The sequence below is a fragment of the Alcaligenes sp. genome, assembly GCF_050255915.1.
Lineage (GTDB): Bacteria > Pseudomonadota > Gammaproteobacteria > Burkholderiales > Burkholderiaceae_B > Alcaligenes > Alcaligenes aquatilis.
The window spans coordinates 200608-257935 of sequence record NZ_JBFWIQ010000002.1; the positions used below are offsets into that span (position 1 = coordinate 200608).

Consider the following 57328-nt stretch of genomic DNA (forward strand, 5'->3'; position numbering starts at 1 on the left):
CAGCCCATGGGATTGGTGAGTTTGATGGTCGTCAGTGTTTCCAAGAATATGGCTGTGTGCCGTAATTTCTATTTATAAAAATAAGATTAAGATGCATTTAGTCGATACACCTGTTTTGTAACGGTCCAGCACCTTGAAAGGAGTGATCATGAAGGCAATGGTTTATTACGGTGAAAATGACATCCGCTTTGAAGAACGGGAGAAACCGGACCTTCAAGCACCTACCGATGCCATTATTCGCATGGTTAAAACCACAATTTGTGGTACGGACCTGGGTATTTGGAAGGGAAAAAATCCAGAAATCCGTCGTGTGGCCGAAGAAAAAACCGGCAGTTTCAATGGCCGTATTCTCGGGCATGAAGGGGTGGGCATTATTGAGCAGGTTGGCTCAGCGGTAAAAAACGTCAAAGTGGGCGATAAGGTCATTGTGTCGTGCGTGAGCCGTTGTGGTACCTGCGAGAACTGCCAAAAACAACTGTATGCGCACTGCCGCAATGACGGCGGCTGGATTTTGGGCTACATGATTGACGGTACACAGGCTGAATACGTGCGTACCCCCTTTGCCGATACGTCCCTGTACCCTTTGCCTGCCGAACTGAATGAAGATGTGGCCGTGTTGCTATCCGATGCTTTGCCCACTGCACATGAAATTGGCGTGCAGTATGGCAATGTGCAGCCGGGTGACACCATTGCCATTGTGGGAGCCGGCCCAGTGGGTATGGGGTGCTTGTTGACCGCCCAGTTGTATTCGCCCAGCCAGATCATCGTGGTAGACATGGACGAGAACCGACTGGCTATGGCCAAAGAGCTCGGCGCCACGCACATCATTAATTCGGCCAAGGAAGACCCCGTGGCTCGTATTATGGCCATTACCGATGAGCGCGGCGTAGATTGCGCGATGGAAGCGGTGGGCGTTGAAGCGACCTGGAATGTGTGCCAGCAAGTGGTCAAGGAAGGTGGTCATTTGGCCAATGTGGGTGTGCATGGCAAATCGGTGAATTTCTCGCTAGAAAAATTGTGGATCAAAAATTTGACCATTACCACCGGTCTGGTCAATGCCAACACGACAGGCATGCTGCTCAAAACATGCTGCTCGGGCAAGTTGCCCATCGAGAAACTGGCAACCCACCACTTCACGTTTGATCAGCTTGAAAAAGCCTATGATGTGTTCAAACATGCCGCTGACGAAAAAGCAATGAAGGTGATTGTCGACTTCGCCTGACGGTTTTATACCGACCCTGCCACGTAAAGCGCCTGTTTATTGCAGGCGCTTTTTTGTGGTTATGCAGATGGGGTAGGTTTTAAAAAAAGGACGCCTAAGCGTCCTTTTCAAAAGCCGTTGGGCTAACAGACGTTATTGGGGCTCTACGCCCACTTTCTTGAACAAGGCGGCCCACTGGGGAACTTGTTGTTCCACTTTGGCTTGCAAGGCGGCCGGGTTGGCTTCTTTGTCCATGACCGTCGCTCCCAGGGTGGACATGCGGCTTCGGAAGTCCTTGTCGGCCATGCCGGTCTGCAAGGCTTTCACCAAGGTATCCACGACAGGCTGGGGGGTGTCCTTCGGTGCCCACATACCGTGCCAGATACCCACTTCAAAGTCCTTGAAACCGGACTCCTGCATGGTGGGGACGTCCGGTAAGGTTGGGACGCGTTGCGGGCTGGTCACGGCATAGACCTTCACTTTGCCGGATTTGATTTGTTGGGTGGTATTGGTGGTTTGGTCACACATGACGTCCACCTGCTTGCCCATCAAATCCGCAATGGCCGGGGCGGTGCCTTTATAGGGGACCGTCAGCAGCTCGATACCCAGCGCTTCGGTGAGCATGGTGCCGCACAGGTGGCTGGCTGCGCCAATCCCGGCGTTGGCCAGGGAAACCTTGTCCTGGTTGTCCTTCAAGTACTGCACCAGTTCCTGAATGTTGTTGGGCGGGAAGTCTTCGCGGGCAATGATGGTCATGGGAACGTCGACCACCAGACCGATGGGGGACATACCATTGATGGCGTCGTAGCCGGGTTTTTTGTACAGCGAAGGAGCCGTGGAAAAGCCAATGTGCATCAGCAGTATGTTGTAGCCGTCCGGTTTGGCACGGGCGACCTGGGAGGTGCCAATGGAGCCTCCGGCACCGCCCTTGTTTTCGACCACGATGGTTTCACCCAAGGCTGGGCGCATGGCTTCGGCCAGAGCGCGTGCCACGTTGTCCGTGGGGCCGCCCGCCGCAAAAGGGACCACCATATTGATGGGGTGGTCCGGATAACCCGCTGCCTGCGCGGTGACCGAGCAGGCCAAGGCCGCGCCCAGACTGACAAACAGCTTGTTTAATGCAACAGCCATAATGCCTCCTTGATAAGGATTGCTTATTCTTTTGGGAGATACCTGGATCCGGTCGCGTGGTGTTGCGAAGCGTTGCAGGAGTGGCTTTATTCTACTGAGTGCAAACGCGTTTCTTGTTCAGGTCTAACCCTAGTAAGGGGCGTAAATCGGCTAGGGGAATATACGGGGACAAGCCACGACCTAAGGCGGTGGCTTGTCCAGGGACGGGGTCACGCAGAGGTCGGTTTATGCAGGACCGGCGTTAGGTAGGCGATGATGGCAACCGTCAGGGCGGCAGTGGCGACCAAGCTGCAAAAGATCATCAGACCCTGATCCAGGCCTAAGTGGTCGGCCAGCCAGCCCAGGCCCAAAATAGGCAAAATGGCACCCAGGTAACCCGTGATCAGGTAGGTGGAGGTCAGGCCGGCACGCTGGTGCGGGGGGGAGACACGTTGCACGATGGACATGCCGCCGTACATGCACAGGCCGTGGCCAAAGGCGGTCAGCAGTACGCACACAATGAACAGTAGCGAGGAGCTGGCCCACAGATTGATCAGCAAGGCGATACAGGCCAGGGTGAAGGACAGCAGCCCCACAATGACGCTGCGCTTGGCCGGCCAGCGGCGGATCAGTAACTGGAAACCCGAGGACAGAAACAGAATAATCCCGATGGAAAAGCCGCTGGTGGCCGGGCCGTGCCAAGGCACCATTTGCGCCATGAAGCTCGGTGCCAGAGAGGCAAACAGACTGAACATGGCAAAGGCGCAGCAGGCAGACAAGCAGCCAATCAGATAGGGGCGTCGTAAATGGGTGGCGGGCAGCGTCAGGCGCGGCATCCAGGTGCGCCAACTGTTCTTTTGCGGAACAGGCTGTTTGCTGGCAATGGGCCGGATTTGAAACAGGGCATAGATGGCCAGTACGCCCAGGATCATGGAGGGGATATAGCTGGAGAACAGTGGGTTCGGTATCCATTGTGCGATCAGGCCGCCTACCACTGGGCCCAGGCCAAATCCAAAGGCCAGCATCAGCGAGGTAGTGGCCGCAGCGCGTTGCACATCCCCGCCCCGGTTAAATTGCCCCAGACCGATGGAGGCCGAGGTCACAATCATGCTGGAGGCCATCCCGATCATGATGCGGCTGAATAGAAAGCTGCCCACATCCCAGGCAAAGGCGGACAGGGTTACGCCGCTGGTGACCAGAATCAAGCCGGTACGCAGCACGGGCATAAAGCCTTTCATGTCGCTTAAGCGGCCCAGAAACAGCAGGCCCGTCAAGCCGGAGGCCATATACGCCACGTAGAGTTGGGTGATGTGGCTGGCGTTCAGATCCCAGCGATCCTGGTACAGCGGATACAGGGGGCTGGCCAAGGCCGTACCCATTACCCCGATACACATGGCGATACTGATCCACACGTAAGGGTCCCACTTGCTTTTCTTGCAGGGGGGCCGTGCCGTTGCGGGTTTGTCAGCGTCCGCTGCTTGGCTCGGGTGGCTCAGGTGATGTTCGACTCGTGCCTGTTGCAGGGTCTGGGCGGGGGCACTGGCGTGAAAGTCCTTGCAGCTTTGGGCGTCTTGCCAGCTTTCGTGCAGCACCCAGTGTCCGGGGGGCTGGTCCTTGCGCAATACATCGAAGCGTAAACAGGCGGTGTTGGCTCGGGCTTGTTCAGCCAGCGAGCCTGTATAGGTATCCTGCGCTTGCAGATCCAAATCGGTGAAATGGTAGTGTGTAGTACGAAAGTACGTATCGCCCATGCGACGCAATCCTTGACAGCGAAATCATTCGGGACCATCAAGGATACTCTTTCGTGTCTGTACTTACATGGCAAATAGCTGACACTAGGTTGGCTGGCGCAAATCCAGATGTACCTCAGCCACATGCAAGACCTCGGCCTCGTGGTCCGGGTCGCGCCAGGTGTCCTCACAGGCCATTTGATGCCAGTGTTGCATGGCAGGCAGTGCCAATAAGCGACTCATGTAGCTTTGGCACGTCTTGTCCAGCGTCAGACCATAGGTTTGCAAGCGAAATACCACGGGGGCGTAAAAGGCATCGACCGCGCTGAATCGCTCGCCGGCCAGGAAGGGGCCACCAAAACGGCTCAAACCTTCTTGCCAGAGGGTTTGTAGGCGATCCAGTTCACCTTGCAGGCGCATATCGTGCTGATGGTGATGGGCCCGCAAGGCAACGGCAAAGGGACACAGATTACGTAGCGAGGAAAAATTGGCGTGCATCTCTGCACTGGCGCTGCGAGCCCAGGCGCGTGCAATGGGGTCAATCGGCCAGACGCCGGGGTGCTGTTCGGCCAGATATTCAGCAATGGCCAGGCTGTCCCAAATAGTTTGCCCATTGGTATGCAACACAGGGACCTGGCCTGTCGGGGCCATTTCGTGAAAGGCCACAGTGCTAAAGGGATGGCCAAAGTTGAACCAGCGCACGTTAAAATCCATGCCCAAGTGGCTCATTAATAACCAGGGTCGCAAAGACCAGGACGAGTAGTGGGGATTGCCCAGGACAAGGGTATAGTTTCTGGAAGCTTGCATGGTGGCACGGGTTTACGAAGGGGATGGTGGTTGCACTGTAGTTGGCTTTGATCTGTTTGGGTAGTACTGGCGCCGTCTTGCCGTTTTGGTACGTGGTTTTTTTACTGACTTGTGGAGTCGTCCATGGCGTATGACCTGGAAAAACGATTGGTCATTGGCCTGGCCTCCAGTGCCTTGTTTGATCTGAGCCAGTCTCATCAGGTCTTTCTGGAGCAAGGGGAGGCGGCCTATCGCGATTACCAGTTGGCACGCGAGCACGAACCGTTAAAGCCGGGTGTGGCCTTTTCCTTTATCCGGCGTTTGCTGGCCTTGAATGATTTGTCGCCCGACGATCCCTTGGTGGAGGTCGTGTTGCTGTCGCGTAACGATCCCAATACCGGTTTGCGGGTTATGAATTCCATCCGCCATCATGATCTGGACATTACGCGGGCGGTGTTTTTGCAAGGGGGCGACCCCAGCCCTTATATTCAGCCGCTGTCTATTAGCCTGTTTCTGTCAGCCAACCAGGAGGATGTGCACCGGGCGGTGCAGCAAGGTTATCCTGCAGGCCAAGTGTTGAATTCATCCTACGAGGATGCCTACGATGACCAGCCTATCCGGGTGGCCTTTGATTTTGACGGGGTGATCGCGGACGACGAGTCCGAGCGCGTGTATCAGCAAGAAGGCGGCCTGCCGGCCTTTTTCGAGCACGAAGTGCGTTTGGTGCAAAAGCCCCATAATCCGGGCCTGTTGCAGGCGTTTTTGCTGAAATTGGCGCATATTCAGGAAGTGGAGCAGCAGCGTCAGGAGCAGGATGCCAGCTATGTGCCGCGTTTGCGGATTGCGATTGTGACAGCGCGCAATGCCCCGGCCCATGAACGCGTAATCAATACCATTCGTAGCTGGGGCATTGAGGTGAACGAGGCTTTCTTTCTGGGCGGCATTGAAAAGCGGCGGGTGCTGGAAGTCTTGCAGCCGCATATCTTCTTTGATGATCAGACCACGCACCTGATTCCGACCGCGCAGACCTTGCCCTCCGTGCATATTCCGTTTGGGGTGGTGAACCATCCGCCGGTGAAAGTGGCGGAGCCGGAGAAAAAGAAGGGTCGGAAACAGGAGCAGCGGAAATCAAAGCCGTAGATCAGGTGCTGTGATTGGCTAGTGCGGCTGCAGCGGGCTTAGTGCCAAGTGCGTTTGGTTTTAAAACCGCCCAAGACAAAGCCGCGAGCTGATGCGGGACCAGGCGCGGCTTGGTTCTTGTCGGCTCACAGTTCTCAGACTTGGGCCAGAGCGCGGCTAACAGCGCGTGCAGCGGGTTGAATCAGGCTGGCCAGGGCGTCGGGATTGATGGCCTCAAAGCGCTCCAGGCTTCCCAGCAAGGTCAGGCTGCCGAAGATTCGTTTGGCATCGTCAAACACAGGCGCGGAAATCCCGGCGATACCCGGATTGATCTGCTCCTTGGTAATGCAATAGCCCGCGCGGCGTAGCTCCTGCATATGGGCCGAAAAAACCGGCCATTCCTTGCCCAGGCCTTGCACATAGTCAATATGTTGATTTTTCTCGTACAGACGACGCAGATGGCGGGTGGGCAGATAAGCGGTAACGATACGCGCCGTGGAACTGCGGAACATGTCCATGGTTCGGCCACGGCCAAACAGCAGCTCGAAACGCCCCGGCCCGGTTTCCTGATGGGTGGTCAAGATGCGTTCGCCGTATTGCTGGCCGATCAGTACGTCCAGCCCGGTTTGCTCGACCAGCGAGCGCAACAGGGGGCGACAGCGGCTGACCAGCGGATCAAATTCGCGGATCAGCAAATCCATTTCTATAAACCGTGGCCCAGGGGCGTAGCCTTCTGGGCTGCGAATCAACAGGCCGCTATTGCACAGCTCTTTCAGATAGCGATAGGTGGTGGCGGGAGGGTAGCCCAGGCGGGTGCAGATGGTCTCCACATCCAGCACCGGCGTATGTGCACCGTACAAGTCCAGAATTTGCAGCATGCGTCGTAGACTATTCATGTGCCCTCGTAAAAACGGAGTGGTTGATTCCCTATTCTAACCACGCTCAGGCCTGTCAGTGGGGAGCAACAGCGAGCCTTACTCCGATCTACTGGTTTATACCTAAACAATCGGATTATTCGGAAATTTTTCTCAGACTGCGGTAATAATCGGGAATATAAGCGGGTCTGTTCTGTATTTGCTTACACATGGCCTACTCTTTTTGTGACGCTGGGCACCTTATGGACCCGGCCCCGGTTTGACGAGGTGGACATGGATCAGGCACAGCACAGCCAAGTGTCGTTGGAAATTAAAAATGTACTGTTCATCATGTGTGATCAGTTACGCGCCGATCATCTGTCCTGTTATCGCCCTGGTGGTGCGCTAAAGACGCCGAATCTGGATCGTTTGGCGGCGATGGGACTGCGGTTTGATCGCGCCTATGTGAACTCGGCTGTCTGCGGACCGTCACGCGCCTCGTACTACACCGGCCGCTACCCCTTGTCGCATCGGGTCACCTGGAACCGCGTCCCTCACCCCATCGACGAGCTGTATCTGGGCGATTATCTGGCCCAGTCGGGAAGGGACTGCCATCTGTTGGGCAAGACGCACCATGTACCGGACCCAGCTGGCGCCAATGCTCGACGGTTTCAGGTTCAGCCCGAGGCTGCCGAGCGTTTCTGGCAAGGTGGTTTTACCGCGATTGAGCGTTATGACGGCCATTTTGAAATGGGCCCGGATAGCGAATACCGCCAGTATTTGCAGGCCCAGGGTTACGACAGCGAGCGTCCCTGGGAAGACTATGTGATTGGCAGCCAGGATGCTCAGGGGCAGTTTGCGTCCGGTTGGTACATGCGCAATGCCAGCCTGCCCGCACGGGTACAGGCACAGGACTCTGAAACCGCGTACTTCACCCAGCGGGCCATGGATTTCATCACGGCCAAAGGCGAAGAACCCTGGACCTTACACCTGTCTTTCATTAAACCGCACTGGCCTTATAAAGCTCCGGCACCCTACCACGACTGTTTCGGCCCGGAAGACGCCTGTACCCCCTTGCGTGCGGAACACGAGCGCCAGAATGCGCATCCGGTGCATGCGGCCTATCAGCAGCATGAAGAGTCCCAGTCTTTTGCCCAGGACGAGGTCTGGCGCACCATCAAGCCCGTGTATATGGGCCTGGTCCAGCAGATTGATGATGAAGTCGGCCGTTTGCTGGACATGCTCGAGCAGCAAGATCGCCTGAAAGATACCCTGATCATTTTTAGCTCCGATCATGGCGATTTACTGGGCGACCACTGGCTGGGCGAGAAAGAGTACTTCTTTGAAAGCGCCATTCGCGTGCCGCTGATCGTGGTGGATCCACGAACCTCCGCGAATGCCACACGCGGCCAAAGCAGCGATGCCTTTGTGGAGTGTGTGGATGTCACCCCCACGATTCTGGATGCCTTGCATCTGCCCGCCCAGGAACACCGGGTGGAGGGCCGTTCCCTGATTCCGCTTTTGCACGGTCAGTCGGACTGGGCACGTGAATACACCGTGGCCAGCCTGGATTATGCCTATCGGGAAGCCCGCCAGATTCTGGGTCGTGGCGTGGACGAATGCCGTGGCCTGATGTTGCGTGATGGCGAGTATAAATACATGCATTGGCAGGGTTACCGGCCACAATTGTTCGATTTGAGGCAAGACCCTGACGAGCTGCACGATCTGGGCGCAGACCCGGCGTATGCAGCGGTTTGTCGGCGTATGAAAGAAGGCCTGCTGGACTGGCACGACACCCTGAAAGGACGTGCCAGCGAGAGCTGGGCTGCGGTAGAGGATCGTACCAATGCGCACGAGCGCATGATGAATATCTTGATTGGACGATGGTAAATGCGCTGCGGGGGCTACCAGTGGGTGGCGGACCGCAATCAATAACGATAAGGAGTGGACAATGAAGCAGCTTAAAAATACGACGCTGGCCCTGTTGGTGGCAGGTGTGGGGGCCTTGGCCCCGATGATGGCTCAGGCTGCCTGGCCGACGACGGATCAGGTTCGTATTGTGGTCCCTTACCCACCCGGCACTGAGCCTGACATTCTGGCCCGCGATCTGGGTGTGCATTTGAACAAGGCCACCGGCAAGGTGTTTGTGATTGAAAACCGCCCGGGTGCCAATGCCATTATCGGTACTGATAATGTTGCCAAAGCCAAGGGTGACGGTTCTGCCTTGCTGATGGTGGACAGTCTGGCGGTCTCCACCAATCCCCTGCTCTACAGTAACCTGCCCTACAAATGGGAAAAGGACTTAAAGCCGGTCACCACCGTAGCCGGTGTGAATCTGTACCTGCTGGTGCGTAATGACTTCCCGGCCAAGGATTACAAGGAGTTCATTGCTCAGGCCAAGAAAGCCAATGGTGATACCAATGTGGGTACAGGTGGTCGCGGACACGTTACGCACCTGGGTATGGGCTTGCTGGCCCGTGAAGAAGGCGTGAACTTCACCTACATTCCCTATAAGGGTATGGCCCCGGCCACAAATGCCATTTTGGGCGGTGAGACCGATGCCATGCTGGTTGGCGGTATTCTGGCTTCGCAACACGTGGATGGTGGCAAGGTGCGCGTGCTGGCGGTAGGGGCAGACAAGCGTACGGAGTTGCTGCCCAACGTGCCGACGGTGCAGGAAGCAGGCGGTCATGCCAACAGCATCCCCACGACCACCTTTGCGCTGTTCGCTCCTGGTACCACACCGGATGACACCGTAAAGGAGATTCAGGAACAGGTCGATGCGGCCCTGAAAACGCCCGAGATGCTGGCCGCTTTCAAGAGCCGTGGACTGGCCCAGTTCTACACCACCCCGGCCCAGACTCTGGAGCGCGTGCAAAATGACTCCAAGGTCTATGCTGAGTTGATTCCTACACTGGGTATTCAGCCTGAATAGGCGGGTTGTTTGATCGCACCCTGTGCCGGCCTGTTGGTCGGACAGGGTGTGATGAGACTGAATGGCTTGAGCGGACAAAAAAACACCACCCACGCACTGTTCCAGTGGTGCGCGGGTGGTGTTTCATGACGTTGGCGACCGTTAAAGACCGGACTCGAACCGTCAGAGCAGCCCCTTGCAGGGTTTGAACCAATAGTGTGACGGGTGTCGCTGCGTTTTACTGATCGTTGTAGTCGTGCTGCTCGGAGATCAGGCGCCGCAAGGTGGTCTTGAGGGCACCGACATCCAGTGGCTGCAGGCGCTGCACCACTTCCTGCTCGTGCAGGCGGGCCTTGGCAATCAGACCGGAGATCAGGGTTTGGCCTTCTTCGGTAATACGGACCAGCGTGATACGGCGGTCCACATCGTGGGCCACGCGGCGCAGCAAACCCTGTTTTTCCAGTCTGTCCAGCAAGCGGGTGACGGTCGGTTGTTTGGTCGTTGCAATACGAGCCAAGTGGCCGATACTGACTTCGCCCGCGCCCGACAGGGTGGACAGGACACGCCACTCGGAAATGGACAAACCGTTGCTTAGCACCACTTCGTGGAACTCGGCAGAGATCAGTTGGCTGGCCTGGGCCAATAAGGCGGGCAGGTAGTTTTCGACAAAGACGGTGTCGTGTTCGGTGGGGCTCATGTGCTTATTGTCATTACGGGCTAGTGGGTGCCACATGGTGGCAACAGGGCTCACTATAACCAAGCTGTCCGTTTGCGTGTCGCAAATAGTTTGCTGACTTTACTAGGGAAAACCATGAGGATGGATATGTTGAGATATAAACATATTCATATGAAAATAAATACCATGTTCACAATGAGCGGTAAGTAAGGAAAGAAAAATGGCTGAGCGATCGTTTGTCGAAGAAGTCAAAAAGCTGCGCCTGGGTGATGGAGACGTATTCAGTGGCGAAGGCATCCTGGCGGTGACCAAGGCCCTGCTGGAATCAGGCGTGTCCTACGTGGCCGGTTACCAGGGTGCACCTATCTCGCACTTGATGGACGTCTTGGCCGATGCCCAGGACATTTTGCAAGAGAACGGAATCCGTTTTGAAAACAGCGCCAGCGAGGCGACGGCGGCGGCAACACTGGCTGCGTCGGTTAACTACCCGCTGCGTGGCGCCATTACTTTCAAAGCAACGGTAGGCACCAACGTGGCCTCGGACGCGCTGGCCAACCTGGCCTCGGGTGGGGTCAAGGGCGGTGCGCTGATCATTGTGGGCGAAGACTACGGTGAAGGCTCGTCCATCATGCAGGAGCGTAGCCACGCTTTTGCCATGAAATCCCAGATGTGGATGCTCGATCCCCGCCCCAACCTGCCCTGTATTGTGCAAGCGGTTAAAGACGGCTTTGATCTGTCCGAAGCGTCCAATACCCCGGTGATGTTGCAGTTGCGGATTCGCGCCTGCCACGTGCATGGCCAGTTTGTGGCCTCGGACAACCGCCGCGCCAAGTTCACTATTAAAGAAGCCATGGAGCAACCCACACGCGATATCAATCGCATTGTGTTGCCGCCTGCCAGCTTCATGCACGAAAAAGAAAAGATCGAACAGCGCTGGCCTAATGCCGTCAAGTTCATCGAAGAGCGTCAGCTGAACGAGTTCTTTGCAGATGGCACCGATGATGTGGGCTTGATCGTTCAGGGCGGTGGCTACAACACCGTGATCCGTGCGCTGGAGCATCTGGATCTGGCCGATGTGTTCGGCGAATCCAAAGTGCCCATGTATGTCATGAACGTGGCCTACCCCTTGATTGAATCTGAAGTCGTTCGCTTTTGTGAAGGCAAGCGTGCGGTGCTGGTGCTGGAAGAAGGTCAGCCCAACTTTGTGGAACAGAACATCTCCGACATCGTGCGTCGTCACAATGTGGATGTGACGCTGCACGGCAAGGATCTGCTGCCATTGGCCGGTGAGTACAACACTGCCACCATGTTGAAGGGCCTGCGTGCCTTCATGGAAAAATACGGCCGCGTCGAGCCTCTGGCCCCTCGCAAGCCACGCGTGATTCCGATGAAAGTCGAGACCGTGGAGCGTCCTAAAGCTGAACAAGCCAGTCTGGTGGAAGTCGAAGCGGCTGAGATCAAACCCTTGGGCAGCCTGGACGAGAACGTCCACGCCCGACCCCCCGGGTTTTGTACCGGCTGTCCCGAGCGTCCTATCTTTACTGCCTTGAAGCTGGTGGAGCGCGAATTGGGCGAACACCACGTGTCGGCCGACATTGGTTGCCACCTGTTCTCCATTTTGCCGCCCTTCAACCTGGGTAACACCACCATGGGTTACGGCCTGGGTGGCGCCGGTTCGGCTGCTTTGAATGTGGATTCGGACAAGCGCGCGATCTCGGTCATGGGTGACGGTGGTTTCTGGCACAACGGTTTGACCAGCGGTATTGCCAACGCCGTGTTCAACCGCAGTGACAACCTGACCATTGTGATCGACAACAGCTACACCGCAGCCACGGGTGGTCAGGATATTCTGTCCTCCAAGGCCAAGAACGAAACCCGCAGTACCGGTCACCTGATCGAGAAAGCGGCGCGGGGTGTGGGTGTGGAATGGCTGCGCATGATTCGTCGCACCTACGACCTGAAGACCATGACGGCCACCTTGCGTGAAGCCCTGACGACCAAGGAAAAAGGTCCCAAGGTGCTGGTGGCGCAAAGCGAATGTATGTTGAACCGTCAGCGGCGTGAGAAAGGCCAGGTACGTAAAGCCGTGGCTGCTGGCGAACGTGTGGTGCGCGAGCGCTTTGGTGTGGACCCGGATACATGTACCGGCGATCACTCCTGCATTCGTTTGTCCGGTTGCCCTTCGCTGTCGATTCGCCCCAATCCGGACGCCCTGCGTCAGGACCCCGTAGCGAATGTGATGAACAGTTGTGTGGGTTGCGGTCTGTGTGGTGAGGTTTCCCACGCCGCGATTCTGTGCCCGTCTTTCTACCGTGCACAAGTGGTCAGCAACCCGACAGGCTGGGACAAGTTCCGCGAAAAAACCCGCCGTGGCTTTATCGGTTGGTTGCAGCGTCGTGACGCTGCTCGTCGTGATCGTCTGGCCTTCTAAGTACACCCGTAGAGATTCTTATCATGCAGATCAAACCAATCAAGATTGCTATTTTGGCCATGGGTGGTGAAGGTGGCGGCGTGTTGGCCGACTGGATCGTCAATCTGGGCGAACAAAACGGCTACTTTGCACAGACCACCTCGGTTCCCGGCGTGGCTCAGCGTACCGGCGCCACGATTTACTACGTGGAACTGTTCCCGCATTCGGCGGCTGTGGATGGCAAAAAGCCGGTGCTGGCCCTGATGCCTATGCCCGGTGATGTGGATGTGGTGCTGGCCTCCGAGCTGATGGAAGCCGGTCGCGCCGTACAACGTGGGCTGGTCACCGAGGACCGCACCACGCTGATTGCCTCTACGCACCGTGTCTATTCCATTGCCGAAAAATCGGCCATGGGCGATGGCCGTGTGGACGACAATGCTCTGATTGCGCACGCAAGCCAGGCGGCCAAGCGTTTTGTGTACTTCAATATGGAAAAAGCGGCCGAGGACTCGGGCAGCGTGATTTCCGCCGTGCTGTTTGGCGCCTTGGCCAGCACCGGCGTGCTGCCCTTTAGCCGCTCGCAGTTCGAGCAGACCATCGAGCGCGGTGGTGTGGGCGTCAAACCCAGCCTGAAGGCTTTTGGTGCCGCTTACGCCCGTGTCGCTGAAGGCGATGCAGGCAAATCCGATTCGGAAACCAAGCCGGTTGATATGGCTACGTTGGCCCCTCGCGATCCTGCAGTGGCCAAGCTGATTGACCGTGTCCGTGCCGAAGTGCCCGAGCAGGCCCAGCCTATCGTGGTGGAAGGGGTGCGTCGGGTTCTGGACTTCCAGGACGTGGCCTACGCCAATCTGTACCTGGACCGCCTGAAAAAGATCAGCCAGTTTGCCCGTCCTGACGATGTGGCCCTGATCCGTGAAACAGGCCGTTATCTGGCGTTGTGGATGTCCTATGAGGACGCCATTCGCGTGGCCGAACTGAAAACCCGCTCCAGCCGTTTTGACCGTGTACATAAAGAAGTGCGTGCAACTGACGGCCAGATCGTGGCAATCAATGAATACATGCATCCCCGTGTGGAAGAAATCAGCGAAATCCTGCCTTTTGCCAGTGTGGGCCGTTGGTTGATGCGTCCTACCTGGGGCAACAAGCTGGTGAAGTCGCAGACCAAATCCGGTCGTGTTATTCAAACCAGTTCGGTGCGCGGTTTCATTCCTTTGTACGTACTGTCGGGCTTTAAGCGTTGGCGTCGTCGTACGCTGCGTTACCAGGCCGAGCAGCAGCGTATTGAAGGCTGGCTAAAGCAGATCGAGCAGGCTGCCGATGCCCACCCGGCTTTGGCGCTGGAAATTGCTCAGTGCCAGCGTCTGGTCAAAGGTTATGGCGATACGCATGTCCGTGGTTTGCGTAATTACCAGACCGTGATGTCGGCGCTGGAGCGTAACCCCAGCACCCTGTCACCTGCCATCTTGGGTGCCTTGCGTGATGCGGCATTGGCCGACGAGCACGGCACCAAGCTGGAGGCGGCACTGCGCCAGTACGCTCTGGTGTAAAGGGTCACACCGGGCCGCTTTCGGGCGGCCTCGGTGAAAACCCTTGAGGACACGGATTTAACCCCCCAAATACTTTATTTCTAAAATATTCATAGTAGAATATAAATTCGGATTGGCACTGCGACCAAGGCCCTGAAAGCCATAGATCCTGTGTCTACTTGGCCACTTGTTCAAGCAAGAATATCCCGCCTGTTGGTCAAACTGAATTAGCCAAAGCTTGGGGGAAAAACAATATGAATCAAAGCGAAGCAGCACTCGAATTTTTGGTAGAGCCGGCCGATGCCGGTTTTGAAGGGCGCGTCGGTCCCAAGGACCCGGCCAGCCTGAAACTGTGGTTGCGCATGCTGACCTGCACCAAGCAGATCGAGGACGAAATCCGTCGCCGCCTGCGCCAGAATTTTGATATTTCGCTGGCCCGTTTTGACTATATGGCCCAGTTGTACCGCTACCCGCAGGGCCTGAAGATGGGTGAGTTGTCGCGCTATCTGATGGTGACCGGCGGCAATATTACCGGACTGACTGACGAGCTGGCCCGCGAGGGCATGGTGTCTCGTCAGAGTAGCCCGACAGATCGACGTGCCTGGGTGTTGCGACTGACCCCCAAGGGCAAAAGCAGTTTTGAGGCGATGGCCCAGGCCCACAGCGACTGGATTGCAGAAATGTTTGAAGGACTGGGTACCGAGGAAGTCGTGCACATCCATCAGCATCTGGGCCTGTTGCGGGTCCATCTGCAAAGCGCTGCTGGCTAGCATAAGGTGCATCCTGCCAGGCCTGTGAACCGGGCAGGATGCGGATAGCGTCACGAACAGGCGCACAAAACACTTGCTAAAAAGGTGTCTACAACATGGTTTCCAAGCTGTACGAACAAGAACATCGCATCCGTTTTTCGGAATGCGATCCAGCGGGTATCGTTTTTTATCCGCAGTACTTTGTGATGTTTAACGACCTGATGGAAGCATGGATCGACTCCATGACCCCCGAGGGTTTTCACAACATGATCGCCAGCAAACGGGTAGGCATGCCCTCGGTGCATATTGAGGCCGAGTTCAAGTCCATCAGCCGTATGGGTGATGATGTGGTGATGAGCCTGGGTGTGGAACGCATTGGCAATAGCTCCTTGACGCTGCTGTTGCGTTGCATCGGTAAAGATGGTGTGCTGCGTATGCAAGTGCGCCAGACCGTGGTGACCACCTCGCTGGAGACGCACCTGGGTATTTCTATCCCTGATTTTCTGCGCAACCCCATGCAAGAGTATGTGATTGCCCAGCCAGAAAGCAGCAAGGCTTGATCTAGTTTGAAGTAGTAGCAGGCAGTGTGCAGGTCAGCTATTTTTTTTTGATTTAAATAGTTGACTTGTATAATATTTATTAATAAATATACTATGCTCGAAAGCATGTATTCAGACCATACGGACATATCATGAATATCGTATGTATTGGCGGAGGCCCAGCCGGCTTGTATTTCGGTTTGCTGATGAAGTTGCAAAACCCTCAGAACGAGGTTTTTGTTGTCGAGCGCAACCGACCGTACGACACCTTTGGCTGGGGTGTGGTGTTCTCGGACGCCACCATGGAAAACCTGCGTGAAGCTGACCCCGTGTCCGCGCAGACCATCGGTGACGCGTTCAACCACTGGGACGACATTGAGTGCCATTTCAAAGGTAGCGCCGTGCGCTCCAGCGGTCATGGCTTTATCGGGATTGGTCGCAAGAAACTGCTGAACATCCTGCAAGCTCGCTGTGAAGAAGTGGGCGTCAAGCTGGTGTTCGAGACCGTGGTCACGGACGAAGCTGAATTGGCCCGCAAGTACAACGCCGATATCCTGATCGCTTCTGACGGCATCAACAGTGCTGTGCGTACCCGTTACGAAGACGTGTTTCAGCCTGATATCGACACCCGTAACTGCCGCTTTGTGTGGTTGGGTACGGAAAAAGTGTTCGATGCCTTTAACTTCATCTTTGTTGAAACCGAGCACGGCTGGTTCCAGGCTCACGCCTACCGCTTCCAGGACGGTCTGTCCACGTTCATCGTGGAAACGCCTGAAGAGACCTGGCAGAAAGCCGGTATTGGCGAAATGTCGCAGGAAGATGCCATTGCCTACTGCGAAAAGCTGTTTGCCGACCACCTCGATGGCAACAAGCTGATCAGCAATGCCACCCACCTGCGCGGTTCGGCCATCTGGATCCGTTTCCCACGCGTTATCTGCAACAAGTGGGTGCACTGGCAAGATTACGGCACCGGCAAGAAAGTTCCTGTGGTGCTGATGGGCGACGCCGCTCACACCGCTCACTTTTCTATTGGTTCCGGCACCAAGTTGGCCCTGGAAGATGCCATCACCCTGGCCCAGCACATGGACCACGAGTCCATGGAAGAGGCCCTGAAAGATTACGAAGCCGCTCGTAGCGTGGACGTATTGCGTATTCAGAATGCTGCCCGCAACTCGACCGAATGGTTCGAGAACGTGGCCCGTTACGCCAATATGAAGCCCGAGCAGTTCACCTACTCCATGCTGACCCGCTCGCAGCGCATCTCGCACGAGAACATGCGCATGCGTGACGCCGCCTGGCTGGAAAAATACGAGCGCTGGATGGCGACCGAAGCCGGCATGACGCTGGCCGACGGTGAAAAGGCCCCTTCGCCTATGTTTACGCCCTTCAAACTGCGCGATATGCAGTTGAAGAACCGTGTCGTGCTCTCGCCCACCTTGATGTACAGCGCCAAGGACGGTATGCCCGGTGCTACGCACCAAGTGCATTACGGCAGCCGCGCCATGGGTGGTGCTGGCCTGATCATGGCTGAAATGACGGCGGTGACGCCTGAAGGCCGTGTCACTCCCGGTTGTACCGGTCTGTGGAACGACGAGCAGGCCAATGCCTGGAAACCTGTAGTGGCTTTTGCCCACGAACAGGGTGCCAAGATTGGTGTGCAACTGGGCCATGCGGGCCGTCGCGGTTCGACGCAACTGGGCTGGGAAAAAGCCAATCAGCCGCTGGCTGAAGGCAACTGGCCCTTGGTGTCGGCTTCCGCCCTGCCGTATCAGGCGGGCGTAACTGCCGTGCCTGCCGAGATTACCCGTGCCCAGATGGACGAAATTCGTGACGCCTTTGTGGCTGCGGCCAAGCGCGCCGATCAGGCCGGTTTTGACTGCATCGAATTGCAAGCGGCCCACGGCTACCTCTTGTCCAGCTTCATCTCGCCGCTGACGAATCAGCGTAGTGACGAGTTTGGTGGTAGTCTGGAAAATCGCATGGCTTACCCGCTGGAAGTGTTTGCGGCTATCCGCGCCGTCTGGCCAGAGAACAAGCCCATCATGGTGCGTATCTCGGCAACCGACTGGGCCGAAGGCGGCAACACGGCGGACGACGGTGTGGAAATTGCACGCCTGTTCAAGCAAGCCGGTGCCGATCTGATCGACGTGTCCTCGGGTGAAGTGGTGCTGGAGCAGCAGCCAATTTACGGCCGCATGTACCAGACACCATTCTCCGACCGTATCCGTAACGAAGCCGGTATCGCCACCATGGCGGTGGGTTCGATCATGGAAGCGGATCACGCCAACAGCATTATTGCTGCAGGCCGTGCTGACCTGTGTGCCCTGTCGCGTGGCTTTTTGGCCGACGCAAACTGGCCTCAGCGTCAGGCTGCGGAGCTGGGTTACACCGACCTGGCCTGGCCCGTTCAGTACGAATGGGGCAAGGACTGGTTGCAGCGTCAAATCAAACGTGCGCCAGTGGCCCAGGACGGCCCTGCCAAGTCATAAAACACAGAAGGAGACAGCATCATGTCGGAAGAACGTTTTGACACCCACCGCGAAAGCGTGCTCGGTCGTGCAGATGTTGAGGACACGCCCGAATTGGTGAAGTACTACCAGGATTTGACTCAGTTTGAGGCCGGCGCCCTGTGGACCGTGGCCAACAAGATTGAGCCCTGGGAGCCCAAGTCTGACTCCGTGCCAGTGGTCTGGCGCTACCGCGACCTGCGCGACTACGTGTTGCGTTCGGTCGATCTGGTCAGCCCTGAAAAGGCCGGTCGTCGCGTGATTTACCTGAACAACCCCGGTCGCCAGGAAGTCTCGGCGGCGGTGGGTTGGCTGTACTCCGGTTTGCAGGTCATGAAACCGGGCGAAGCGGCTTCCGCTCATGCTCACTCCTCCTCGGCCCTGCGTTTCATTATGGAAGGCCGTGGTGCCTACACCATCGTGGACGGCCACAAGATGACGCTGGGCGCCAATGACTTCGTGCTCACGCCTAACGGCTGCTGGCACGAGCATGGCGTTGAAGCGGACGGCCTGCCTTGCATCTGGCAAGACGGACTGGACATCCCCTTGGTCAACGCACTGGAAGCCGGTTTCTACGCGGTTCACCCTGACTTGTCCCAAGCCATTACGCACCCCGTCAATGACGCGGTGGGTATCTGGGGTGGCCGAGGCCTGAAGCCAACCTTGCACGACTGGCAAAAACCGTACTCGCCCCTGCTCAAGTACGAGTGGGAGCCTACTTACGAAGCCTTGTCGGCCTACGCCAAGGTCACGGACGGCAGCCCGTTTGATGGCGTCATCATGGACTATATCAACCCGCTGACCGGCGGCCCTGTCATGTCTACCATTGGCGCCAGCATGCAAATGCTGCGTCCTGGCGAGCACACCAAGGCCCACCGTCACACGGGCAGCATCATGTATCAATGCGCCAAAGGTGAAGGGTATTCCATCATCAATGGCAAACGCTTTGACTGGCGCGAACGCGACATTTTCTGCGTACCTTCCTGGATGTTCCACGAGCACGTGAACGGTTCCTCGTCCGATGACGCTTGCCTGTTCTCGTTCCACGATCTGCCCGTGATGCGCGCCTTGAATCTGTACCGCGAAGAAGCGCTGGCAGAGAACGGCGGCCACCAGGTCCTGCTGTAAGACTACTTGTTTAACTTATTTGGACGGCCTGCCAAGGCGGGCCGACCCGATTTATTCAAGCCATCTGCACAAGATGGCCCAATCTGGAGATAGAAATGCGTCTTGTAACGTACCGTAGTGAAGTTGCTGCCGCTGGCCGCTTGGGTGCCATTGTGGGCGATCTGGTGGTTGACCTGGGTTACCTGGGCGACGCCACAGGCCACATGCTGCCTGACAATATGCTCGATTTCATCGACCTGGGCCCAGCCGCTGTGACTTCCACGGCTCGCTTGCTGGAAACCTACGCCGACGATATGCCTTTTGGTGTGGCGCTGCCCCTGGCCAACGTCAAGCTGTTGGCTCCTATCCCACGCCCACGCAAGAACATCTTTGGTATCGGCCTGAACTACGTGGAACACGTGGCCGAATCCAGCCGTACGCTGGACACCTCCAAAGAGTTGCCCAAACAGCCTGTGATTTTCTCCAAGCCACCTACCACCGTGGTTGGCCCTGGCGATGCCATCGAGCACAACAAGAACATCACTCAGCAAATGGACTGGGAAGTGGAACTGGCCGTGATCATGGGTACCCGTGCTCAGCGCGTGGCTAAAGAAGACGCCCTGAAGTACGTGTTCGGTTACTCCGTCATGATCGACGTGAGCGCCCGCGACTGCCGTCGTGCCGGTCAGTGGATCTACTCCAAAGGCCAGGACACCTACGCTCCTTTCGGCCCCGTGATCGTGACCGCTGACGAGCTGACCGATCCTCACAACCTGAACCTGAGCCTGACGCTCAACGGTGTGACCAAGCAAAGCTCCAACACCAAGCACATGCTGTTCAACGTGAACGACCTGATCGCGGACATCAGCGCCGGTATCACGCTGGAACCCGGTGACATCATCGCTACCGGTACCCCAGAAGGCGTGGGCGCTGGCCGTGATCCTCAAGAGTGGATGTGGCCTGGTGACGTGGTGCACGCAGTGGTCGAAGGCATTGGCGAATTGCGTCACCCCATCGTGGACGTGACCCCCCAAAACTAAGTAAAGGAGAGCATGATGCTGGAATTGCGTCAGTTCAAGGCCGCCGCCGTTCAGGCAGCGCCTGTGTTCCTGGACACGAATGCGACCATCGAGAAAGTATGTCGTCTGATCAATGAAGCAGCCGACAACGGTGCCGAGCTGATCGCCTTTCCCGAGGTGTTCGTCTCCGGTTACCCCTACTGGAGCTGGGTGATGAACCCGATCGAGGGCAGCCCGTGGTTCGAGCGCCTGTGCAAATCGGCCATCGAAGTGCCCGGTCCCGAGATCCAGAAGGTTGCGCAGGTTTGCCGCCAGCGCAAGGTCAATGTGGTGTTGGGTGTGAACGAGCGCAGTCCCGTTGGCATCGGCACCATTTACAACACGCTGGTCACCATCGGTGCCGATGGCCGCATTCTGGGTCGTCACCGCAAACTGGTTCCAACCTGGGCTGAAAAGCTGACCTGGGCCAACGGTGACGCCTCCTCGATGCGTGTGCATGACACTACCATCGGCCCGCTGGGTGCCTTGGCTTGCGGTGAAAACACCAACACGCTGGCTCGTTTCAGCCTGTTGTCGCAAGGTGAACTGGTCCACGTTGCCAGCTACATTGCCTTGCCCGTGGCACCAAAAGACTACGACATGGCCGAAGCGATTCGCCTGCGGGCTGCGGCTCACTGCTTTGAAGGCAAGGTGTTTACGGTGGTGGCTTGCTCGACGGTTTCCGAGGAAATCATCGAAGCCATGTCGGCCAGCCATCCTGAAGCACGTGAGCTGCTGGCTCGTCCCAACAGCGCGTTCTCGGGCATTATTGGTCCCGATGGCCGCGTGCAGGGCGAAGCACTGATCGACAAGGAAGGCATTGCCTACGCCGACATCGATCTGTCGCGCTGCATCCAGCCGCGTCAAATGCACGACATCACTGGTCACTACAACCGTTTTGACGTGTTTGACCTGCGTGTGAATCGCAAGGCGCTGACCCCTGCCCGCTTTTACGAAGGCGATGCAGCGTCCCAGCCAGACCTGAATCCTGCCGAGTTCTCCGTTCTGGACGACAAGGAAGTGTAAGCAGGTTCAAGACGGTCCCTTTCCAGTATTGGATCGGGACCGTTTTTTGACGGGTCGCTTTGCTCAAGCGACCGGCTCAAAAAAAACCGCCGTGGCCTGGCCGCAGCGGTTCAAGATGCACACTGCCTTTTGTAAAAAAGGGCAGCGCCGGGCCTGAAGGAGCGGGCTGTTTTAACGGCTGGTCCCTATCCTGCGCCTTGCAGGGCAGGCACTTATAACGATGACATAAGATCTAAGTAGGAGATGACATGAGCGACAAGAACCCATTGGCAGCCTTTATCCAGGCGATCGACAGCAAGCAGGTCCGTTTCGTGGATCTGACCCAGACTCTGTCTCCCAGCTTCCCCGCCTTGCAACTGCCCCCTCAGTTTGGCCAGACGGTGGGCTTCTCGATTGAGCGCATCAGCCAATACGACGAAAACGGCCCAGGCTGGTACTGGAACAACTTCACCTGTGGCGAACACACAGGTACCCACTTTGACGCGCCAGCACACTGGATCTCCGGTAAGGATCATCCCGACAACACCGTCGATACCATTCCGGTGGACAATTTCCTGCGCCCTGCCGTGGTGGTGGATGCTTCTGCTGAAGTGGCCCAGAACGAAGACTTCATCCTGACCTCGGAGTTTTTGCAGAACTGGGAAGCCAAGCATGGCCGTATTCCTGAAGGCGCCTGGGTACTGTTTCGCACCGACTGGTCCAAGCGCGTGAACGACGCCGAGGCGTTCCTGAACATGCGTGAAGACGGCGCTCACACGCCTGGCCCAGCACAGGAAGCGGTGGAGTGGATGATTCACGAGCGCAAGGTTCACGGTTTTGGCGTTGAAACCATCAACACCGATGCAGGTCAATCCTACGCTTGGCCTATTGCCTACCCTTGCCACACCCTGATGCACGGTGCCAACCGCTACGGTCTGCAGTGTCTGTGCAATCTGGATCAACTGCCCCCTCAAGGTGCGCTGATCATGTCGGCCCCTTTGAAGATTGAAGCTGGCTCTGGCAGCCCCTTGCGCGTCGTTGCGCTGGTTGCCCAATAAGTAGAAAAAGGGGGGACAACGGCAGAATTGTGTACAGTACGGTTCTGCTGTTTTCTCACCTAGTGGTTTTCCATTATATTCGGCAGTATATATTTATCCGTAAACTATTCATCAATAAAATAAATTCACAAAAGAATGAATAGCGATCCAGCCGTACAGCCAGTGTGGATGTCAGGCAGCCGGTTTTAGCGGAGACAGTAGACGAGCCTTACGCAGCCTTGATCGGCTACGAGATACCGTCCCATTGCCGCCTGCGGCGCTACATGATGCCATGGCTTGGCCTTTTCGGCTGGGTAATTGATGTAGTCATGCTCAATGGTAGGCACATGATGGATACTTTTGAACTCGTCATCCGGGACATCCAGAACGCATCCCCGCTGATTCGCAGTTTTACGCTCGAGCCTGCCCAGGCCGGTTCCCTGCCCGCGTTTGCGCCGGGCTCGCACCTGCAGGTACAGATCCCTGATCTGAACGATCACCGCTGTTATTCCTTGATTTCGCTGGACGCCGACACGGCACAGGGTCCGACCTGTTACCGATTGGGTGTGCGCCTGGAGGACAACAGCTCGGGTGGTTCGCGCTTCATGCACAGCCTCAAAGTCGGCGATACGCTGCGCGTGGCTGGCCCCAAGAACGATTTTCCCTTGCATGCTGCCGCTGCCGGCGAAACCGAAACCGTGCTGATTGCCGGTGGTATCGGTATCACCCCCATTGCCAGCATGGCCGCTGCCTTGCATCATCAAGGTCGCCCGTACCAACTGCACTATGCCGGTCGCAGCGTGGAACAACTGGCCTTTCTGGACGAGTTGACGGCCCTGTCCGGCCCGGCTCTGCGCCACTACGCGGATGACAGCGAAGGCCGTTTCTGCCTGAGTACTTTGCTCGACGGTCTGTCCAAAGACCAGCACATTTACGTCTGCGGCCCCAAAGGCATGATTGATGCCGTGATCGAAGCCTGCAAGCAACGCGGCTGGCCTAGCGACCATGTTCACTTCGAGCTGTTCATTACCGCCGCTCCCCAGGAAGGCGACCAGCCTTTTGAAGTGGAATTGCGCCAGACTGGCGTGACCCTGCACATTCCCGCCGACAAGACCATTGTGGACGTGATGGAAGAGCAGGGCCTGGACCCCATGATCGACTGCAAGCGCGGCGAGTGCGGCGTCTGTACCTGTGATGTGATCGAAGGCGAGGTTGACCACCGCGACTACTTCCTGAGCGACTCGGAAAAAGCCAGCAACAAGGTCATCCAGATCTGTATTTCCCGCGCCAAGACCCCGCGTCTGGTGCTGGATCTATAAGCCCAAGGGCGACGGAGAACATGATGGAAAAGTATCGTGATAATCCCCAGGCCATCCGCGAGTTGGTACGCGAGGCCGAGGTCCACAAGGATTTGTACATCAACCAGGAGCTGTTTGAACTGGAGATGGAGCAGTTGTTCGTCAATACCTGGGTCTACGTTGGCCATGCCAGCCAGGTGCCCAATAAAGGCGACTTCTACACCACGACGGTCGGTACGGAGTCCGTCATCATGGTGCGCCATACCGATGACAGCATCCGCGTGCTCTACAACCGCTGCCCGCACAAAGGCGTGCAAGTGGCGGGCGAGACCTGTGGCAACACGGGCAAATTCTTCCGTTGCCCCTACCACGCCTGGACCTTCAAGACCGACGGCTCGTTGCTGTCCATCCCTTTGAAGAAAGGCTACGAAAACACCGGCTTTGAATGCACCGAAGGCAGCAAGGGCATGGCGGCGGTACAGAACGTCAAGGTGTACCGCGATTTCGTGTTCTGTCGCCTGGCCGATGAAGGCGTGAGCTTTGAGGACTTTTTTGGTGAGTCCCTGAGCACCATCGACAATATGGTGGATCGCTCCCCCGAAGGTCGTCTGGAAGTGGCCGGTGGCGTAATGCGCTACATGCACCAGTGCAACTGGAAAATGCTGGTCGATAACCAGACCGATACCTGTCACCCCATGGTGGCGCACGAGTCCTCGGCTGGTACGGCTGTCAAAGCCTGGGAAGCGGCCCCTCCAGGTACGCCCAAGCCCATGGCGGTTGAGCTGTTCGCCCCGTTCATGTCGCCTTACGAGTTCTACGAAGGCATGGGTATTCGCGTGTGGGAAAACGGTCACGGCCATACCGGCGTGAGCAACTCCATCCACGCGGATTACTCCGAAATCCCCGGTTACTGGGACCAGATGGTCGAAGCCTACGGTGAAGAGCGTGCCAAAGCCATTTTGGGCGACACGCGTCACAACACCTGTTACTTCCCCAACATCATGGTCAAGGGCCCGATCCAGACCTTGCGTTTGTTCAAGCCGCTGGCCGCTGACAAGACCTTGGTGGAGTCCTGGACCTTCCGCCTAGTGGGTGCGCCTGACACCTTCCTGGAACGCACCCTGATGTACAACCGCTTGATCAACGCACCGACTTCCATGGTCGGCCACGATGATCTGGAAATGTACGAGCGTGCCCAGCAAGGCTTGCAGTCGCGTGGCCGCGACTGGATGAATCTGGCCCGTCTGGTGGAAAAAGACGAAGACCAGCAAAAGAATGTGGTGATCAACGGCACCAGCGAAATGCAGATGCGCGCCCAGTTCCGTGCCTGGCTGAAGTTCATGCTGCCCGAGCAGCAGGCTAAACAAGAAGAGGAATAACCATGAGCGAAATCAGCCGTCAGGCCCTTATCGATTTTGTGTATGCGGAAGCCCGCCTGCTGGATGAACAGCGCTACGAGCAATGGCTCGACCTGTTTACCGAGGATGGCTACTACTGGATGCCTCTAGTGCACGATCAGCAGGATGCTCGTTTGCATGCGTCCCTGATGCACGAGGACAAACTCTTGCTGCGTATCCGTGTGGAACGTCTGGCAGGCCGCCGTACCTTTTCCCAGCAGCCCAAGAGCCGCAGCCATCACTTGCTCCAGCAACCCACCGTGGAAAGCATGGACGAGGAAAAAGGCGAATACACCGTGCGTTGCGCTTTCCATTACACGGAAACGCGCGGCGACAACCAAGATATTTACGTAGGCTGGAATACCTACACCCTGGTGCGCCAGGACGACGCCTTGAAGATCCGTCTGAAACGAGTGGATCTGCTTAACTGCGACGCGCCTTTCGGCAATATCCAGTTGTTTATGTGACAGGACAGGAGAATTTTTGATGGCCAACACCACGGTCTACCAGGCTTTTCGAGACACCGCCCAGAAATGGGGCGACAAGCCCTTTGTATGTACCCTGCCTGAGACCGCTGAGATCTACGGTATTGAAGCGGGCGAGCTGACTTATGGTCAGGCGCTGGAGCGTATCGACGCCTTGCGCGGTGCTTACGCGGTTGCTGGCTACGGCCACGGTCACCGCGTCGGCATCCTGCTGGAGAACCGCCCCGTGTTCTTCCTGCACTGGTTTGCACTGAACAGCCTGGGCGTGTCCATTGTGCCGATCAATCCAGACCTGCGCGCTGCCGAGCTGGAATACCTGATCGGCCATTCGGAAATGATCATGGCCATTGCCCTGCCCAGCCGCCACCAGGATCTGCTGGAAGCGGCTCAGCGAGCCGGTCAGCCCTTTGCCATCATGGCCGATGGCGACATGCCTCCGATGGTAGAGCGCGCCGCTTGCCGCTCCTGTGATATTCCTGATGAAAACAGCGAATGTGCCCTGTTGTACACCTCTGGCACCACAGGCCGCCCCAAAGGCTGCATGCTGGCCAACCAGTACTTCCACTACGCCGGTGAGTGGTACCGCGACATTGGTGGTCTGGCCTCGCTGGAGCACGGCAAAGAGCGCATGCTGACTCCGCTGCCCCTGTTCCATATGAATGCGATGGCCTGCTCGACCATGGCCATGATCAAGACCGGCGGTTGCCTGATTTCTCTGGACCGTTTCCACCCACGCAGTTGGTGGGATTCGGTACGCGAATCCGGTGCAACCGTGGTGCATTACCTGGGCGTGATGCCCGCCATTCTGATGAAGGCCGAGGCCAGCGAAAAAGATCGTCAGCATAGTGTGCGCTTTGGTTTTGGCGCCGGTGTGGATCGCGGTCTGCATCCCCTGTTTGAAGAACGCTTTGGTTTCCCACTGTTGGAAGCCTGGGCCATGACCGAAACTGGCGCCGGTGCCAGCATCATCGCCAATCACGAGCCCCGCTTTATTGGCACTTCCTGCTTCGGCAAGGAAATGCCTGTGGTGGAAGTCCTGCTGCGCAAGGACGATGGCGAGCCTGCGCAAGCCGGTGAAAACGGTGAGCTGCTGGTGCGCTCGGCGGGTGACAACCCACGCTACGGCTTTTTCTCCGGCTACTGGAAAGATCCAGCGGCGACTGATGAAGCCTGGGAAGGCGGCTGGTTCCACACGGGCGACATTGTTTGCCGTGACGAACAAGGCTACCTGCACTTTGTGGACCGTAAAAAGAATGTGATCCGTCGCAGTGGCGAGAATATCGCTGCCGTGGAAGTGGAAAACATCATGCAGCAGCACCCGCTGGTGCGCTCCATTGCCGTGGCTGCCGTGCCCGACGCCATCCGTGGCGACGAAGTGATGGCGCTGGTGGTGCCGCACAATCCCATCGAAACCCAGGAACAGCGCGAACAGGCTGCCCAGGAAATGGTGCAGTGGGGCCTGACCCAACTGGCCTACTTCAAGGTGCCCGGCTACGTGCTGTTTGTGGATGCCCTGCCGCTGACCTCGACCAACAAGATTCAGCGCGGTGAGCTGAAAACAGTGGCTCTGGCCGCTTTGGAAAACCCGGCCTGCGTGAACACCAATCACCTGAAAAAACGTCAGGAGGCCTGAACCCATGGCCTTGCCGCAAGCAGCCCGCCAGGGCTATGACGATGTGGTGCTGGTCGCCCCGGTGACCATCCCCTACGAGCGCCATTCCGAGCAGACCGCCCATTGGTGGCTGGGTGCGGCATTGGGCCAGTTGCTGGCCCAATCCGGCCTGAAAAAAGCCGATGTCGATGGCGTGTGTGTGTCCAGCTTTACGCTGGGCAGTGACACGGCTGTCGGCGTGATGCAGCATTTTCAGATGAGCCCGCGCTGGCTGGATCACATCCCTATGGGTGGAGCCAGCGGCGTGGTGGCCATGCGCCGTGCGGCGCGTGCCGTGCAGTGTGGTGATGCGTCCATCGTGGCGTGTATCGCGGGCGATACCAATCACCGTGAGTCCTTCAAGAACACGGTGTCGGGCTTCTCGCGTTTCTCGCAGGATGCTGTCTACCCTTACGGTGCCGGCGGCCCCAATGCCAGCTTTGCGCTGCTGACGGACTACTATATGCGTCATTACGGTGCCACGCGTGAGGACTTCGGCAAGCTGTGTGTCGCCCAGCGCGACAATGCGCTACGCAATCCGCATGCCCTGATGAAAAAACCGCTGACGCTGGAACAGTACATGGAGGCGCGCGTCATTGCCGACCCCATCCACTTGTTTGACTGCGTGATGCCGTGCGCCGGAGCCGAAGGCTATCTGGTCATGCGTCGTGAGCAGGCCGAAGCACTGGGCCTGCCTTATGTCCGTATCCGCTCCACTATCGAGCGTCACAATGCCTTCCCTGAAGACGCGGTACAGCATCGTGGTGGTTGGGCCATGGACAAGGATGCGTTCTACGAACACGCGGGCCTTACCCCGGCAGACGTGGATTTCATGGAAACCTACGATGACTACCCCGTCATCAACGTCTTGCAGTTTGAAGACCTGGGATTCTGCGCCAAGGGCGAAGGCCCGGCGTTCATTCGCAAGAACACCTTTACCGTGGATGGCACTTTTCCTTTCAACACCAGCGGCGGCCAATTGTCGGTAGGCCAGGCCGGCGCAGCCGGTGGTTATCTGGGTCTGGTCCAGGCGCTGCGCCAACTGACGGATACCGCAGGTGATACGCAAGTGGCCAATGCCCGCATCGGTTTGGTGTCCGGCTTTGGCATGATTAATTACGACCGGGGCATTTGTACTGCCGCGGCCTTGCTGGAACGGGGGCAGTGATGAGCGATACCCAAATCTTGCCACCGGGCGCACGCAGCGCCACGGCAGCCGGTCTGACCGAGGCCGCCCAGCGCGGCGAATTCGCCCTGCAAGTGTGCCCGTCCTGCGGCACGGTGCAGTATCCCGCCCGCGATGTGTGCGGCCATTGCCTGCACACCACGCTGAACTGGCAGGCCGTTGCCAACACTGGTGTTCTGCAGGCCACGACCACATTGCATCACAGCAACGAACCCTATTTTCAGGCACGACTGCCCTGGCGTATCGGCACCGTTCAACTGGATTGCGGCCCTTTTGCCATCGCCCACTTGCCCGAAGGCGGGCAGGCCGATGAAAAAGTGCGCCTGAGTCTGGAGCTGGATGCCGGTGGCGTAGCCGTGCTGGTGGCGCGCCCTGCGCCTTGAATTTGCCTGGAGACAATCAAGATGACACAAGCTCACTACACCGCCATTGTGACGGGCGGCAGCACCGGTATTGGTGAAGACATTTGCCGCAAGATGCTCGATCAGGGTTACACCGTGATCAGCATGGCGCGCAATGTGCTGCCCTGGACGCACGAGCGTCTGCACTGCGTGCAGGTGGATTTGCTGGATGCGGCGGCAACCGAGAAAGCCGCCAAGGATATTGCTGAACGCTTTGAAGTGACCCACTTCATCCACAACGCAGGCGTGATCTGGCCCGCCTTGCTGGACGAGGTCAAGCTGGAAGACTTGCAGGGCCTGACCCAGATCCATCTGGGCGCGGCCTTGCAGATTACTCAGGCGGTGGTGCCTGGCATGCGCGAGCGCCACTTTGGTCGCATCGTGCTGATGTCCTCGCGGGGCGCGCTGGGTCTGCAAACCCGTACTGCCTATGCCGCGACCAAGGCTGGCATGTTGGGCATGGCCCGCACCTGGGCGCTGGAACTGGCTGACCAAGGCATTACCGTCAACGTGATTGCCCCTGGCCCCATCACCACCAATATGTTCTACGACGTGGTTGAAGCCGGTAGCGAACGCGAAGCCAAGCTGGCGGCCGCAATTCCTGTGAAGCGCCTGGGCCGTGCCGATGACATCAGTCGCGCCACCCTATTCTTCTCCGATCCTGAAAACAGCTTCATTACGGGCCAGACCCTGTATGTTTGCGGTGGTGCCAGCGTGGGTACGTTGACGATCTGATTGTCGGCTAGCGCGGATCGCCCTTGCGCTTGCATCAGTCATGGTTCACCTTTTGATGACATTGCGATGGATGTCGGTCGCTTCTTCCCCACGAAGAAGGTCACCATGGCAAGTCCGAACGAGGCTGCTGCCAAGAGAAACGTGTGGGAGAAGGCCTCGCCGATGGCGATTCGGGAACTTAAGGCCATCTCTTCATCACCCAGGAGCGAGGCAAAAAGTAGCGGCATCAGTGCTGCGCCGGTCATGAATCCAAGATTGCGTGACAGGCCTATCAGCCCGGAAACCATGCCCCGTTGAGCGTCTGGAGCGGCTGCCATAGTGGCGGTGTTGTTGGCGGCCAAGAACAGTTGAAAGCCCGGCGTTGTTAGTATCAGTGCCATGACGTAGCCGGGAATTCCAACTTGAAGGGGCAGCAGTGCGAAGCAGATCAGTCCGCCCGTCGCAAGCACCAGACCAGCAAGCACAATTCGATTGGTGCCGAATCGGTCCGTGAGCTGGCCGGCGGGTACACCGGACAGCGCGGCGGCAGCAGGACCGGCCGCCATTACAAGGCCCGCCATCAGTTCATTCAGGCCAAGGCCAAATGCCAGATAGAAGGGGCCAACCACCAGCGTTGACATCATGATGGCGCTGACAATCAGGTTCATGATCAGTGACGATGCAAGGACTCGATTACCCAACAGGGCCAAGGGCACCAGTGGGTGACTGGCGCGTCGTTGGAAGCCGACAAAGGCCGTCAGCGCGATGGCAGTTGCGGCGAGTAACATCCAGAGCGGAATGGCCATTCCGACCTTGCTGCCAGTGGCGGACATTGCGAAGAACAGCAGTGCCAGGCACAGCCAGAGGCTGCCCATCCAGTCCATACGCGCCGTCGTGGTGGTCGGTCCTTGCTGCTTGGGGATACCGATCGCCGTAATGGCGATCATGCCAAGGGCGCACACAAGCAACAGAACAAAGACCGAGCGCCAACCCAGAAGCTCAATCAAGCCGCCGCCAAGAGAAGGACCCAGCGCGGTCCCGATGGCCGACATGGTTCCTAGCAACCCCATCACCGCCCCCATGCGCTCTTTGGCGATCAGGGCTTTGGCAAGCGACATGGGTAATGCCATCAGGACTGCAGCAGCCAGACCTTGCCCCACCCGGCCCGCGAACAGCCAGCCCAGGTTCGGTGCTACAGCACAAGTGATTGAGGCCAAGGCAAAGAGCACCAGGCCGGAAAGCAGTACACGGCGACTTCCGTACAGATCTCCCAGGCGTCCGGCGGACACGATAGCCACCGTCAGCGAAACCAGATAGGCGAGCACGACCCATTGCACCTGTTGTACCGAGGCCGAGAAGACGGAAGCCAATGTTGGGAGTGCCACCGTCGTGACACTGATGCCCAGTGAGGCTAGCAGAATGGAGCCCGCCAGTGCGGCCAAAGCGAGCTTGTTGCCAGGTGGAAACGTCGGTTCTTTCATGTGTCTGACCCTTGATCTAGGCTTGGTTGCCAGCTAGTATCCAACTTCAAGTCAACTTGAAGTCAAGCATGAACCTCATTGATATCGGCATACTTTCAAAGACCAGTGGTGTCGCCACATCGACTCTGCGCTATTACGAGGAAATCGGCCTGATCCGATCCGTTACCCGAAACGGATTGCGTCGGCAGTACCGTGAGGACACACTCGTGCAGCTCGCTTTGATTGCCTTGGGCAAGAGTGCGGGTTTTTCGCTGGAAGAGATTGGTAGCATGTTTGACAAGGATCGAAAGCCAAACCTGCCCAGATCTACATTGAGTGAGCGTGCCGATGAACTCGATCGTCAGGCACAAAGACTGAAGACCTTGAGCAACATGCTGCGGCACGTTGCAGAATGCCCCGAGCCATCTCATCTGGAGTGCTCCAGATTTCAGAAGTTGCTTCGCGCGGCTTGCCCTACAGAGGCTGCCAGGGACGTGTTGCGACACGCTGTCAGAGAAAGTGATGCGTAACCCTTCACATTATTGAAAATATCTGGCCCGGCCCTTCAAAAGGGGAATATGGGTATCTAACTTCCAGCGTGATAGTCCTTGTTTTTACACAGGACAAGGGCTTTCGTTTGTGACTACCTTTCTTACTATGTGAGACCGACGCTCCAAATCCATGATTTTGGATGGAATTAAGGGTTTCTTTCTATTTACCTGCATTGGTTCATCTATAAACTATTTAGAACAAAAATATAACAATGCTCGCCGGTTTTTCGGGGGGCATGATGACCCAAAAAACAGGCCTACGCAGGCCAGAAAGAGTGGAGCTGTAATGAACGACGATCTGCCAGGAATGGAGCTGGTGCGTTCACGTGGAGTAGTACGGGTTGTAGAGACAATTCTGGATACTGCCTGTGTGGTCATCTTGATCCTGATGACTGGTGTCACGACCGTGGACGTGATTGGCCGGTATGTATTTCATGCCCCCTTGCTGGGAGCCTATGAGGCCAGCGAGATCTTGCTGGGCGTGCTGATTTTTGCGGCCTTGCCCCGCGTGACCTGGCATCAGCAACACCTGACTGTCAGTCTGTTGGATGCCTGGCTGGGGCCGTGGGCACGACGGGTGCAGCAATGCCTGATCAATATTCTCTCTACCCTCATGTTGGCCGTGCTGACCGTGTATCTGTGGCACCGGGCCAATGAGCTGGCTGAATATGGTGATATGAGCAATGCCCTGCAAGTGCCTATTGCGCCGTTTGCCTATGCCATCTCGATCATGACCGGCATCGCAGCGTTGGCTGCCTTGCTGCAGATTTTTCGCTCCCCTGGCCGATAAAGACGGAGTTGTTTCATGTTGATTTCTATTATCGGACTGCTTGTCCTGTTGGCTAGCTTGTTCATGGGTTTGCCCATTGCGTGGGGGATGCTGCTGGTTGGAACGGTGGGTTTTGCCCAGTTCACGGGCATGGAAGCGGCCCTGATCATGGCTGCGCAAACCAGCTTTGACACTGCCATGAGCTACAGCTTCACGGTGCTGCCGCTGTTTATTCTGATGGGTAATCTGGTCAATGCGTCGGGCCTGTCCAAAGACCTGTACAAAGCAGCCCATGCATTTATTGGCCACTTGCGTGGTGGTTTGGCGATGGCCACGATTGTTGCCTGTGGTGCCTTCAGTGCGCTCTGTGGTTCCAGCATGGCGACCACGGCTGCCATGGGCCGCGTGGCCATGCCTAATATGCGCAAATATAACTACGATGATCGTCTGGCCACGGGCAGTATTGCCGCCGGCGGCACACTGGGTATTTTGATTCCGCCCAGCGTCATGATGGTGGTCTATGGCATTTTGACCGAAACCGACATTGGCAAGCTGTTTGCCGCCGGTTTTTTGCCCGGCCTGATCGCCATGCTGATGTACCTGGTGACGGTCACCATCATTACCGCTATCAATCCCAATCTGGGCCGTCCTGGCGAGAAAGCCAGTTGGCGTGAACGCTTTGAGGCGACCAAAGGGGTGATGGCCATTACGGTGCTGTTTATCGTCATCATGGGTGGTATTTACGGTGGCGTGTTCACCCCGACTGAAGCGGCCGGTATTGGCGCGGCTGCCACCTTTTTGCTGACCTTAAAGCGCCGTGGTTGGCAGCCGCGCATGTATTGGACGGTGCTGATCGAGGCCGCCCAGACCACCGCCATCATGTTCGCCTTGGTGATCGGAGCTTTGGTTTTTACCAACTTTTTGTCAGTGGCCGGTTTGCCCAGTGAATTGCTCAGTTTTATCGAGGGCTTGGATGTCTCCCCGGTTGCAGTGATTTTGATCATTTGTGTGATTTATCTGGTGCTGGGCTGTTTTCTGGAAACGATGTCCATGGTCATGCTGACCGTGCCCATCTTTTATCCGATTGTGGCCTCGCTGGGTTTTGATCTGGTGTGGTTCGGGGTGATTGTGGTGGTGGCCGCTGAAATCAGCCTGATTACTCCGCCGCTGGGATTGAATATTTTCATGATCAAAAACGTGATGTCTGATGTTTCCCTGGGCACGATTATTCGGGGTGTGACACCTTTTGTTCTGACCGATATTGCCCGCTTGTTGTTGCTGGTGTTTGTTCCCTGGATTGTTCTGGTTATTCCGAACAGTATGTAAAAGCGGCCCGGATGCCGTTGTGATCCGGGCAGCAGTCAAAGCCGCCGGGCGTGCAGGTCCAGGATCTGTTTCATGTTCTGTCGGGCGGTCAGAAAGCCGGGCTGCAGTGGCCCGGCAGCAAAATAATTTACGAGGAGTCAAGATGCGTGTTTTCAAAAAATTGGCCTTGAGCCTGGGCCTGGCTGCAGCAGCCCTGGCGCCGACCCTGCCGTCGGTTGCCGCCGAAGTCACTACTTTGCGTTTTTCGCAGTGGATGCCACCTGGTCATTTTATTGTGACCAATATGTTCGAGCCCTGGGCACAGGAGGTGGAGAAGGTGACAGAGGGCCGTGTCAAGGTCGAGTTCATCAATGCCCTGGGCAAGCCCCAGGCCCATCTGGACTTGGTCCGTAACGGTATTGCAGATCTGGGCATGTCGGTACACAGCTATACCGCCAACCGTTTCCCATTGATCGAGTTTGCCGAATTGCCTTTCACAACAGATGACGGCGGCGTGAACTCGGTCGCCTACTGGCGTACCTATGAAAAGTTCATGATGGATGCCAACGAGCACAAAGGCGTGAAACTGTTAGGTATGTGGACCAGTCCCGCTACGGTTATTTTTACCCGCAAGGAAGATGTGCAAAGCATCGAGGATCTGGACGGCCAGAAGTTGCGCTCGCCCAGCCCGCTGTTCGATGCCATTGGCAAAGCCTTGGGTATTGTGACGGTGAATGCGCCGGCCTCAGACAGCTATGAAATGCTGTCTCGTGGTGTGATTGACGGCATGTATTTCCAGTACGACCAACTGGATAACTGGAAGCTGGACAAGCTGATCAAGACAGCGGTTTCTGTTCCTGGCGGGTTTGGTAAATCCAGTCAATACCTGTTCATGAACGAGCGTAAATGGAAGAGTCTGTCCGAGGCTGATCGTGCGGCCATCGAGAAGATCAGTGGCGAGTGGATTGCCAACGATTTCGGCTCCAAATGGCAGGCTGCCGAGCAGCAAGCTATTGAAAAGCACACGGCAGCGGGCTTGAAGACGTTGCGCATCGAAGGCGAGGCGGGCGATAAGCTCAAGGAACGTCTGGCTTTTGTGGAAGAGGACTGGATCAAAGCCGCAGACAAAAAGGGCATTGACGGTAAAGCCGTGCTGGCCTACTTCCGTGAGCAGATCAAAGAGCTGAGCGCTGCCAAGTAATACGCAGCAAGGGACACACTACAGTCTTGGCCCCGCTTTCCTTTGGGAAGGCGGGGTTTTTTTATGTTTTTTTGGGGGCTGTGGTGAGGGTGGAGGATAGGCAGCCGGGTTGCTGCTGCAGTCCTGGTCGACGTTTCTCTCTGTAAAACGCCGCTTCAGGCCCGCCGGGGCCTGAAGCGGCTTGTAGCGGAGTAAATGCGCAAGTTTTACAGCTTCAGGGGGCGGGTGGGGGTGCCCCTGTCTCCAGGTCATAGTACTGATGGACGGCATATTCGTTGATCACCGCTTTGCTCCCGTAGTATCGGGCCATGGCTTTGGGGTTGAAGTGCATATCAAAGCGATCCCGCGAGCGCAAAGTGGGTAGGAAATAATACTTCGGCAGTGCGACATGCTGGCGCTGATGCTGGTGGGCATCGACCAAGAGCGCGCGCCGCACCTGATCCTGCTCCCAGGTACCGTGATAACTGCGTAACATGAGGCCGCTGGATACCAGCCAGAGTGTGCCGCAGACTCCTAATGTCACCAACAGGCTGCGCTGCATAGGGATGGCGCGCTGCCCTTGCGCCAATAAATCATGCGCATAAATCGACAGGGCCACCAGCAGATACATCAAGCCGCCATTTAGGGCTCGCTTGGGGATATTGGGCGCCAAAACCAGAATGGCATTGGCTAGAAGTGACGCGCCAATGAGCAGCCATATTGCCCGGCGTGCTGATTCAGAGCTGGCAGGCCCTGCGGCAAAACGCCAAACCAGCATCACCAGAATGACCCCCCAGTAACGCAGTATCGCGTCCGGGAATCGACGAGCAAAGTGCTCCCCAATGCGCCATAACAAAGGCTGGTCGTACCAATGGGCAAAGAACTCTGCGCGTATTTGATTGCCCGGTGCCAGGACCAGTACGGTGATCCCCAGCCCCATACAGAGCAACCAAACCAGATGCCATGGGCTTAGCGAGCCTGTGCGCTGATAGTGCCTCAGGCTCAGATACGCGAGCAAGCCCCAACTGATAATCCCGGTGTTCTCATTGGAGCAACCGGCCAGCACGCCCAGAATGCAGAGCGCCAAGCCTGTGACGACAGAGGGCCTGCCTTTTTGCAAATACCACACAAAGGCCAGTGCAAAGCCAAAGTTGAACAGATTGGGCCACAGGTAGTTGGCAGCCCCTACCAACCAGAAGGTGGTTTGTCCCAGATTGGGATTGACCAGCCAATACAAGGTAAAGACCAGCAGCAGCAAAGAGGGGCGCAAGGCTCTTCCAGCCAGTTGCGCGCCGAGCGCCGTCAGTACCGTGATCAGGCCTAGCAGGGCTGCCGTATTCAACGTGGCTTTCAGCCACCCCGGGGCTAGGTTGAGCATGGCGCTCGAGAGCGTGTCCGAGACCAGTCGACCGCTCCATTGCAGGTAATGTTGTTTGATCGACGTCCACGCAATGCCTTTGTTGGCGTAGTTGAAGTCGTCCGAAATCATGGGGGTGAGCCAGTAAAGGGTCCACGTCGCCATGACGGCCAGCATTGAAAACAGAACAAAGGCCCAGGCACCAGAACGGCGGCTGAATAAAGGCTGGCCGAATCGGGATTCAGCAAAAGAGAGATTGGGGCTCATCGGTATGAAGAGACGAAGGTGTGGCCAGGTCCACGACGACGGTATGACACATCGTTCGCTGCTCTGGATGTGGAGGTCGCGGTGATAGTACTTATTCATCGCGCGAGAAGCGAGGAAATTATTTCTGGTAAGCGTTGAAACACAGCGTTTAACGGCCTTGCTGATCGCCATCCTTTAAATCTAAACCAAATCGGGGTTTTCCCTGCTTTTGCGGCTTCTTGCGCTTATTGGCTAGGTGCTGCGCAAAGTGGATATACCGGCACAAACGGCACTTCTACCATTGGCCTCATCGTCATACCTAAAAAACAAAAGGAGAACGGACGTGGGGGACATCAATAAAACAATAGCAGCCGTTGTACTGGGAGCAGGTGCATTGGGCGCCGGTCCAGCTTATGCCATTGAGGGTAATGGCCTGCCTATTTATCCCGACGGTTTGGAAAATTTCATGAGTGGCGCTTTGCCACCACCCGGTGTGCACTTGCTGATGTACGGCGGTGCCATGCGTTACGACTCGGTGCGTGACCAGAACGGCGACAAGTTGCCTATTCCCGACTTCAAAGTTGATGTGGCGATGGTTGCGCCTCGTTTGGTTTGGGTGACGGACCAGCAAGTGTTGGGTGGCCAATTGGCGTTCCACGCGCTGGCCCCCTTGCTGACGGTCAAGGCGCAAGCCGCTGGCCAGTCCCAGCGCCGCAGTGGTCTGGGTGATGTGGTGTTTGGTCCTGCTCTGGGTTTTCATCCCAGCGAGAAGATGCACTACATCCTGGGCGTGGACTTTGTCGCCCCTACCGGCCGCTACAAGGTGACCGACAGCGCCAACCTGGGCCGCAATTACTGGGCCATTCAGCCTGCTGCTGCGTTCAGCTACACGCAGCCCAGCGGCATCAACTGGGATTTGAAGATGATGGTGGACTTCAACTTCCGTAACAGTGACACCGAAACCCGTACGGGTAAAGCCATTCACGCGGATTACGCCGTGGGCTGGGGTTTTGGCAATGGTCTGGTGCTGGGGGTGGGTGGTTACGCCTATCAACAGATTGAAAGTGACCGTGGCCCGATGGCTGGCGATAGCAAGGCACGTGCCTTTGCCATTGGTCCCAGCCTGCGTTACGCCAATGAGAAAGGTCTGCTGATTACGGCCAAGTACCAGCAGGATCTGGGCGTGCGTGGCCGTCCTGAAGGAAAACAATTTTTTGTAAAAGTGGCGGTGCCTTTCTAAGGCCCGCGGCAGGAGAGCGACATGAAAGGACTGAAGGATAAGGTAGTCATCGTGACCGGCGGCGCAACGCGTGTTGGCGCAGGCGTGGTCGAGGTGCTGATGGGCTACGGCGCACGTGTGGCCGTGTTTGATATTGATGCCGCAGGTGGCCAGCAAGCCGTGGGCAACGATGCCGCCAAAGCCAAATTCTGGGAAGTGGACATCACCAGTGATCAAAGCCTGAATGCCGCTATTGAGCAGGTCAAGGCGCATTTTGGTCGTGTGGATGGCCTGGTCAATCTGGCCTGTTCCTATCTGGATGAGGGCATGGCCTCCAGCCGTGAGGACTGGCTCAAGGCATTGGACATCAACCTGGTCAGCGCGGTGCAAGCGGCCAAGGCTGTGCGCCCCTTGTTGCCGCGTGGTGGCTCCATCGTCAACTTCACGTCCATTTCATCGTCGATCGCACAAACCGGACGCTGGTTGTACCCGGTCTCCAAGGCCGCCTTGTTGCAACTGACGCGCAGCATGGCGCTGGACTTTGCTCCAGACGGTATCCGCGTCAACTCGGTCTCGCCCGGCTGGATCTGGTCGCGGGTGATGGACGAGCTGACTGGCGGCGATCGCGCCAAAACCGACCGCGTGGCCTCGGCATTTCACATGCTGGGCCGCGTAGGCGATCCCCAGGAAGTCGGTGAAGTTGTCTCCTTCCTGTTGTCGGATTCCGCCAGTTTCGTGACCGGTGCCGATTATGCCGTGGATGGCGGCTATTCGGCCATGGGCCCCGAGCAAGGTGTACCCGCCATTCCCAAATTGGCTGAATAAGAAAAACCGGGATGCCGCTACGGTGGCGTCCCTCGCTCCCTCAGAAGGAAAAAAATCATGCGTAAAGTTGCTATTGTGGGCGCTGGCCAAGCTGGCATGCCCGTTGCATTTGGCCTTTTGGCCCAGGGCTACGACGTAGCCGTTTTCACCAACCGTGGTCCTGACGATATTCGTGGTGGCCGCGTGATGTCCAGCCAGTGCATGTTTGCCGAGGCGCTGGACGTCGAGCGCCGTCTGGGTTTGAACTTCTGGGATGACGAATGCCCACCTGTACAAGGTATCGGCTTTGCCCTGCCTAATCCCGATCAGCCGGACACCAAGGCTGTGGATTGGAGTGGCCGTCTGGATCGCGAAGCACAAGCCACCGACCAGCGCGTGAAAATGCCTTACTGGCTGGAATTGTTCGAGCAGCGTGGCGGCAAGCTGATCATGGAAGACGTGGGCGTGGCCGAGTTGGAGCGCATCACCCAGGAATATGATCTGACCATGCTGGCGGCCGGTAAAGGCGAAGTGGTCAAACTGTTCGAGCGTGACGATCAGCGCTCCATGTACGACAAGCCCCAGCGCGCTCTGGCCCTGACTTACGTACACGGCCTGGAGCCTACGCCCGAATACTCGCGTGTGTCCTTCAACTTCATCCCCGGTGTGGGCGAATACTTTGTGTTCCCATCACTGACCTTGTCCGGTCCATGCGACATCATGGTGTTTGAAGGCGTGCCCGGTGGCCCATTGGATCGCTTCCGCGATGCCAAGACGCCTGAAGCGCACCTGGAGCAAAGCGTGTCCTTCCTGCGTGAATTTTTGCCTTGGGAAGCCGATCGTGCCCGCAATGTGGAACTGACCGATGCCCAGGGTTACCTGTCCGGCGCTTTCCCTCCCACGGTACGCAAACCCGTGCTGACGCTGCCGTCGGGCCGTATGGTGCTGGGTCTGGGCGATGCTGTGGTCGTGAACGACCCGATTACCGGCCAGGGCTCCAACAATGCGGCCAAAGCCGCCCAGGTATATCTGGACAGCATCTTGCAGCGCGGTGAAGGCGCGTTTGATCGTAACTGGATGCAGGAAACGTTCGAGCGTTACTGGGATTACGCCAACCTGGTCGTGCGCTGGACCAACTCCATGTTGAAGCCGCCAACCGACTCCTCGTTTGCCTTGTTGACCTCGGCCCAGCAATCGCCTGCCCTGGCCCATTTCCTGGCCAACAGCTTTAACCACCCGCCAGTTCTGTTCCCGGCCTGGGAAGATCTGAGTGCCGCTCAGGCATTGATCGAGAAGACTCGCAGCCAATCTGTGGCCGCCTGATAGATAGTATTCAAGGAGACGTATCATGACCCCCACCGCAACGCTGCAAGACTGCCCGTCCCAAACCGCTGAGCAGCGGCAGGCCGTGTCTGCCCAAGCGTTGGCAGCCGCTGACGCCAAACCCACACCGTCCAATCTGAATGTGGTCGATAGCCGTGCGTTTCGCCAGGCACTGGGCCATTTTCCAACGGGTGTGGCCATTGTCACGACTCGTTGTCCCGATGGCCGGGCGGTGGGTCTGACCATCAATTCCTTTACCTCCCTGTCGCTGGAGCCGCCTTTGGTGATGTGGAGCTTGGTGAATCATTCGCCCAGCCTGGAGGTTTTTGAAAACTGCAGCCACTTTGCCATCAACGTGATCAGCCAGGAGCAAGTGCCCGTGGCCCTGGGTTTTGCCAATTCTCAGGTCAAGGACAAGTTCTCGCTGGTCTCTCATGTGGATGGGGAAGAAGGTGTGCCACTGCTGGACGATTGTGTGGCGACCTTTGTGTGCGAGAACTACCGTCAACATGAAGGCGGCGATCACACCTTGTTTATTGGCCGTGTGGTGCGCCACACCACCTTGACCGAACATGAACCGGCGGTGTTTCACCGTGGCCGTTTCGCCAACCTGACAACGCCTAGCGGAGACCGTTGAAATGAGTGACGCGCACAGCGCTGATGTTGTCATTGTCGGCAGCGGGATGAACTCCCTGACCTGCGCTGCCTTGTTGGCGCAACGGGGTTTGTCGGTCACGGTGCTGGAGCGCAACGCCGTGGCCGGGGGGTGTATCCGTACGCAGGAGCTGTTCCCCGGTTTCACTCACGATGTGTTGTCCAGTTGGTATCCCCTGTTCATGGGGGGCGCTTCTTATGCCGCCCTGGCCGAACCCTTGGCCAAGGCCGGTTTGGAGTTTGTCAAAGGCCAGTACAGCACGGGTCTGGCAATTCCTGGTGGTCCTAGTCTGGCTTTGCGCCAGGATATGGACGACACGGTGCGTCGTTTCAATGATTTGATGCCCGGTGAAGGCGATGCCTTGGGGGCGATGGCGGCACGTATGTTTGGCCCGGATGCCGGTTTGGTGTTTGGGTTGCTAGGCGGTGAGCCTTACCGCTGGCCCATGGCCAAACTGGCGTTTGGCGCCTGGCGAGAACGGGGTCTGGACGGTTTGATGTCCTTTGGCTCGCAAGCCCTGGAAAGCTTCCGGCGCTGGGCCATGCGTGATCTGCGCAGCGACCTGGCTCGCGCCATGATTGCTCCCTGGGTGTTGCATAGCGGCTTGGGCCCGGATGAGGCCAGCTCGGCCTTGATCGGCAAACTGACTTTCAGCGCCGTGGTCAGCGGTGGTATGCCGGTGGTCAAAGGCGGCAGTTACCAGATTGTGGAAGCCTTTACCCGCATTATTGAAGATGCCGGTGGCGCGGTACTGACTCATTCCCATGTGGATCGCGTGTTGGTGCAAGGCAATAAAGCCATCGGGGTGTGTGTCGGCACGCAGCGCTACCTGGCCCGCCGGGCGGTGGTGTGCAATGTGACGCCCGGTCAGCTTTACGGCGACTTGTTGCCGGAAGTTGAACCCGAGCTGTTGAAGTCCGCCCAGGATTATCACTATGGTCGCGGCGGCATGCAAATTCACTTTGCCTTGAATTCCCCACCCGACTGGGTGGATCCGGAACTGTGCCATGTACCCATGGTTCACGTGACGGAAAGCATGGAGCAGGTGTGCTCCTCCGTGGTGACGGCCAGCAATGGCTACCTGCCTGCCAAACCGACCTTGGCCGTGGGCCAGCCGGTGGCGGTGGATGTAACTCGCGCACCGGAAGGACATTGGATCTTATGGGTGCAAATGCAGGAGCTGCCGCGCCATATCAAAGGTGATGAGGCGGGCGAGATTCCTGTGCCGGCGGATGGTCGCTGGAATGAAGCCGTGCGCGAGGCGATGGCTGACCGTGTACAGGCCCGTCTGGAAACCGTTATGCCCGGTCTGGCTGGCAAGATCATCGGGCGACATAGCGTCAGCCCGGCGGATCTGGAAGCCTTGAATATGAATCTGGTGGGAGGTGACCCGTATAGCGGTGTGTGCTCACCCGATCAGTTCTTTTTCATGCGCCCTTTTGCCGGACACAAGAACGCGCGCAGTGGCACGACGCCCTGGCGCAATCTGCATCAAATTGGTGCAGCGGTGCATCCGGGCCCTGGCCTGGGTGGTCAATCCGGCTATCTGGCCGCCCAGCGTATCTTGAAGGGGTGACAGGATGAATGAGGCGGTCCGCTTAGTGCTGACCGCCGCGCACTCGTTGCAGGGTCTCGCTAGGCGTTTCGCCAAAGCGGCTGCGGTATTCGGCGCTGAAACGGCCTTGGTGTGCAAAGCCCCAGCGCATGGCCAGATCAGCCAGCGTCAGATGAGGCTCGTTGGAGTGGATCAGTTCGTGGCGTAGACGGTCCAGCCGCACTTGGCGCAGATATTGCATGGGGCTGACGCCATAGTGCTCCTTGAAGGCTTGTTGCAAGGTACGCGAGCTGACGCCAGCGATGGTGCTGAGCTCGTCCACCGTGACGGGCAAATGGGCCTGTTCATGCAGATGGCTGGCGACTTTCTTAAGATGGCGCGGCAAGATGCGAGTGGGGTTCAGCGCCTGAATTTGAGCCGGTGGGTGTAGATCCAGCAGGGTCGTCACCGCCAATTGCTCCAGCTGGTTGATTATCAGCGGGGAGCGTCGGATGTACTCGTAGTTGCGGGCACAGTCCAGCACGTAGCGCAGCATGATCTGCCAGGAAGGTTGGGTGTGAGCCTGCAGGCGTACCGGAAACAGCAGGCCTTGCGGGCCGACATCCAGACCCAGACCACGGGCAGCCTGTTCCACCAGATTGCGGTCTATCTTGAGCATTAATTGCTCATTATTGGCGTGCCAGACCATATCCACGTCCTCGTTGGGGTTCAGGATCGTGGCGGCGTAGGGGCTGGAGTCCACGGTTTGGCCACCGCAGCGGATTTTGGCGGTGCCGTATTGGGGCATCTGAACCAGGTAAAACCCGGCCAGGTGATCAGGCTGTATGTGTACGTCGGCGCCATAGCCCAGGCGGCTCAAGGCGACCTGACCAAACTGGGCATGGCGCAGTCGGGTTTGCAGGGTCTGATCGGCACGTAGCTGCTTGAGCTGGTGCGATTTGAACATGTCGCTGACAGATTTGCGCACGTGTTCCAGGTCAGCAGACGCTACACGTGCCCAGTGATCGGGCTTATTTTCCATGTTTCATGTGCCTAGATGGTTCTGAAAGGCAGGAAGGAGACGTAAAACCTTGAGTTTCAACGGTTTGCAGCAGCTTTATTTTAGTTGTAAAGTATATCAGTGGGCCACCGGGATTTCCCGCAGTCCTGTTTAGTTTGTTGTGTTTATTAACAGAGAGAACCGTGCAGAAAGACTTTCACTTTTATGAACCCACTCAAGGCCATGGACTGCGCCACGACCCGATCAGTTCTATTGTGGGTCCCCGTGTTATCGGTTGGATCGGCACCAAAAGCAAGGACGGCGTGCTGAATCTGGCCCCCTACAGTTTCTGCAATGTGTTCAACTACCGCCCGCCTGTCATCGCATTTTCCAGCGTGGGCTACAAAGACAGCGTGCGCAACGCCATTGAAACCGGCGTTTTTACCTGGAACCTGGCGTCGCGTGATCTGGCCGAGCCCATGAACATGACCAGTCTGGAACAGGATGTGCGCGAGTTTGAAGTTGCGGGCCTGACGCCTGCGGACTCTCGACTGATTGATGCCCCCCGCGTGGGCGAGAGCCATGCCTCGCTGGAGTGCAAGGTGACGACGCACTTTCAATTGAAGGATTCGGAAGGCAAGGACCTGAACACTTGGATGGTGCTGGGCGAAGTGGTGGGTGTGCATGTCTCGCCCAACTGTATCGTGGATGGCATTTACCGCACCGCGATCCCACGTCCGATTCTGCGTGGCGGTGGTCCTGGCGATTACTTTGAAATTACCGACCTGACCTTGTTCGATATGCCGCGTCCCAAGTCCTGATAGCAGGGTTGTAGTCAGAAGCTGCTGGTTGGCGGCTTCATTGGAGTGACTGCCAATGCATAACGGCGCCAAAAGGCGCCGTTTGCTTTATGTCTGCTCAGAGTGTGGCCGAAGTCTTTGGGCTGTTTTGCCTGTTGATGTACATTCGGCTGTCTGGCATTCTGGCGGCCCGGCGATCCGGCTTTTCGATGTTTCCGTCGTGTCGCAGTCTGGCAGGCTCAGCGAACCTACTGCTTCGCGATTGCTCGGTGACTGGACGATCCAACCGACCCAAGGGGCAGAATAGCCAGTCACAGCCCCGTCAAACTGCTCTGCGTGCCGTAGGCGGGCATCTTAGCCCTTTGACGAACCACCTGCCGCCAGGAATTGCGCCAAACGAGGGCTGCGTGGCGATACCAGCACTTCTTCCGGTGGGCCTTCTTCTTCGATCTGGCCTTCGTGCAGGTACACCACCTTGCTGGAGACGTTGCGGGCAAAGCTCATTTCGTGGGTAACGACCACCATCGTGCGCCCTTCTTCGGCCAAATTCTGCATAACGCGCAAGACTTCGCCCACCCGTTCCGGGTCCAGTGCCGAGGTCGGCTCGTCAAACAACATGACTTCGGGTTCCAGTGCCAGCGCACGGGCAATGGCCACACGCTGTTGCTGGCCGCCGGACAAGAAGGCGGGGTATTGCTTGGCCAGATCGCGCGACAGGCCTACCTTGTCCAGATACAGTTCGGCTTTGGCAATGGCCTGAGCCTTGTCCATTCCCTGCACATGAATAGGCGTGGCGGTAATGTTCTCCAGCACTGTCATGTGGGACCACAGGTTGAAGTGCTGGAACACCATGGCCAGGCTGGTACGCAGGCGCTTGAGCTGTTGTTTATCGACTGCAACCAGTTCGCCCGTTTTAGGGTCCAGACGGGTTTTCAGCTCCTCGCCCTTGATGACGATACGGCCCGAGTTGGGCGCTTCCAGAAAGTTGATGCAACGCAGGAACGTACTTTTGCCCGAGCCACTGGAACCGATCAGGCTGATGACATCGCCCGGCTCCGCGCTTAGAGAGACTCCCTTGAGGACCTCCAGGGTGCCATAGCGTTTGTGAATATTCTCGATGAGCAGGTTGGGCATGGAAAGCGGTATCGTATTGAAAATAAAAAAGACCGGTGCGACGCGGCAGAGGGGATTACAGCACAGACTGGCCGCCAGGCAAATCATTGGGCTTGTGGTTTTCCCGTACAAATCTGTGGGTCTAAACGGATTTGGGCGCATTTCTGGGTTTATGATGCAGTCTTTCCCGCAGCCCTGATCGGGCTAAGGGCGTAGCGCAAGCCGCGTTTTAGCCAAGTTTAGGTGTCCGTTTTTAGGGGACCTGTTTCTAGAGAGTGTTGTCATGAAAAAAGTGGTTCGTGCCAAGCTGCATGGTATCAAGGTGACCGGTGCCGACTTGAACTATCACGGGTCGATCACCCTGGATCCGGAAATCTGCGAACAAGCGGGCATTTTACCCATGGAGTTTGTGGAAATCTGGAATAAGGACAGCGGTGCCCGTATTTCTACCTACGTGATCTTCGGTGAACCCGGTTCGCGCTGTGTAGTCCTGAATGGCGCGGCGGCTCGTACCTGTCAAAAAGGCGATACCGTCATCATCTGCGCAACCGAATACGTGATGAACTCCGAAGACCTGTATTCCCTGCGCCCTACCGTGCTGACCTTCACGCCAGAAAACGAAGTGGACGAAGTCATGCACTACGAAGTGGCCAAGACCGCCCAGCGCGATTACGACTTTCGCGTGGTGCGCGACGACCGCCCTCGTGGTGCCGAGCGTCCTCTGGCCCGTGTGGATGTGGACGCCCTGTCTGCTGACTTGCGCTCTCGTGGCCTGGATGATCGCGCCATTGCGGACATCCTGTCCTGCCATCTGGCCGATTTCGCGCCTGCGACTCAAAACTGATATTTTTGCGCCGGGCCGCAATGGTCCGGCTGCTCATTAGAACATCATCACCCTGGGTATTTTCCAGCCCTGCTTTCCGACCAGGAAAGGTGTGTTGCTCAAGAATAATCAGCGGTCAAAAAAACGCTGCAGCCACTGCCAAAGGCAGTAGATGCAGCGTTTTTTACATCAGGCCTGATCGCGCCCTTCTTCTACAGCATGGCAAGCCACTTCGTGCTGCCCGGTTTGCAGCAAAGCCGGGGCTTCGCGGCGGCAGCGATCATTGGCCAGCGGGCAGCGTGGATGGAAGGTACAGCCTGATGGCGGGTTCAGCGGGTTGGGCACTTCCCCTGCTACCGGAATGCGACTTTTGCCCGCCCCGCTCATGTCGGGAATGGCTCCCAGCAACATGCGCGTGTAGGGGTGGCGAGGCTGCGCGAACAGGTCATCGCGTGGTGCAATTTCCACAATCCGGCCCAGATACATCACGCCAACCCGGTCGGCGACGTGGTGTACCACGGCCAGGTTGTGCGAGATGAACAGGTAGGTCAGGCCCAACTCGCGCTGCAAATCCTTCATCAGGTTCAGTACCTGTGCCTGCACCGACACGTCCAGCGCCGAGGTCGGCTCGTCACAGACGATAAATTCAGGCTGCAGGGCCAGCGCACGGGCAATGGAAATACGCTGGCGCTGGCCGCCGGAGAACTGGTGCGGGTAACGCTGAGCGTCGCTGGGGTTCAACCCTACTTGCGTCAGCAGCTCGGCCACTTTGGCCTCTTGCTGGGCGCGGCTCATGTCAGTGTGCGTGACCAACGGCTCGGCAATGATGCGGCCCACGCGCCAGCGCGGATTCAGGCTGGCATAGGGATCCTGGAAAATCATCTGACGGCGCTTGCGCATGGCCTTCTGGCTGGCCTTGTCCATGGTTTTCAGGGACTGACCATCAAACAGAATCTCGCCGCGTGTCAGCGAATACAGACCCGTCAGCAAACGGGCCACGGTAGATTTGCCACAGCCGGACTCACCCACCAGTGCCAGGGTTTCACCCTTGTTCAAGGTGAAACTGACGCCATCGACCGCCCGGAGGCTGACTTTGGGTTTGCGGTAAACCAGACGTTCCAGCAAGGGCGGGGACACATCAAACCAGCAGGCAGCGTCCTTGACCTGGACCAGGGCTTGTTTAGGGGCGCTCATGCGGACTCCTGTGCATGCAGCCAACAGGCCGCCTGTGTTTGTGGGGGAACAGGCAACAGCTCGGGGCGTTCGACCAGGCAACGATCAAAACGGCGGTCACAACGCGGATTGAAGGCACAGCCCGGCGGGATGGCGTTTAGGCGCGGCATGCTGCCGGGGATTTGTTCCAGACGTTCCAGTCCGGCGTGCAGATTGGGGATGGAACGCATCAAGCCACGGGTATAGGGGTGGCTGGGTTTCTGGATCACATCCTGAACAGGGCCAATTTCGATAATGCGACCGGCGTACATCACGGCCACGCGGTCGGCAGTCTCGGCAATCACCCCCATATCGTGGGTAATCAACATGACCGAAGTGCCTTGCGAGCGACAGAGTTTTTTTAGCAGGTCGATGATCTGCGCCTGAATGGAGACGTCCAGCGCAGTGGTGGGTTCGTCCGCCACGATCAGCTTGGGCTCGGCCGCCAGTGCCAGCGCAATCACGACCCGTTGACGCATACCGCCAGAGAACTGATGCGGATAGTGGTCAATACGCTCGCGCGCTGCCGGAATGCCGGTGGCTTCCAGCAGTTCGATGGCGCGTTCCCGTGCCTGTTTCCAGGACAGGGGCAGGTGCGTGACGATGGTTTCAGCCAGTTGATGGCCCACGGTGTAGAGCGGGTTCAGCGAGGTCAGCGGGTCCTGGAAGATCGCGCCAATCTTGCGGCCACGAATCTTGCGCATCTGGTCCTGGTTCAGATTGTCGATGCGCTCGCCTTCCAGCAGGATCTGGCCGCCGCTGATGCGACCAGGGGCATCGAGCAAACCAATAATGGAGGAACCCGTCAGGGACTTGCCGGCGCCCGATTCGCCCACCACACCCAGCACTTCACCGGGGGCGATGGAAAAGGACACATGATCCAGGGCTTGGAGCACCCCACGCCGGGTCGGAAATTCGACACACAGGTCTTGGACAGTTAAGAGTGCAGTCATGGCTTAGCTCAATTTGGGGTTCAGGGCGTCACGCAACCAGTCGCCCAGGAGGTTGACCGACAGCACCAGCAGCACCAGCATCAGGCCAGGGAAAATCGTGATCCACCATTCGCCCGAGAACAGGAAGTCGTTACCGACCCGGATCAGGGTGCCCAGGGAGGGCGAGGTGGCCGGTACGCCGACACCCAGAAAGGACAGCGTGGCTTCGGTAATGATGGCAGTGGCCAGATGCACGGTGGCCAGCACCAGCACGGGGCCCATCACATTGGGCAGCACATGGCTGAACATGATGCGTGGCGAGGACACGCCAATAACGCGGGCAGCCTGCACGTATTCACGGTTTTTTTCCACTAGCGTGGAGCCGCGCACGGTACGGGCATATTGCGGCCAACCGGCCAGTGCAATGGCCCCGATCAGTACCGGAAAGGCGACCACATCGTGCATGCTTAAGGGGAACACCGCACGGGCCACACCGTCGATCAGCAAGGCAATCAGAATGGCTGGAAAGGACAACTGCACATCGGCCACCCGCATGATGAAGGCATCCACACGGCCACCGGAGTAACCGGCCAGCAGGCCCAACACAATGCCGACCACCATGGACAGAGCCACCGAGGCCAGGCCGATCAGCAAGGAGGTGCGCGTCCCGTATAACAGGGCTGAATACAGGTCACGACCCTGGCTGTCTGTTCCCAACCAATATTGGGGCGAGCCGTTCTCCGACCAGGCCGGTGCCAGCAAGGCATCCATCAGGTCGATAGAGGTCAGATCGAACGGGTCGTAGGGGGCCACCCAGCGGGCACCCAATGCACCGATAAACAGCAGCAAGGCCATGATGGTGGCCGCGATGGCCACGGGGGAATGACGCCAGGACCAGACCAGATCGCTATCCCAGGCGGTTTTCAATTTAGCGAACATATTAGTGCCCCTTGGCGCCCGACAATTGGGTGCGCAGACGTGGATCGACCAGGAAGTACAGCAGGTCTACCAGCAGGTTGATCACAACAAATACCAGGGCAATCAGACAGAGGTAGGCCGCCATCACAGGGATGTCGGCAAATTGCACGGCCTGGATAAACAGCAGACCCATGCCCGGCCATTGGAAAACGGTTTCCGTCACGATGGCAAAGGCGATGATGCCGCCCAGTTGCAGACCCGTGATGGTGATAACCGGCACCATGGTGTTTTTCAGGGCGTGGCCAAAGTGGATGGCGCGTTGTGACAAGCCACGGGCACGCGCAAATTTGATGTAGTCGGCGCGCAGCACTTCCAGCATCTCGGAGCGCACCAGACGCAGGATCAGCGTGAGCTGGAACAAACAGAGCGTGATGGCGGGCAGGATCAAATGCTTGATGCCGTCCCAGCTAAGCAGGCCGGTGCTCCACCAGCCAAACTTCAGGACTTCCCCCCGGCCATAACTGGGCAGCCAGCCCAGTTGCACGGAAAACACCAGGATCAGCAAGATACCAATCAGGAAGGTGGGCAGGGATATGCCCAGCAGGGAAAAGGCCAGAATGCTTTGCGCCATGAAACCATTGCGCTTCAAGGCGGTGTACACGCCCAGCGGCAGGCCGATCAGCAAGGCCAGTATGGCGGCCACCACGGATAGCTCGACGGTGGCAGGCAGACGTTCTTTGAGTAGTGTGGAGACAGGCTGGGCTTGCCGCAGCGACAAACCAAACTCGCCTTTTACGGCCTGGCCCACGAAGCGTCCGAATTGAACGGGAGCAGGTTGGTCCAGCCCCAGGCTGGCGCGCAGCTCCACGCGATCTTGTTCGGTGGCGTCCTGCCCCAGCATGATGGTGACCGGGTCACCAATGTAGCGGAACAGCACAAAAGCCAGAAGGCTGACCGTCAGCATCACCAAAACAGCCTGGATCAGACGGCGAATAATAAATACCAGCATAGGCGGTCTCCTGGTAGAGCGCGAGGATCACTCGCGACCAGTGTCGTCCTTAATGTGTAGAAAGGGCCCGTCAAGGGGGCGTGTGCAGAAATGAAGACTATGGACTACATAAGACCTGCCCCGCATGGCAGCGGGGCAGGATAGGCAAGAAAGGCTTATTGCACGGTGACCCATTGAGCCGCCATGCGGTTATCCGCACGGTGAATGACGTCGACTTTTTTAGCCATTGCCCAAGGAATGATCTGGTCATGCAGTGGGATGTGGCCCACTTCTTTAGCATGAATTTCCAGAACCTTATGAATGGCCGCATCCCGTTTGGCGGTGTCGGTCTCGGTCTTGATCTGGTCGATCAGGGTGTCAACTTCAGCGTTGTTGTAGTTGCCAAAGTTAAAGGAGCCGTCAGCGCCCTCGCCCTTGCTGTGCATCAGACTTTGCAGGGTGTAGAGTGCGTCAAAGGTTGGCACGCCCCAGCCAAACATATAGGCGCTGCTGTCGTAGTTTTGCACCTTGGGGAAGTAGGTGGCGCGAGGCATGGCGTTCAGGTTGGCCTTGACGCCGACCTTGGCCCACATACCCACAATGGCCTGGCAGATGGCTTCATCGTTGATGTAGCGATCGTTCGGGCAGTCCAGCGTGAAGGTCAGGGAGTTGTCGTAACCGGCTTCTTTCAGCAATTCTTTGGCCCGGTCCGGGTTGTAAGGCAGGCGCTGCGCCAATTCCTTGGTGTAGCCGTGAACCTGTGGAGCGATCATTGTGCCAGTGGGGGCGGAGGAACCGCGCATCACTGCTTTTTTGATGGCCTCAATGTCGATGGCCACGTACAGAGCTTCACGCACGCGCTGGTCAGCAAAGGGGTTCTTGCCCTTGATGCTGCTGTACTTCAGTTCGGGGCTCTTTTGGTCCAGGCCTAGGTAGATAGTGCGGTATTCATTCCCTTCCACCACCTTGGCTTGCTGGCGCAGACGCTGCAAATCCTGTGCTGGTGGGTCCAACACCAGGTCCACTTCGCCCGACAGCAAGGCGGCGGTACGGGTGGCGTTTTGCTTGATGGGCACGTAGATCACTTCGGTGACGTTGCCCACTTTATTGCCTTTGTTCCACCACTCTTCGTTTTCCACAAAGACGGTACGCACATCCACTTCACGGGACTTCACTTTGTAGGGGCCAGTGCCGTTCGTGTTGCGCGAGGAATAGGTTTCTTCGTTCTTGTTGAAATCCTGCGGCTGTTGGGCCTTGTTTTTTTCGGACCAGTCTTTGTTCATGATAAAGACGTTGGTCAACTGTCGCAGCAGTACAGGGTTGGGTGCGGTGGTAATGATATCCACCGTTTTATCGTCCACTTTGACCGCTTTATCAATGCCGTTGACGTAGGCTTTGAAATTGGACGTGGGAGCCATGGCACGGTGGATGGAGAACACGACGTCGTCAGCGGTAAAGGGCGCGCCGTCATGAAACTTCACGCCTTCGCGCAGAGTAAATCGCCAGACCGTGGGCTCCAACTGCTCCCAGGAGGTCGCCAGTGCAGGTGTTAACTGGAAGTCTTTGTTGTAGTCCACCAGGGGCTCATACACATACGAGCTGGCAGTAATGATGAGGTTTTCGTTCTGGGCGTGGGGGTCCAGGGTCATGAAGTCGCCCTGGCTGGACCAAGTAAGCGTCTTGCTGTGGCCCGCTAAGGGCAGGGCGACCAGAGCTGCCAGCGCAGCAGCCAATACTGTTTTTTTCATGAAAACCTCCTGATGGGATGGTTGGTGTCGCTGATAGAGAGGCTGAATAGTACCCGAGCGTCAGATACCTACTCAATACGTAATTTCAGCTAAAAGTCAGCTTAATGAGTATTAGTGATTTATATCATCTCTACGCTTATTCAGGCCGGATCAGCGCGGGGCAGACTTGTCGCTATAATGGTGTACATATATACAGTTAACGGGCTGATCAAGGTGGCGGCACAAGAAGAAAAACCCCTGGAGCGGCGTATCGCTCATGTGGATATGGATGCGTTTTATGCCTCGGTAGAGCTGCTGCGCTACCCGCATTTGCGTGGCAGCCCCGTGGTGATTGGCGGGCGCAGTGCGGATACGCCGCGTCAATTGCCCGATGGCAGTTGGCAACATGCCCGTCTGGCGGATTATGTTGGGCGCGGGGTCGCTACGACGTCGACTTATGAAGCCCGCCAGTTGGGTGTGTTCTCGGCCATGGGTTTAATGAAGGCGGCCCAACTAGCCCCTGATGCCATCTTGCTACCTGCCGATTTCCAAGCCTACCGTCATTATTCGCGCTTGTTTAAACAGGCTGTGGCGACGGTTTCGGAGCATATCGAGGATCGGGGTATCGACGAGATCTATGTAGACCTGAGTCATAAAACCGAAGACAGCCACGAATTGGCCGAGCAGATCCGCCAGGCGGTGAACCAGGCCACGGGCCTGACCTGTTCGGTAGGCATCACGCCCAATAAGCTGCTCTCCAAGATTGCTTCGGAATTGAACAAGCCCAATGGGGCCTGTGTGCTGACCATGGACGATGTCCCCACCCGCATCTGGCCGCTGGCCGTGGGCAAGATCAATGGTATTGGTCCCAAGTCGGTCGTGAAACTGACGGAAATGGGCATACGGCAGATTGGTGAACTGGCCGCCACGCCGGCAGAAAAATTGCAGGAACAGTTTGGCTTGCGTTACGCGCAATGGCTGATGGCCGTGGCACAAGGCCAGGACGAGCGCCCCTTGTCCACCGATCGCACGCCCAAGTCGATCAGTCGTGAAACCACCTTCGAGCGTGATCTGCACGTGCGCATGGATCGGTCCCGTCTGTCTGCCGTACTGGAGTCCCTGTGTGAAAAGCTGGAGCAGGATTTACGCAAATCCGCCATGTGTGCCCAAACCATAGGGATCAAGCTGAAGTTCGAGGACTTCAAAACCGTGACGCGCGACCTGTCTCTGCCCGCGCCGGTGCTGTCGGCGGATGCCATTCTGGCTGCTGCCCGCCAGAATCTGAAACGCGCCGTACTGGACAGGCGCTTGCGCTTGCTGGGCGTGAAAGCCAGTGCCCTGCTGCCTATCAGTGAAATGCCGCAGGAGCAGCCCCGGCAACTGGATCTGGACGGTTTGTTCTGATTCAAAACTAGGCAGACTAGCAGCATATCCATATAATGAGACTCATTCTTATTTGAATCTCAGGATAGTCGCCCGTGAACGAGCGCTCCACCACCGAAGTGATGACCGTCGCTCAGATGCAGCAACACATGCACGTGTTGTATTGCCAGCACCGTGGCTGGCTGCATGATTGGTTACGGCGACGTTTGGGCTGTTCTCACCATGCGGCCGATCTGGTGCATGACGCTTATGTGCGTGTCATGAGCTCGGGCCGCATCCCCGGCCCGCCCTCACCTGATGCAGATCGCCAAGGGGCTGGTTATTGATCGCTACCGCCGGCAGCAAGTTGAGCAGGCGTATCTGGATGCCTTGGCGCATATGCCGGAACCGACGGCGATCTCTCCTGAAGAACGTGCCCTGACCCTGGAAGTGCTGCTGCGTATTTGCGCTGCTTTGGACGGGCTGCCCGGTCGCGTCCAGCAAGTATTTTTATTGTCGCGCTACGAGGGCCTGACTTACTCGGCCATTGCTCAGCGTCAGGGCATTGCTGTGGCGACAGTACGCAAATACATGCTGCAGGCCACTCAAGCCTGTTTTGCTGTGATGGCTGATCTGGACGCGAGCGCCCTGCCGTGAGCACACCCCGTCCCGCCATGAGTCCTGTTGATGCCCAGGCCCTGGAATGGCAAGTCGTCTTTTGGTCTGGTGAAGTGCAAGAGCACGAGCAGCAGGACTTTCAGATCTGGCTGGCGGCCGACCCCTTGCATGAGCAGGCCTGGGCCCGTATCCAGCAGTTTGGTCAGCAAATGCAGCTTGCGCCGCAGGAGGTGGCGTCGCAGGTCTTGCAGGCTGGTTTGTCCGCCCAGGCTGTACAGCGTCGTCGTGCCATTTTGCGTAGCTTCCTGTTGTTGGTGTGTGGCGGGCTGGGCAGTTATGGCGTGAGTCGCACACCCCAATGGGCGGCCTGGAATGCAGACTACCGCACTGCATCAGGCCAGCGTAAAGAGCTGACTTTGCCCGATGGCACCGCGCTGGCCCTGAATACGGCCAGTTCCTTGAACGTGCAATACAGCGAAACGCAACGCAGTGTCGTCTTGCTGGGTGGCGAGGTTTTGATCAGTACGGCATCCGACCCGCAAATCCGGCATCGGCCTTTTGTGGTGCAGACCCCCGAAGGGGAAGTTCAGGCGCTGGGTACCCGTTTCCTGGTGCGACATTGGCCTTCTAAGGCGCGTGTCTCGGTCCAGGTTTATGAGGGGGCGGTAGAACTGCGCCCCCGCCATGCCGGTCAGCGCACACGCTTGCAGGCCGGACAGCAGGTCCTGTTCAGCAAGCAGCAAAGCTATACCCCAGAACCAGCCAATGAGCAGGCCAGCGCCTGGCAGCGTGGTTTGCTGGTTGCAGAGCGCTGGCGCTTGGGTGATTTTCTGGCAGAAGTCGCCCGCTATCGGGCTGGAGTCTTGCGCTGTGATCCGGCGGTGGCTGGGCTGATGATTTCGGGCGTCTACCCCTTGCAGGATACGGACGCGATTTTGCAATCGGTGTCGCAGGCTCTGCCCGTGCAGGTACGGATGATGACGCCGTATTGGGTCACGGTATCGGCGTCGGCGTAGCACTTTTTGATTCTCGTTCGGGATATATGCAAAGGCCCGGTTTTTGTTCTGGGCTGCTTATTCCTGAAGAGAGAAGCCATGTTGATTAAATCCATGCGTTCTGCGGTCCGGCCCAGACGTTTCACTATTGCCCGTTCGGCCCTGGGGCCGTGCTTGCTGGCGGCAAGCCTGGCGGGAGCCTTGTCGTTGTCCAGCGTTCAGGCTCAAAGCATGAGTAGTCAGCAAATAAGCTATGACATTGCCGCAGGCACTCTGGATCAGGTCTTGAATCAGTTTGCGGCGCGTGGCGGATTTTTACTGGCTATTGATGCGTCTTTGACTGCCGGCAAGACCAGCATGGGCTTGAGGGGCGCTTACACACCGGAACAAGGTTTACGGCAGATTTTGCAAGGTAGCGGTCTGGAGGCCGTGGCGGATGGTCGCGGTTATCGTTTGCGCGCTGCGCCTGGCTTGAGCACACGCAGTCACCAGGAGCTGGAAGCGGTACGTGTGCAGGCTCAACGCGAAAGCGCAACCGGGCCCGCGAATGGCCTGCTGGCAAGGCGCAGCGCAACGGCGACCAAGAGCGATGCGGACATCATGGACACGCCGGCCTCGATCGCCGTCGTGACGCAGCAACAGATCGAGTCTCTGGCCACTCGCACGGTGGGCGAAGCCTTGCGTTACGTGCCGGGCGTGGCGGTGGAATTTGATGGGGTGGATTCACGTTTTGACACTATGTCCTTGCGTGGCTTCAATGCAGATTCCGTGGCGTGGCTGGACGGCGTGAAGCTGGCCGGCGGCAGCGGTGCGGGCAATAACTGGACCTTGCCGCAGGTTGATCCTTTCATGCTGGAGCGCATTGAAGTCCTGAAGGGGCCGGCCTCGGTGGTGTATGGTCAGGTGGTGCCGGGCGGTATGGTCAATATGGTCAGCAAGCGCCCTACTCAAGTGGACCAACGCAATATTGAACTGACCTTGGGGGCGCCGCGTCAGCTACGGGGCAGCGTGGATCTGGGCGGCGCATTGGGTCAGGATGGCGTCAGTGCCTGGCGCGTGCTGGCACTAAGTTCCGATACCGAAAGCCGTACTGATCACGTCAAGCGTAAACGCCTGTTGTTGGCCCCTTCCGTCACCTTGCCGCTGGGCGAGAACGGTGAAATCGTCCTGATGGGTTCGGTGCAACGCGACCGTGGCGGCAGTGACTATATGTGGTTGCCCGCCTACGGCACCTTGTTTGATAACCCCAACGGCAAAATCCCTCTGTCACGCTTTATCGGCGAGCCACATTTTGATCGCTATGACCGCGATCAGGATATGGTCGGCTGGGCGGCGGTCTATGACATCAACGACAACTGGACACTGCGCCAGAACTTGCGCGTGCAACGCATCAAGTCGGTGATGGAATCGGTGACCAGCGATATGTATTCCTTCGACGATCCCAGTCTAGGCGGTTGGGATTGGCGCACGCTGGAACGCTACGCCAACCGGGGGACAGGAACATCCCGCTCCTTGGGTGTGGATACGCAGTCCGAATGGCGTTGGAACCTGGGGGAGGCCGAGCATACGGTGTTGCTGGGTCTGGACTATTACCGGGGCACTTTTGATGCCCGTCGTCAGACCGCCTCGGTAGGCCCGGAAGGCAGCGGCGGTGTGCTGGATTTGTATGACCCGCAGTACGGCGCAATGATCGGGCCTTTTACCACCTTGAGTGAAGTCAGTAACCGGCGTCATCAGACCGGCGTGTATCTGCAAGACCAGGTTTCATGGGGGAATTGGCGTCTGGTGGCTGGCTTGCGTCATGATCGGTCCTCCGTCAGTGGCACCAGCCGCCGCCGGTCCGGAGAGGATGATTTGGGCCAGAGCGACAAGGCCACCACGGGTCGCCTGGGTGCCTTGTATCGTTTCGATTCGGGTTGGGCACCGTATATCAGCTATGCCACCTCGTTTGAGCCTGTTGCCGGTGTGACGGCAGACGGTGTGGCCTTCCGGCCCATGAAAGGCAAGCAGACCGAAGTCGGCGTCAAGTATCAGCCCGATGGCGCGAACTGGATGGCCAGTGCCGCCGTGTTTGATTTGCGCCAGACCAACAGGCTGACGGACGACCCGATTCACGGCTTCCCGGATCAGGTGCAAACCGGAGAACTGCGTTCGCGCGGTCTGGAGTTAGCGCTCACGGGCCGCTTGTCGCCTAACTGGTCTGTGATAGGCAGTTATTCCTACCTGAATACCAAAGTGCTTAGCAGTGAGATCCCTGAAGAACAGGGCAAACCGGCCTTGTATACACCGCGCCATCAAGCCGCCTTGTGGGTGGATTACACCTTTACCGGGCGCACAGCGCTGGCTGGCACGGTTATGGGGCTGGGGATCCGTCATGTGGGCTCGTCCCACGGCGGGGACATTGATGTGGCCGGTGGTGGCTACGCCAGCCTGCGCATCCCGGCCCATACCGTGGCGGATTTCCGGATGGCGACGCAGTTGGGCTGGATCTCGCCTGAGCTGAAAAACAGCGAACTTTCTTTGAATGTGACCAATATTGCCGACAAACAGTACGTCAATGGCTGCGGTTCCTTGTGGACTTGCGGTTGGGGGCTGGGTCGACAGGTGTCTTTAACTTTTTCAGGACGATTCTGATGAGACGACTGATAGGGCTAGCCCTGCTGGGCCTGGGTTTGAGTGTCAACGCACAAGCCAGTCCCCTGCTGAAACCGGGTTGCGCCTGGACCTTGCTGCATCCGGAGCAAGGGGAACGCACAGGAAGCTGGGGGTGGGCGGATCTGGAAAAACGTCAGTACATCGACGAGCACACGCGCTTTAATCTGGCCTCCCTGTCCAAGCAGTTCACTGCCTTGGCTGTCCTGATGCTGGTTCGGGATGGAAAATTGGCTTTGGATGAACCCGTGGCCCGGTATTGGCCGGACCTGCCCGGTGAACTGGGCAAACCCACTGTTCGACAAGTTTTGCGTCATACCGG

The 57328-nt window shown here is 57.5% G+C and carries 51 protein-coding genes and 1 pseudogene (1 of these 52 cut by a window edge); 37 read left to right on the forward strand and 15 right to left on the reverse strand.

From position 1 onward, the window contains the following. The first annotated feature begins 148 nt into the window (after positions 1–148). Complete coding sequence (locus tag AB7E06_RS03160) at positions 149–1222, forward strand: zinc-dependent alcohol dehydrogenase family protein (protein WP_108727022.1); 1074 nt, start codon at positions 149–151, stop codon at positions 1220–1222. A gap of 132 nt (positions 1223–1354) precedes the next feature. Here the strand turns inward: AB7E06_RS03160 and AB7E06_RS03165 are convergent, their stop codons facing one another. The 4 genes and pseudogenes from AB7E06_RS03165 to AB7E06_RS03180 form a co-directional block, all read right to left on the reverse strand. After that, positions 1355–2332: a tripartite tricarboxylate transporter substrate binding protein BugD gene (locus tag AB7E06_RS03165; protein WP_094195156.1), complete on the reverse strand. Its 978-nt coding sequence runs from the start codon at positions 2330–2332 to the stop codon at positions 1355–1357. Positions 2333–2541: 209 nt separating this feature from the next. Further along, complete coding sequence (locus AB7E06_RS03170) at positions 2542–3705, reverse strand: MFS transporter (protein ID WP_395014034.1); 1164 nt, start codon at positions 3703–3705, stop codon at positions 2542–2544. Positions 3706–3840: 135 nt separating this feature from the next. Continuing rightward, a pseudogene (locus AB7E06_RS03175) lies at positions 3841–4062 on the reverse strand (antibiotic biosynthesis monooxygenase); the annotation flags it as partial. 84 nt (positions 4063–4146) lie between these two features. After that, positions 4147–4848: a glutathione S-transferase family protein gene (locus tag AB7E06_RS03180; RefSeq protein WP_094195157.1), complete on the reverse strand. Its 702-nt coding sequence runs from the start codon at positions 4846–4848 to the stop codon at positions 4147–4149. Between the two features lie 123 nt (positions 4849–4971). Here AB7E06_RS03180 and AB7E06_RS03185 point away from each other — a divergent pair, with 123 nt between their 5' ends. Beyond that, positions 4972–5967, forward strand: coding sequence for a 5'-nucleotidase (locus AB7E06_RS03185; protein ID WP_094195158.1), 996 nt, complete (start codon positions 4972–4974; stop codon positions 5965–5967). A gap of 134 nt (positions 5968–6101) precedes the next feature. Here AB7E06_RS03185 and AB7E06_RS03190 read toward each other — a convergent pair whose 3' ends face one another. Next, the gene (locus AB7E06_RS03190; RefSeq protein ID WP_094195159.1) at positions 6102–6842 is read right to left on the reverse strand and encodes an IclR family transcriptional regulator; all 741 of its coding nucleotides are present in this window, start codon (positions 6840–6842) and stop codon (positions 6102–6104) included. A gap of 252 nt (positions 6843–7094) precedes the next feature. On the opposite strand from AB7E06_RS03190, the gene AB7E06_RS03195 reads away from it, so the two are divergent. Further along, positions 7095–8690 carry a sulfatase-like hydrolase/transferase gene (locus AB7E06_RS03195; RefSeq protein WP_094195160.1) on the forward strand — a complete coding sequence of 532 codons (1596 nt, stop codon included), beginning with the start codon at positions 7095–7097 and terminating at the stop codon, positions 8688–8690. Between the two features lie 61 nt (positions 8691–8751). Further along, entirely contained in the window at positions 8752–9735 is a 984-nt protein-coding gene (locus AB7E06_RS03200; protein ID WP_094195161.1) for a Bug family tripartite tricarboxylate transporter substrate binding protein, read from the forward strand. 217 nt (positions 9736–9952) lie between these two features. On the opposite strand, the gene AB7E06_RS03205 is transcribed toward AB7E06_RS03200, so the two are convergent. Beyond that, a complete protein-coding gene (locus AB7E06_RS03205) occupies positions 9953–10411 on the reverse strand; it encodes a MarR family winged helix-turn-helix transcriptional regulator (RefSeq protein WP_009463827.1) in 459 nt (152 codons plus the stop codon). 199 nt (positions 10412–10610) lie between these two features. Between AB7E06_RS03205 and AB7E06_RS03210 the strand changes: the two genes are divergently transcribed. The 16 genes from AB7E06_RS03210 to AB7E06_RS03285 all read left to right on the forward strand — a co-directional run bounded on the left by AB7E06_RS03210 (position 10611) and on the right by AB7E06_RS03285 (position 29484). Beyond that, positions 10611–12821, forward strand: coding sequence for an indolepyruvate ferredoxin oxidoreductase subunit alpha (locus tag AB7E06_RS03210; RefSeq protein ID WP_094195162.1), 2211 nt, complete (start codon positions 10611–10613; stop codon positions 12819–12821). Between the two features lie 23 nt (positions 12822–12844). Beyond that, positions 12845–14350 (forward strand): indolepyruvate oxidoreductase subunit beta family protein, encoded by a 1506-nt coding sequence (locus AB7E06_RS03215; RefSeq protein ID WP_094195163.1) that lies wholly within the window; start codon positions 12845–12847, stop codon positions 14348–14350. Positions 14351–14583: 233 nt separating this feature from the next. After that, complete coding sequence (locus AB7E06_RS03220; RefSeq protein WP_009463824.1) at positions 14584–15099, forward strand: MarR family winged helix-turn-helix transcriptional regulator; 516 nt, start codon at positions 14584–14586, stop codon at positions 15097–15099. 95 nt (positions 15100–15194) lie between these two features. Continuing rightward, complete coding sequence (locus AB7E06_RS03225; RefSeq protein ID WP_094195164.1) at positions 15195–15638, forward strand: acyl-CoA thioesterase; 444 nt, start codon at positions 15195–15197, stop codon at positions 15636–15638. Between the two features lie 131 nt (positions 15639–15769). After that, positions 15770–18106: a bifunctional salicylyl-CoA 5-hydroxylase/oxidoreductase gene (locus tag AB7E06_RS03230; RefSeq protein WP_094195165.1), complete on the forward strand. Its 2337-nt coding sequence runs from the start codon at positions 15770–15772 to the stop codon at positions 18104–18106. Between the two features lie 21 nt (positions 18107–18127). Beyond that, positions 18128–19252: a cupin domain-containing protein gene (locus AB7E06_RS03235; protein WP_094195166.1), complete on the forward strand. Its 1125-nt coding sequence runs from the start codon at positions 18128–18130 to the stop codon at positions 19250–19252. Between the two features lie 95 nt (positions 19253–19347). Beyond that, positions 19348–20271, forward strand: a complete 924-nt coding sequence (locus AB7E06_RS03240; RefSeq protein ID WP_009463820.1) for a fumarylacetoacetate hydrolase family protein — start codon at positions 19348–19350, stop codon at positions 20269–20271. 15 nt (positions 20272–20286) lie between these two features. Further along, complete coding sequence (locus tag AB7E06_RS03245) at positions 20287–21315, forward strand: carbon-nitrogen hydrolase family protein (RefSeq protein ID WP_108727025.1); 1029 nt, start codon at positions 20287–20289, stop codon at positions 21313–21315. Positions 21316–21563: 248 nt separating this feature from the next. Further along, entirely contained in the window at positions 21564–22352 is a 789-nt protein-coding gene (locus tag AB7E06_RS03250; RefSeq protein WP_108727026.1) for a cyclase family protein, read from the forward strand. A gap of 329 nt (positions 22353–22681) precedes the next feature. Further along, on the forward strand, positions 22682–23650 hold the full coding sequence (locus AB7E06_RS03255) for a PDR/VanB family oxidoreductase (protein ID WP_321265674.1): 969 nt from the start codon (positions 22682–22684) through the stop codon (positions 23648–23650). A gap of 23 nt (positions 23651–23673) precedes the next feature. Then, positions 23674–25008 (forward strand): aromatic ring-hydroxylating dioxygenase subunit alpha, encoded by a 1335-nt coding sequence (locus tag AB7E06_RS03260; protein WP_108727028.1) that lies wholly within the window; start codon positions 23674–23676, stop codon positions 25006–25008. Positions 25009–25010: 2 nt separating this feature from the next. Next, complete coding sequence (locus tag AB7E06_RS03265) at positions 25011–25493, forward strand: aromatic-ring-hydroxylating dioxygenase subunit beta (RefSeq protein ID WP_009463815.1); 483 nt, start codon at positions 25011–25013, stop codon at positions 25491–25493. 19 nt (positions 25494–25512) lie between these two features. Beyond that, a complete protein-coding gene (locus AB7E06_RS03270) occupies positions 25513–27144 on the forward strand; it encodes an AMP-binding protein (protein WP_108727029.1) in 1632 nt (543 codons plus the stop codon). Between the two features lie 4 nt (positions 27145–27148). Beyond that, complete coding sequence (locus tag AB7E06_RS03275; RefSeq protein WP_094195173.1) at positions 27149–28330, forward strand: thiolase family protein; 1182 nt, start codon at positions 27149–27151, stop codon at positions 28328–28330. Beyond that, positions 28330–28731, forward strand: coding sequence for a Zn-ribbon domain-containing OB-fold protein (locus tag AB7E06_RS03280; protein WP_094195174.1), 402 nt, complete (start codon positions 28330–28332; stop codon positions 28729–28731). The genes AB7E06_RS03275 and AB7E06_RS03280 overlap by 1 nt, the downstream gene beginning before the upstream one ends. A 21-nt stretch (positions 28732–28752) precedes the next feature. After that, the gene (locus AB7E06_RS03285; protein WP_094195175.1) at positions 28753–29484 is read left to right on the forward strand and encodes an SDR family NAD(P)-dependent oxidoreductase; all 732 of its coding nucleotides are present in this window, start codon (positions 28753–28755) and stop codon (positions 29482–29484) included. Positions 29485–29522: 38 nt separating this feature from the next. Here AB7E06_RS03285 and AB7E06_RS03290 read toward each other — a convergent pair whose 3' ends face one another. Beyond that, positions 29523–30944, reverse strand: coding sequence for an MFS transporter (locus AB7E06_RS03290; protein ID WP_094195176.1), 1422 nt, complete (start codon positions 30942–30944; stop codon positions 29523–29525). A gap of 68 nt (positions 30945–31012) precedes the next feature. Between AB7E06_RS03290 and AB7E06_RS03295 the strand changes: the two genes are divergently transcribed. From AB7E06_RS03295 to AB7E06_RS03310, 4 genes are all read left to right on the forward strand, one after another. Further along, the gene (locus tag AB7E06_RS03295) at positions 31013–31453 is read left to right on the forward strand and encodes a helix-turn-helix domain-containing protein (RefSeq protein WP_094195177.1); all 441 of its coding nucleotides are present in this window, start codon (positions 31013–31015) and stop codon (positions 31451–31453) included. A gap of 307 nt (positions 31454–31760) precedes the next feature. Next, the gene (locus AB7E06_RS03300; protein WP_395029523.1) at positions 31761–32264 is read left to right on the forward strand and encodes a TRAP transporter small permease; all 504 of its coding nucleotides are present in this window, start codon (positions 31761–31763) and stop codon (positions 32262–32264) included. A 15-nt stretch (positions 32265–32279) separates the two neighbouring features. Further along, on the forward strand, positions 32280–33569 hold the full coding sequence (locus AB7E06_RS03305) for a TRAP transporter large permease (protein ID WP_123050688.1): 1290 nt from the start codon (positions 32280–32282) through the stop codon (positions 33567–33569). 142 nt (positions 33570–33711) lie between these two features. Further along, the gene (locus tag AB7E06_RS03310; protein WP_123050689.1) at positions 33712–34749 is read left to right on the forward strand and encodes a TRAP transporter substrate-binding protein; all 1038 of its coding nucleotides are present in this window, start codon (positions 33712–33714) and stop codon (positions 34747–34749) included. A 214-nt stretch (positions 34750–34963) separates the two neighbouring features. Here AB7E06_RS03310 and AB7E06_RS03315 read toward each other — a convergent pair whose 3' ends face one another. Further along, positions 34964–36352, reverse strand: coding sequence for a DUF6056 family protein (locus tag AB7E06_RS03315; protein WP_395029524.1), 1389 nt, complete (start codon positions 36350–36352; stop codon positions 34964–34966). Between the two features lie 331 nt (positions 36353–36683). On the opposite strand from AB7E06_RS03315, the gene AB7E06_RS03320 reads away from it, so the two are divergent. From AB7E06_RS03320 to AB7E06_RS03340, 5 genes are read left to right on the forward strand one after another with little or no spacing between them, the layout of a single operon-like run. Continuing rightward, on the forward strand, positions 36684–37571 hold the full coding sequence (locus AB7E06_RS03320; RefSeq protein WP_094198222.1) for a SphA family protein: 888 nt from the start codon (positions 36684–36686) through the stop codon (positions 37569–37571). Positions 37572–37592: 21 nt separating this feature from the next. After that, entirely contained in the window at positions 37593–38375 is a 783-nt protein-coding gene (locus tag AB7E06_RS03325; protein ID WP_094195182.1) for an SDR family oxidoreductase, read from the forward strand. A 57-nt stretch (positions 38376–38432) separates the two neighbouring features. Next, positions 38433–39677: a styrene monooxygenase/indole monooxygenase family protein gene (locus tag AB7E06_RS03330; RefSeq protein WP_427955071.1), complete on the forward strand. Its 1245-nt coding sequence runs from the start codon at positions 38433–38435 to the stop codon at positions 39675–39677. 25 nt (positions 39678–39702) lie between these two features. Then, complete coding sequence (locus tag AB7E06_RS03335; RefSeq protein ID WP_123050694.1) at positions 39703–40314, forward strand: flavin reductase family protein; 612 nt, start codon at positions 39703–39705, stop codon at positions 40312–40314. A 1-nt stretch (position 40315) separates the two neighbouring features. Further along, positions 40316–41908 (forward strand): phytoene desaturase family protein, encoded by a 1593-nt coding sequence (locus tag AB7E06_RS03340; RefSeq protein WP_125277912.1) that lies wholly within the window; start codon positions 40316–40318, stop codon positions 41906–41908. Between the two features lie 22 nt (positions 41909–41930). On the opposite strand, the gene AB7E06_RS03345 is transcribed toward AB7E06_RS03340, so the two are convergent. Next, positions 41931–42908 (reverse strand): AraC family transcriptional regulator, encoded by a 978-nt coding sequence (locus tag AB7E06_RS03345; protein ID WP_094195186.1) that lies wholly within the window; start codon positions 42906–42908, stop codon positions 41931–41933. A gap of 161 nt (positions 42909–43069) precedes the next feature. On the opposite strand from AB7E06_RS03345, the gene AB7E06_RS03350 reads away from it, so the two are divergent. Further along, entirely contained in the window at positions 43070–43687 is a 618-nt protein-coding gene (locus AB7E06_RS03350) for a flavin reductase family protein (RefSeq protein WP_094195187.1), read from the forward strand. A gap of 333 nt (positions 43688–44020) precedes the next feature. Here the strand turns inward: AB7E06_RS03350 and AB7E06_RS03355 are convergent, their stop codons facing one another. Further along, a complete protein-coding gene (locus AB7E06_RS03355) occupies positions 44021–44800 on the reverse strand; it encodes an ABC transporter ATP-binding protein (protein WP_094195188.1) in 780 nt (259 codons plus the stop codon). Positions 44801–45062: 262 nt separating this feature from the next. Between AB7E06_RS03355 and panD the strand changes: the two genes are divergently transcribed. Continuing rightward, positions 45063–45623: an aspartate 1-decarboxylase gene (gene panD, locus AB7E06_RS03360; RefSeq protein WP_094195190.1), complete on the forward strand. Its 561-nt coding sequence runs from the start codon at positions 45063–45065 to the stop codon at positions 45621–45623. Positions 45624–45791: 168 nt separating this feature from the next. On the opposite strand, the gene AB7E06_RS03365 is transcribed toward panD, so the two are convergent. The 5 genes from AB7E06_RS03365 to AB7E06_RS03385 all read right to left on the reverse strand — a co-directional run bounded on the left by AB7E06_RS03365 (position 45792) and on the right by AB7E06_RS03385 (position 51400). Continuing rightward, the gene (locus AB7E06_RS03365) at positions 45792–46796 is read right to left on the reverse strand and encodes an ABC transporter ATP-binding protein (RefSeq protein WP_427955078.1); all 1005 of its coding nucleotides are present in this window, start codon (positions 46794–46796) and stop codon (positions 45792–45794) included. Continuing rightward, on the reverse strand, positions 46793–47767 hold the full coding sequence (locus AB7E06_RS03370) for an ABC transporter ATP-binding protein (RefSeq protein ID WP_026483910.1): 975 nt from the start codon (positions 47765–47767) through the stop codon (positions 46793–46795). The genes AB7E06_RS03365 and AB7E06_RS03370 overlap by 4 nt, the downstream gene beginning before the upstream one ends. Positions 47768–47770: 3 nt before the next feature. Further along, positions 47771–48685 (reverse strand): ABC transporter permease, encoded by a 915-nt coding sequence (locus AB7E06_RS03375; RefSeq protein ID WP_121737647.1) that lies wholly within the window; start codon positions 48683–48685, stop codon positions 47771–47773. A 1-nt stretch (position 48686) separates the two neighbouring features. After that, complete coding sequence (locus AB7E06_RS03380; RefSeq protein WP_249460728.1) at positions 48687–49673, reverse strand: ABC transporter permease; 987 nt, start codon at positions 49671–49673, stop codon at positions 48687–48689. Between the two features lie 155 nt (positions 49674–49828). Further along, positions 49829–51400 carry an ABC transporter substrate-binding protein gene (locus AB7E06_RS03385; protein WP_321265558.1) on the reverse strand — a complete coding sequence of 524 codons (1572 nt, stop codon included), beginning with the start codon at positions 51398–51400 and terminating at the stop codon, positions 49829–49831. 177 nt (positions 51401–51577) lie between these two features. Between AB7E06_RS03385 and dinB the strand changes: the two genes are divergently transcribed. The 6 genes from dinB to AB7E06_RS03415 all read left to right on the forward strand — a co-directional run. Next, positions 51578–52783: a DNA polymerase IV gene (gene dinB / locus AB7E06_RS03390; protein WP_427955085.1), complete on the forward strand. Its 1206-nt coding sequence runs from the start codon at positions 51578–51580 to the stop codon at positions 52781–52783. A 74-nt stretch (positions 52784–52857) separates the two neighbouring features. After that, the gene (locus AB7E06_RS03395; RefSeq protein WP_427955088.1) at positions 52858–53088 is read left to right on the forward strand and encodes a sigma factor; all 231 of its coding nucleotides are present in this window, start codon (positions 52858–52860) and stop codon (positions 53086–53088) included. After that, positions 53060–53398, forward strand: a complete 339-nt coding sequence (locus AB7E06_RS03400; RefSeq protein ID WP_427955091.1) for a sigma-70 family RNA polymerase sigma factor — start codon at positions 53060–53062, stop codon at positions 53396–53398. The genes AB7E06_RS03395 and AB7E06_RS03400 overlap by 29 nt, the downstream gene beginning before the upstream one ends. After that, a complete protein-coding gene (locus AB7E06_RS03405) occupies positions 53395–54375 on the forward strand; it encodes a FecR domain-containing protein (protein ID WP_249460734.1) in 981 nt (326 codons plus the stop codon). The genes AB7E06_RS03400 and AB7E06_RS03405 overlap by 4 nt, the downstream gene beginning before the upstream one ends. 78 nt (positions 54376–54453) lie before the next feature. After that, positions 54454–56988 (forward strand): TonB-dependent siderophore receptor, encoded by a 2535-nt coding sequence (locus AB7E06_RS03410; RefSeq protein ID WP_427955094.1) that lies wholly within the window; start codon positions 54454–54456, stop codon positions 56986–56988. Continuing rightward, on the forward strand, positions 56988–57328 hold the 5' end (the start) of the coding sequence (locus tag AB7E06_RS03415; protein WP_427955097.1) for a serine hydrolase domain-containing protein. Its footprint extends 721 nt past the window's final position; 341 of the gene's 1062 nt are visible here — the first part of the coding sequence; its start codon is at positions 56988–56990; its stop codon lies beyond the right edge, outside the window. Before AB7E06_RS03410 ends, AB7E06_RS03415 begins: the two co-directional genes overlap by 1 nt.

Coding starts and splice junctions, on each gene's coding strand:
- AB7E06_RS03205 (WP_009463827.1), bottom strand. CDS start 10,411: ATGAGCCCCACCGAACACGACACCGTCTTTGTCGAAAACTACCTGCCC.
- AB7E06_RS03260 (WP_108727028.1), top strand. CDS start 23,674: ATGGAAAAGTATCGTGATAATCCCCAGGCCATCCGCGAGTTGGTACGC.
- AB7E06_RS03165 (WP_094195156.1), bottom strand. CDS start 2,332: ATGGCTGTTGCATTAAACAAGCTGTTTGTCAGTCTGGGCGCGGCCTTG.
- AB7E06_RS03245 (WP_108727025.1), top strand. CDS start 20,287: ATGCTGGAATTGCGTCAGTTCAAGGCCGCCGCCGTTCAGGCAGCGCCT.
- AB7E06_RS03270 (WP_108727029.1), top strand. CDS start 25,513: ATGGCCAACACCACGGTCTACCAGGCTTTTCGAGACACCGCCCAGAAA.
- AB7E06_RS03180 (WP_094195157.1), bottom strand. CDS start 4,848: ATGCAAGCTTCCAGAAACTATACCCTTGTCCTGGGCAATCCCCACTAC.
- panD (WP_094195190.1), top strand. CDS start 45,063: ATGAAAAAAGTGGTTCGTGCCAAGCTGCATGGTATCAAGGTGACCGGT.
- AB7E06_RS03265 (WP_009463815.1), top strand. CDS start 25,011: ATGAGCGAAATCAGCCGTCAGGCCCTTATCGATTTTGTGTATGCGGAA.
- AB7E06_RS03210 (WP_094195162.1), top strand. CDS start 10,611: ATGGCTGAGCGATCGTTTGTCGAAGAAGTCAAAAAGCTGCGCCTGGGT.
- AB7E06_RS03380 (WP_249460728.1), bottom strand. CDS start 49,673: ATGCTGGTATTTATTATTCGCCGTCTGATCCAGGCTGTTTTGGTGATG.
- AB7E06_RS03335 (WP_123050694.1), top strand. CDS start 39,703: ATGACCCCCACCGCAACGCTGCAAGACTGCCCGTCCCAAACCGCTGAG.
- AB7E06_RS03280 (WP_094195174.1), top strand. CDS start 28,330: ATGAGCGATACCCAAATCTTGCCACCGGGCGCACGCAGCGCCACGGCA.
- AB7E06_RS03410 (WP_427955094.1), top strand. CDS start 54,454: ATGTTGATTAAATCCATGCGTTCTGCGGTCCGGCCCAGACGTTTCACT.
- AB7E06_RS03190 (WP_094195159.1), bottom strand. CDS start 6,842: ATGAATAGTCTACGACGCATGCTGCAAATTCTGGACTTGTACGGTGCA.
- AB7E06_RS03325 (WP_094195182.1), top strand. CDS start 37,593: ATGAAAGGACTGAAGGATAAGGTAGTCATCGTGACCGGCGGCGCAACG.
- AB7E06_RS03225 (WP_094195164.1), top strand. CDS start 15,195: ATGGTTTCCAAGCTGTACGAACAAGAACATCGCATCCGTTTTTCGGAA.
- AB7E06_RS03240 (WP_009463820.1), top strand. CDS start 19,348: ATGCGTCTTGTAACGTACCGTAGTGAAGTTGCTGCCGCTGGCCGCTTG.
- AB7E06_RS03385 (WP_321265558.1), bottom strand. CDS start 51,400: ATGAAAAAAACAGTATTGGCTGCTGCGCTGGCAGCTCTGGTCGCCCTG.
- AB7E06_RS03295 (WP_094195177.1), top strand. CDS start 31,013: ATGAACCTCATTGATATCGGCATACTTTCAAAGACCAGTGGTGTCGCC.
- AB7E06_RS03305 (WP_123050688.1), top strand. CDS start 32,280: ATGTTGATTTCTATTATCGGACTGCTTGTCCTGTTGGCTAGCTTGTTC.
- AB7E06_RS03275 (WP_094195173.1), top strand. CDS start 27,149: ATGGCCTTGCCGCAAGCAGCCCGCCAGGGCTATGACGATGTGGTGCTG.
- AB7E06_RS03215 (WP_094195163.1), top strand. CDS start 12,845: ATGCAGATCAAACCAATCAAGATTGCTATTTTGGCCATGGGTGGTGAA.
- AB7E06_RS03315 (WP_395029524.1), bottom strand. CDS start 36,352: ATGAGCCCCAATCTCTCTTTTGCTGAATCCCGATTCGGCCAGCCTTTA.
- AB7E06_RS03160 (WP_108727022.1), top strand. CDS start 149: ATGAAGGCAATGGTTTATTACGGTGAAAATGACATCCGCTTTGAAGAA.
- AB7E06_RS03300 (WP_395029523.1), top strand. CDS start 31,761: ATGAACGACGATCTGCCAGGAATGGAGCTGGTGCGTTCACGTGGAGTA.
- AB7E06_RS03370 (WP_026483910.1), bottom strand. CDS start 47,767: ATGACTGCACTCTTAACTGTCCAAGACCTGTGTGTCGAATTTCCGACC.
- AB7E06_RS03345 (WP_094195186.1), bottom strand. CDS start 42,908: ATGGAAAATAAGCCCGATCACTGGGCACGTGTAGCGTCTGCTGACCTG.
- AB7E06_RS03310 (WP_123050689.1), top strand. CDS start 33,712: ATGCGTGTTTTCAAAAAATTGGCCTTGAGCCTGGGCCTGGCTGCAGCA.
- AB7E06_RS03230 (WP_094195165.1), top strand. CDS start 15,770: ATGAATATCGTATGTATTGGCGGAGGCCCAGCCGGCTTGTATTTCGGT.
- AB7E06_RS03285 (WP_094195175.1), top strand. CDS start 28,753: ATGACACAAGCTCACTACACCGCCATTGTGACGGGCGGCAGCACCGGT.
- AB7E06_RS03375 (WP_121737647.1), bottom strand. CDS start 48,685: ATGTTCGCTAAATTGAAAACCGCCTGGGATAGCGATCTGGTCTGGTCC.
- AB7E06_RS03355 (WP_094195188.1), bottom strand. CDS start 44,800: ATGCCCAACCTGCTCATCGAGAATATTCACAAACGCTATGGCACCCTG.
- AB7E06_RS03330 (WP_427955071.1), top strand. CDS start 38,433: ATGCGTAAAGTTGCTATTGTGGGCGCTGGCCAAGCTGGCATGCCCGTT.
- AB7E06_RS03340 (WP_125277912.1), top strand. CDS start 40,316: ATGAGTGACGCGCACAGCGCTGATGTTGTCATTGTCGGCAGCGGGATG.
- AB7E06_RS03220 (WP_009463824.1), top strand. CDS start 14,584: ATGAATCAAAGCGAAGCAGCACTCGAATTTTTGGTAGAGCCGGCCGAT.
- AB7E06_RS03195 (WP_094195160.1), top strand. CDS start 7,095: ATGGATCAGGCACAGCACAGCCAAGTGTCGTTGGAAATTAAAAATGTA.
- AB7E06_RS03255 (WP_321265674.1), top strand. CDS start 22,682: ATGGATACTTTTGAACTCGTCATCCGGGACATCCAGAACGCATCCCCG.
- AB7E06_RS03400 (WP_427955091.1), top strand. CDS start 53,060: ATGCAGATCGCCAAGGGGCTGGTTATTGATCGCTACCGCCGGCAGCAA.
- AB7E06_RS03185 (WP_094195158.1), top strand. CDS start 4,972: ATGGCGTATGACCTGGAAAAACGATTGGTCATTGGCCTGGCCTCCAGT.
- AB7E06_RS03290 (WP_094195176.1), bottom strand. CDS start 30,944: ATGAAAGAACCGACGTTTCCACCTGGCAACAAGCTCGCTTTGGCCGCA.
- AB7E06_RS03365 (WP_427955078.1), bottom strand. CDS start 46,796: ATGAGCGCCCCTAAACAAGCCCTGGTCCAGGTCAAGGACGCTGCCTGC.
- AB7E06_RS03170 (WP_395014034.1), bottom strand. CDS start 3,705: ATGTGTATCGGGGTAATGGGTACGGCCTTGGCCAGCCCCCTGTATCCG.
- AB7E06_RS03235 (WP_094195166.1), top strand. CDS start 18,128: ATGTCGGAAGAACGTTTTGACACCCACCGCGAAAGCGTGCTCGGTCGT.
- AB7E06_RS03250 (WP_108727026.1), top strand. CDS start 21,564: ATGAGCGACAAGAACCCATTGGCAGCCTTTATCCAGGCGATCGACAGC.
- AB7E06_RS03200 (WP_094195161.1), top strand. CDS start 8,752: ATGAAGCAGCTTAAAAATACGACGCTGGCCCTGTTGGTGGCAGGTGTG.
- dinB (WP_427955085.1), top strand. CDS start 51,578: ATGGTGTACATATATACAGTTAACGGGCTGATCAAGGTGGCGGCACAA.